At 34.5% G+C, this 57,671-nt stretch carries 45 protein-coding genes, 1 tRNA gene, 1 other RNA gene and 12 pseudogenes (2 of these 59 running past the window's edge); 24 read left to right on the forward strand and 35 right to left on the reverse strand.

What is annotated here, in order from left to right; translation table 11 throughout:
* Together dnaK and ONG78_RS05955 are read right to left on the reverse strand one after the other, a co-directional pair.
* Positions 1–1,114, reverse strand: partial view of a molecular chaperone DnaK gene (gene dnaK, locus ONG78_RS05950; RefSeq protein WP_264374833.1) — the 5' portion only. Its footprint begins 809 nt before the window's first position; 1,114 of the gene's 1,923 nt are visible here — the first part of the coding sequence; its start codon is at positions 1,112–1,114; its stop codon lies off the left edge, out of view.
* Between the two features lie 73 nt (positions 1,115–1,187).
* Positions 1,188–2,945 carry an Rne/Rng family ribonuclease gene (locus tag ONG78_RS05955; protein ID WP_264377919.1) on the reverse strand — a complete coding sequence of 586 codons (1,758 nt, stop codon included), beginning with the start codon at positions 2,943–2,945 and terminating at the stop codon, positions 1,188–1,190.
* 148 nt (positions 2,946–3,093) lie between these two features.
* On the opposite strand from ONG78_RS05955, the gene rpmG reads away from it, so the two are divergent.
* Positions 3,094–3,294, forward strand: a complete 201-nt coding sequence (gene rpmG, locus ONG78_RS05960; protein ID WP_012481745.1) for a 50S ribosomal protein L33 — start codon at positions 3,094–3,096, stop codon at positions 3,292–3,294.
* A gap of 1,380 nt (positions 3,295–4,674) precedes the next feature.
* Here the strand turns inward: rpmG and ONG78_RS05965 are convergent.
* On the reverse strand, positions 4,675–5,550 hold the full coding sequence (locus tag ONG78_RS05965; protein WP_264377920.1) for a zinc ABC transporter substrate-binding protein: 876 nt from the start codon (positions 5,548–5,550) through the stop codon (positions 4,675–4,677).
* Here ONG78_RS05965 and ONG78_RS05970 point away from each other — a divergent pair.
* A complete protein-coding gene (locus ONG78_RS05970; RefSeq protein ID WP_264377921.1) occupies positions 5,542–6,273 on the forward strand; it encodes a metal ABC transporter ATP-binding protein in 732 nt (243 codons plus the stop codon). The two genes, ONG78_RS05965 and ONG78_RS05970, sit on opposite strands and share 9 nt — an antisense overlap.
* Positions 6,270–7,691, forward strand: coding sequence for a 2-polyprenylphenol 6-hydroxylase (gene ubiB, locus ONG78_RS05975; RefSeq protein WP_264377922.1), 1,422 nt, complete (start codon positions 6,270–6,272; stop codon positions 7,689–7,691). The genes ONG78_RS05970 and ubiB overlap by 4 nt, the downstream gene beginning before the upstream one ends.
* A gap of 152 nt (positions 7,692–7,843) precedes the next feature.
* Here ubiB and ONG78_RS05980 read toward each other — a convergent pair.
* A pseudogene (locus tag ONG78_RS05980) lies at positions 7,844–8,465 on the reverse strand (IS6 family transposase).
* A 46-nt stretch (positions 8,466–8,511) separates the two neighbouring features.
* A complete protein-coding gene (ubiH, locus tag ONG78_RS05985; RefSeq protein WP_264377923.1) occupies positions 8,512–9,681 on the reverse strand; it encodes a 2-octaprenyl-6-methoxyphenyl hydroxylase in 1,170 nt (389 codons plus the stop codon).
* A 161-nt stretch (positions 9,682–9,842) separates the two neighbouring features.
* Between ubiH and ONG78_RS05990 the strand changes: the two genes are divergently transcribed.
* Positions 9,843–10,478: a hypothetical protein gene (locus ONG78_RS05990; protein ID WP_264377924.1), complete on the forward strand. Its 636-nt coding sequence runs from the start codon at positions 9,843–9,845 to the stop codon at positions 10,476–10,478.
* 41 nt (positions 10,479–10,519) lie between these two features.
* On the opposite strand, the pseudogene ONG78_RS05995 reads toward ONG78_RS05990, so the two are convergent.
* The 13 genes and pseudogenes from ONG78_RS05995 to ONG78_RS06055 all read right to left on the reverse strand — a co-directional run bounded on the left by ONG78_RS05995 (position 10,520) and on the right by ONG78_RS06055 (position 20,890).
* Positions 10,520–11,673 (reverse strand): annotated as a pseudogene (locus ONG78_RS05995) (IS256 family transposase).
* A 294-nt stretch (positions 11,674–11,967) separates the two neighbouring features.
* Positions 11,968–12,636 carry a septal ring lytic transglycosylase RlpA family protein gene (locus tag ONG78_RS06000; RefSeq protein WP_012481726.1) on the reverse strand — a complete coding sequence of 223 codons (669 nt, stop codon included), beginning with the start codon at positions 12,634–12,636 and terminating at the stop codon, positions 11,968–11,970.
* Between the two features lie 163 nt (positions 12,637–12,799).
* Positions 12,800–13,421: pseudogene (locus tag ONG78_RS06005) on the reverse strand (IS6 family transposase).
* 363 nt (positions 13,422–13,784) lie between these two features.
* Positions 13,785–14,213, reverse strand: a complete 429-nt coding sequence (locus tag ONG78_RS06010) for a ClpXP protease specificity-enhancing factor SspB (protein WP_264377925.1) — start codon at positions 14,211–14,213, stop codon at positions 13,785–13,787.
* Between the two features lie 16 nt (positions 14,214–14,229).
* Positions 14,230–14,565, reverse strand: a transfer-messenger RNA (tmRNA) gene (gene ssrA / locus ONG78_RS06015).
* A 448-nt stretch (positions 14,566–15,013) separates the two neighbouring features.
* Complete coding sequence (gene cgtA, locus ONG78_RS06020; protein ID WP_264375381.1) at positions 15,014–16,027, reverse strand: Obg family GTPase CgtA; 1,014 nt, start codon at positions 16,025–16,027, stop codon at positions 15,014–15,016.
* Positions 16,015–17,289 carry a phosphopyruvate hydratase gene (eno, locus tag ONG78_RS06025; RefSeq protein WP_264377926.1) on the reverse strand — a complete coding sequence of 425 codons (1,275 nt, stop codon included), beginning with the start codon at positions 17,287–17,289 and terminating at the stop codon, positions 16,015–16,017. The genes cgtA and eno overlap by 13 nt, the downstream gene beginning before the upstream one ends.
* A 66-nt stretch (positions 17,290–17,355) precedes the next feature.
* Positions 17,356–17,504, reverse strand: a pseudogene (locus tag ONG78_RS06030) (WPE palindromic element domain-containing protein); the annotation flags it as partial.
* 120 nt (positions 17,505–17,624) lie between these two features.
* Complete coding sequence (locus tag ONG78_RS06035; protein WP_264377928.1) at positions 17,625–18,623, reverse strand: recombinase zinc beta ribbon domain-containing protein; 999 nt, start codon at positions 18,621–18,623, stop codon at positions 17,625–17,627.
* Positions 18,624–18,632: 9 nt separating this feature from the next.
* On the reverse strand, positions 18,633–19,244 hold the full coding sequence (locus ONG78_RS06040; RefSeq protein WP_052264983.1) for an SURF1 family protein: 612 nt from the start codon (positions 19,242–19,244) through the stop codon (positions 18,633–18,635).
* Between the two features lies 1 nt (position 19,245).
* Positions 19,246–19,722 carry a bacterioferritin gene (gene bfr, locus ONG78_RS06045; RefSeq protein WP_264377929.1) on the reverse strand — a complete coding sequence of 159 codons (477 nt, stop codon included), beginning with the start codon at positions 19,720–19,722 and terminating at the stop codon, positions 19,246–19,248.
* Between the two features lie 53 nt (positions 19,723–19,775).
* Entirely contained in the window at positions 19,776–20,249 is a 474-nt protein-coding gene (locus tag ONG78_RS06050) for an RDD family protein (protein ID WP_064085312.1), read from the reverse strand.
* Positions 20,249–20,890, reverse strand: a complete 642-nt coding sequence (locus ONG78_RS06055; RefSeq protein WP_010401658.1) for an HAD family hydrolase — start codon at positions 20,888–20,890, stop codon at positions 20,249–20,251. The genes ONG78_RS06050 and ONG78_RS06055 overlap by 1 nt, the downstream gene beginning before the upstream one ends.
* Before the next feature lie 125 nt (positions 20,891–21,015).
* Between ONG78_RS06055 and ONG78_RS06060 the strand changes: the two genes are divergently transcribed.
* The 4 genes and pseudogenes from ONG78_RS06060 (at position 21,016) to metG (ending at position 25,250) form a co-directional block, all read left to right on the forward strand.
* Positions 21,016–22,302 carry a lipocalin/fatty-acid binding family protein gene (locus ONG78_RS06060; protein WP_264377930.1) on the forward strand — a complete coding sequence of 429 codons (1,287 nt, stop codon included), beginning with the start codon at positions 21,016–21,018 and terminating at the stop codon, positions 22,300–22,302.
* Positions 22,303–22,756: 454 nt separating this feature from the next.
* Positions 22,757–22,894 carry a hypothetical protein gene (locus ONG78_RS06065; protein ID WP_264375388.1) on the forward strand — a complete coding sequence of 46 codons (138 nt, stop codon included), beginning with the start codon at positions 22,757–22,759 and terminating at the stop codon, positions 22,892–22,894.
* A gap of 38 nt (positions 22,895–22,932) precedes the next feature.
* Positions 22,933–23,554: pseudogene (locus tag ONG78_RS06070) on the forward strand (IS6 family transposase).
* Between the two features lie 166 nt (positions 23,555–23,720).
* Positions 23,721–25,250: a methionine--tRNA ligase gene (gene metG, locus ONG78_RS06075; RefSeq protein ID WP_264377931.1), complete on the forward strand. Its 1,530-nt coding sequence runs from the start codon at positions 23,721–23,723 to the stop codon at positions 25,248–25,250.
* A gap of 143 nt (positions 25,251–25,393) precedes the next feature.
* Here metG and ONG78_RS06080 read toward each other — a convergent pair.
* A pseudogene (locus ONG78_RS06080) lies at positions 25,394–26,015 on the reverse strand (IS6 family transposase).
* A 67-nt stretch (positions 26,016–26,082) separates the two neighbouring features.
* On the opposite strand from ONG78_RS06080, the pseudogene ONG78_RS06085 reads away from it, so the two are divergent.
* Positions 26,083–26,709: pseudogene (locus ONG78_RS06085) on the forward strand (recombinase zinc ribbon domain-containing protein); the annotation flags it as partial.
* A 49-nt stretch (positions 26,710–26,758) separates the two neighbouring features.
* Here ONG78_RS06085 and ONG78_RS06090 read toward each other — a convergent pair.
* Positions 26,759–27,718, reverse strand: a pseudogene (locus tag ONG78_RS06090) (IS256 family transposase).
* Between the two features lie 60 nt (positions 27,719–27,778).
* Positions 27,779–28,108 (reverse strand): hypothetical protein, encoded by a 330-nt coding sequence (locus ONG78_RS06095; protein ID WP_264374825.1) that lies wholly within the window; start codon positions 28,106–28,108, stop codon positions 27,779–27,781.
* A 151-nt stretch (positions 28,109–28,259) separates the two neighbouring features.
* Here ONG78_RS06095 and gap point away from each other — a divergent pair, with 151 nt between their 5' ends.
* From gap to ONG78_RS06130, 8 genes and pseudogenes are all read left to right on the forward strand, one after another.
* Positions 28,260–29,231 carry a type I glyceraldehyde-3-phosphate dehydrogenase gene (gene gap, locus ONG78_RS06100; RefSeq protein ID WP_264377932.1) on the forward strand — a complete coding sequence of 324 codons (972 nt, stop codon included), beginning with the start codon at positions 28,260–28,262 and terminating at the stop codon, positions 29,229–29,231.
* A 3-nt stretch (positions 29,232–29,234) separates the two neighbouring features.
* A complete protein-coding gene (gene tatC / locus ONG78_RS06105) occupies positions 29,235–29,993 on the forward strand; it encodes a twin-arginine translocase subunit TatC (protein ID WP_010401503.1) in 759 nt (252 codons plus the stop codon).
* A gap of 155 nt (positions 29,994–30,148) precedes the next feature.
* Positions 30,149–31,483, forward strand: a complete 1,335-nt coding sequence (locus ONG78_RS06110) for a WD_0033/WD_0034 family tandem repeat-containing protein (protein WP_264377933.1) — start codon at positions 30,149–30,151, stop codon at positions 31,481–31,483.
* A gap of 189 nt (positions 31,484–31,672) precedes the next feature.
* A pseudogene (locus ONG78_RS08040) lies at positions 31,673–31,825 on the forward strand (IS630-like element ISWpi11 family transposase); the annotation flags it as partial.
* A gap of 129 nt (positions 31,826–31,954) precedes the next feature.
* Positions 31,955–32,248, forward strand: a complete 294-nt coding sequence (locus ONG78_RS06115; RefSeq protein ID WP_264377934.1) for a hypothetical protein — start codon at positions 31,955–31,957, stop codon at positions 32,246–32,248.
* 147 nt (positions 32,249–32,395) lie between these two features.
* Positions 32,396–32,680: a hypothetical protein gene (locus tag ONG78_RS06120; RefSeq protein ID WP_264377935.1), complete on the forward strand. Its 285-nt coding sequence runs from the start codon at positions 32,396–32,398 to the stop codon at positions 32,678–32,680.
* Positions 32,681–32,700: 20 nt separating this feature from the next.
* Entirely contained in the window at positions 32,701–33,594 is an 894-nt protein-coding gene (locus ONG78_RS06125) for a hypothetical protein (RefSeq protein ID WP_264377936.1), read from the forward strand.
* 141 nt (positions 33,595–33,735) lie between these two features.
* Positions 33,736–33,874 (forward strand): annotated as a pseudogene (locus ONG78_RS06130) (IS6 family transposase); the annotation flags it as partial.
* Between the two features lie 385 nt (positions 33,875–34,259).
* Here the strand turns inward: ONG78_RS06130 and ONG78_RS06135 are convergent.
* Both ONG78_RS06135 and ONG78_RS06140 read right to left on the reverse strand, forming a co-directional pair.
* Complete coding sequence (locus ONG78_RS06135; RefSeq protein ID WP_264374778.1) at positions 34,260–34,526, reverse strand: hypothetical protein; 267 nt, start codon at positions 34,524–34,526, stop codon at positions 34,260–34,262.
* Positions 34,517–34,987 (reverse strand): aldehyde dehydrogenase family protein, encoded by a 471-nt coding sequence (locus ONG78_RS06140; protein ID WP_264374777.1) that lies wholly within the window; start codon positions 34,985–34,987, stop codon positions 34,517–34,519. Before ONG78_RS06140 ends, ONG78_RS06135 begins: the two co-directional genes overlap by 10 nt.
* A gap of 38 nt (positions 34,988–35,025) precedes the next feature.
* On the opposite strand from ONG78_RS06140, the gene ONG78_RS06145 reads away from it, so the two are divergent.
* Together ONG78_RS06145 and ONG78_RS08045 are read left to right on the forward strand one after the other, a co-directional pair.
* Positions 35,026–35,397, forward strand: a complete 372-nt coding sequence (locus tag ONG78_RS06145; RefSeq protein ID WP_264374776.1) for a transposase — start codon at positions 35,026–35,028, stop codon at positions 35,395–35,397.
* Between the two features lie 159 nt (positions 35,398–35,556).
* Positions 35,557–35,859 (forward strand): transposase, encoded by a 303-nt coding sequence (locus tag ONG78_RS08045; RefSeq protein WP_405197784.1) that lies wholly within the window; start codon positions 35,557–35,559, stop codon positions 35,857–35,859.
* 10 nt (positions 35,860–35,869) lie between these two features.
* Here ONG78_RS08045 and ONG78_RS06150 read toward each other — a convergent pair.
* The 3 genes and pseudogenes from ONG78_RS06150 to ONG78_RS06165 all read right to left on the reverse strand — a co-directional run.
* Positions 35,870–36,490 (reverse strand): annotated as a pseudogene (locus ONG78_RS06150) (methionine--tRNA ligase); the annotation flags it as partial.
* Between the two features lie 390 nt (positions 36,491–36,880).
* Entirely contained in the window at positions 36,881–37,768 is an 888-nt protein-coding gene (locus tag ONG78_RS06160; protein ID WP_264377938.1) for a DUF1129 domain-containing protein, read from the reverse strand.
* A gap of 81 nt (positions 37,769–37,849) precedes the next feature.
* Positions 37,850–39,253, reverse strand: a complete 1,404-nt coding sequence (locus ONG78_RS06165) for an NAD(P)H-dependent flavin oxidoreductase (protein ID WP_264375317.1) — start codon at positions 39,251–39,253, stop codon at positions 37,850–37,852.
* A gap of 134 nt (positions 39,254–39,387) precedes the next feature.
* Here ONG78_RS06165 and coaE point away from each other — a divergent pair, with 134 nt between their 5' ends.
* Positions 39,388–39,966: a dephospho-CoA kinase gene (gene coaE, locus ONG78_RS06170; protein WP_264375318.1), complete on the forward strand. Its 579-nt coding sequence runs from the start codon at positions 39,388–39,390 to the stop codon at positions 39,964–39,966.
* Here the strand turns inward: coaE and ONG78_RS06175 are convergent.
* The 9 genes and pseudogenes from ONG78_RS06175 to ONG78_RS06215 all read right to left on the reverse strand — a co-directional run bounded on the left by ONG78_RS06175 (position 39,956) and on the right by ONG78_RS06215 (position 52,723).
* Positions 39,956–41,140, reverse strand: a complete 1,185-nt coding sequence (locus ONG78_RS06175) for a ribonuclease D (protein WP_264375319.1) — start codon at positions 41,138–41,140, stop codon at positions 39,956–39,958. The two genes, coaE and ONG78_RS06175, sit on opposite strands and share 11 nt — an antisense overlap.
* Positions 41,141–41,224: 84 nt before the next feature.
* Complete coding sequence (locus tag ONG78_RS06180) at positions 41,225–42,544, reverse strand: dihydroorotase (RefSeq protein WP_264375320.1); 1,320 nt, start codon at positions 42,542–42,544, stop codon at positions 41,225–41,227.
* Positions 42,545–42,648: 104 nt separating this feature from the next.
* Positions 42,649–44,127: a TomO hydrophobic C-terminal domain-containing protein gene (locus ONG78_RS06185; protein WP_264377939.1), complete on the reverse strand. Its 1,479-nt coding sequence runs from the start codon at positions 44,125–44,127 to the stop codon at positions 42,649–42,651.
* A 93-nt stretch (positions 44,128–44,220) separates the two neighbouring features.
* Positions 44,221–45,168, reverse strand: coding sequence for a thioredoxin-disulfide reductase (gene trxB / locus ONG78_RS06190; protein WP_264375322.1), 948 nt, complete (start codon positions 45,166–45,168; stop codon positions 44,221–44,223).
* Positions 45,155–45,754, reverse strand: a complete 600-nt coding sequence (locus tag ONG78_RS06195) for a peroxiredoxin (protein WP_264377940.1) — start codon at positions 45,752–45,754, stop codon at positions 45,155–45,157. Before ONG78_RS06195 ends, trxB begins: the two co-directional genes overlap by 14 nt.
* A gap of 146 nt (positions 45,755–45,900) precedes the next feature.
* A pseudogene (locus tag ONG78_RS06200) lies at positions 45,901–46,522 on the reverse strand (IS6 family transposase).
* 82 nt (positions 46,523–46,604) lie between these two features.
* Complete coding sequence (gene fumC, locus ONG78_RS06205; RefSeq protein ID WP_264377941.1) at positions 46,605–47,993, reverse strand: class II fumarate hydratase; 1,389 nt, start codon at positions 47,991–47,993, stop codon at positions 46,605–46,607.
* A gap of 191 nt (positions 47,994–48,184) precedes the next feature.
* The gene (locus ONG78_RS06210; RefSeq protein ID WP_264377942.1) at positions 48,185–49,591 is read right to left on the reverse strand and encodes an ankyrin repeat domain-containing protein; all 1,407 of its coding nucleotides are present in this window, start codon (positions 49,589–49,591) and stop codon (positions 48,185–48,187) included.
* 213 nt (positions 49,592–49,804) lie between these two features.
* Complete coding sequence (locus tag ONG78_RS06215) at positions 49,805–52,723, reverse strand: PD-(D/E)XK nuclease family protein (protein ID WP_264378075.1); 2,919 nt, start codon at positions 52,721–52,723, stop codon at positions 49,805–49,807.
* Between the two features lie 108 nt (positions 52,724–52,831).
* On the opposite strand from ONG78_RS06215, the gene ONG78_RS06220 reads away from it, so the two are divergent.
* From ONG78_RS06220 to dnaJ, 4 genes are all read left to right on the forward strand, one after another.
* The gene (locus ONG78_RS06220) at positions 52,832–55,918 is read left to right on the forward strand and encodes a phosphoribosylformylglycinamidine synthase subunit PurL (protein ID WP_264377943.1); all 3,087 of its coding nucleotides are present in this window, start codon (positions 52,832–52,834) and stop codon (positions 55,916–55,918) included.
* Between the two features lie 77 nt (positions 55,919–55,995).
* A complete protein-coding gene (locus tag ONG78_RS06225) occupies positions 55,996–56,508 on the forward strand; it encodes a hypothetical protein (RefSeq protein ID WP_264377944.1) in 513 nt (170 codons plus the stop codon).
* Between the two features lie 262 nt (positions 56,509–56,770).
* Positions 56,771–56,848, forward strand: a tRNA-Arg gene (locus ONG78_RS06230).
* An 82-nt stretch (positions 56,849–56,930) separates the two neighbouring features.
* Positions 56,931–57,671, forward strand: the 5' portion of a protein-coding gene (gene dnaJ, locus ONG78_RS06235; RefSeq protein ID WP_012481762.1) for a molecular chaperone DnaJ. Its footprint extends 378 nt past the window's final position; 741 of the gene's 1,119 nt are visible here — the first part of the coding sequence; it begins with the start codon at positions 56,931–56,933; the stop codon falls past the right edge of the window.

Here is a 57,671-nt window from a genome sequence, read left to right on the forward strand (position 1 = left end):
GTATTGCAGCTCCAATTGCTACAACTTCATCAGGGTTAACCCCTCTGTGTGGATCTTTGCCAAAAAATTCTTTAACTTTCTCTATGACTTTTGGCATACGAGTCATGCCACCAACAAGAACTACTTCACCAATTTGACTAGCAGACAAACCAGCATCTTCAAGAGCTTTTTTGCAAGGAATTATAGTCCTTTCAATCAAATCATTCACTAAGCTTTCAAGCTTTGCTCTTGTTAGCTTCATATTTAAGTGTTTTGGGCCACTTGCATCAGCTGTAACAAACGGTAGATTTACTTCTGTTTCCATTGCACTTGACAATTCTACCTTTGCTTTTTCTGCAGCTTCTTTGATTCTTTGCATAGCCATTGGATCGTTTTTCAAATCAATGCCATTACTTTTCTTGAATTCACCCAGTAAATAATTTACTACTGCATTATCGAAGTCTTCCCCTCCAAGGTGAGTATCACCATTTGTAGCCTTTACTTCAAAAACTCCGTCACCTATTTCAAGAACTGAAACATCAAATGTACCACCACCAAGATCATACACTACTATTGTGTGTCCGTGCTTTTTATCAAGACCATAAGCAAGTGCTGCAGCAGTTGGTTCGTTAATTATTCTGAGGACATTTAATCCAGCAATTTTTCCTGCATCTTTTGTTGCTTGACGTTGAGAATCATTGAAGTACGCCGGCACTGTTATCACAGCATCCTTTACTTCTTCCCCAAGATAAGCTTCCGCTGCTTCTTTCAGGTTTTGTAGTATAAATGCACCAATTTGACTAGGAGAGTATTCTTTACTATCAGTTGTTTTAACCCATGCATCACCATTTTTTGCTGCAAATACCTTATACGGTACACCTAGATTCTTCATTTCAGGATCGCTATATTGGCGACCTATCAATCTCTTAGTTGCAAAAAAAGTATTACTTGCATTGGTAGTTGCTTGCCTTTTTGCTGGAGCACCAATCAACCTTTCTCCAGATGAAGTAAATGCAACTATAGATGGAGTAGTTCTTGCTCCTTCTTTATTCTCAATTACTTTTGTATCCTTACCTTGCATTATTGCAACACAAGAATTTGTCGTTCCAAGATCTATACCTATTGCTCTTCCCATAATGAATACTCCCTTTTAAATATTATCTGATGTAAAATATATAAGTATAAAACTCGTTAATTACAAGTCCCGTTTAGTTGTTAGAGCCCAAAAGGCGCGAAAGCCATTTAGTTAACCAAAAGTTGCCCGGTAGTTTATCTGAACTACCAGCTTCTTTATTCCTGCTATTCACAATTTTACATCCAGAATTCTGCAATGGCTTATAATCATTAAAATTAATATGGTCTCCTTGCTTTAAAATAAATGTATCTGCATCTAAACTATTATCAATACTAACATTTAATGTAATATTGAACTCTTTTTCGATTGTAGAAACCATATCACGCTTATTATTAAAAATGTGCGCTATAACTGCACTGCGTGCTATTAAATCAAAGGACTTATTTTGATTTTTATTAGCAATATGTTGCAAATCCCTTAGTATCGATGCAACAACCACTTCGTTTGATTTCACTCTTCCAATACCTTTACAGCGTAAGCACTCTGTAGTATTAATTTCCTGTATATTTGGTTTAATTCTTTGTCTTGAAAAGACCATTAAACCAAAGTCATTGATAAAGCTAAATTGAACTTTAGCTTTATCATCTTTAAACGCCTGCTTGATAGCAAATTCAACATTTTTGCAATACTCAAGTTTCAACATGTCAATAAAATCAACAACTATTAACCCTGATAAGCCCCTGAGATTCGCTTGTCTTGATATTTCAGATAATGCCTCCATATTAGTTCTATAAGCTGTTTCTTCTATGTTATCTTCTCCTGTCATTTTCCCTGAATTTACGTCTATTGAAACAAATGCCTCAGTTAAGGTTATCACCAAAGACCCACCAGATGGTAATTCTACTCTATTGCTATATAATTCAGAAATTTGATCTTCGACTCGATAGTAAGTAAAGATTGGAACAGAGCCTCTATATAACCTAGGACGTAATTTTCCTTGTAACACATTTTTAGTGTATTTTCTTACCGCTTCACAAACTTCTCTATCAGATACTATAATTTCTGTATCATTACTACAAAAGTCACGTACAGATCTCATAACTACATCTGCTTCGTTGTAAATTAATGATGGAACATTTAAAGAAGAGAAGTTTTGCTGGATATTTTGCCATAATAAGGTCAAATTATCGTAATCTTGCTCAATTTCTTTCTTACTTTTTCCTGCACCAACAGTTCTTACTATTAAACCTGAGCCTTTTGGTAAATTTATTGAATTTAATATATCCTTTAACTGTTTTCTAACGTTGGTATCTTCAATTCTGCGAGATACTCCACCCCTACTTATGGAATTGGGCATGAAAACACAGTATCTACCGACCAAAGTTACGTATGTTGTAAATGAAGCTCCTTTATTTCCTCGTTCTTCTTTAGTTAATTGAACCAATAACTTTTGATTTACTGAAATCACATCTTGTAACTTATATTTTCTATGTAAAGGTACCTCCCTCACAAAACCACTGCTGGATTCATTACTAGCTGTAGAATCTAGGCCTTCTTCTGTGCAATTATCATTTGAACAGTCCACACCGCTCGAATAGCCTTCGTCAGGGAAAATTTCCTTCTCTTTTTCTGGAATATTAAAGTAATTTAGAGATATCTCAGAAAAAGACAAAAAACCTTGCTTATTTTTTCCATACTCAATGAACACGGCCTGCAAAGCAGGCTCTATACGCTTTACATAAGCAACGTATATATTACCTCTTAATTGTCTTTTTTCCTTGAATTCTTGTTCAAACTCTACAACCCTACCATTAACTAGTAGGGCAACCCTTACCTCGTTAGAACAGGTAGTACTTTCTATCAATAATAACCTTTTGCCATCACTCGCCACTTATTTACCGTCTGCTTTTCATTCTGAAATCTTCTTATACTACTTAATATATTATTGATTGTCAAGAATTTTGCGACCTGCATTATTGGGTTGACTTTCAGTGTTTTGCGTTCTAAACTTGCATAGAATTTATTATATCACTACAATTATGGCGAAAAAAAATGCTTCTTTGCTTGTCAAGCTAGTTAGCACCGCAACTAAAACAACAAAAACTGGAGAAGAGAAACTAACAGGCTATTTTTGTGTAAAAAAACGTAATCCTAAGAACCTTCCCAAGAAGCTCGAGTTTAGGAAGTATGACCCAGTGGTCAGAAGACACGTATTATTTAAAGAAGAAAAATTAAAGTAAGTATATTATCATGCAAAGCTTACAGCTAAAAGGAGTGTAGCTTATTGCTCACTAGTTATACTGTTTTGCATTAGAGAAAGTCTGTTTGAGGTTTTGAAAGATTACGGTAACTTATATAAGTTACGGGAAATTGAGCCACCTGAATAAGGGCTGAAAATGGTAGCGTTTTTGTCCTGATCTGGTCTTTTTATTGCTTAAATGGGACTTGATCTGATACTTTAAATGATCCAGATAGTCTATATACCATCACACTCTGGGACCATACACTTAGAGGTTGTTCACAAACTTTTGAATTCTTTTGTTAAACTTTTACAGAAAAAAATTGCTTGCGCATATTTTAAATCTGACTATAATCATAGTAAAAGATATTTTAAGAGCTCAAAATTTATCTTTATCTGCAGACTTTTTTCATTAAACAATCAAACTCATTAAAAAATGTGGCGTATCTTCTTCAGCGTACGTGGGTGCACACACATACTTAATCTCTGTCGTATGTGCGCCGCACTTTTTTTCTAATCTTTTTTACACAGGAGGATTTTATGTCCAGAATGCCAGATACTTGATCTTTACTTTAGCTAAAAACCATAGGCGCCTATGGTTTTTATAAAGAAAGTTTAGAAAATAACCAAAAACCACTTGCCATAAAAAGTAACTATATTAGTATGATATTCACATTTATATGTTAATATAGATATAATCAGATTAAGGAGTATATTATGGTAAAATTTACACAAGATTCTGCTTCATTGACAGTGCATGGTGTTGATTTACTTAATTTGTGCCACAGACAGTGTGAAAATAAATACGAGGGTAATGATTTATTGACAAAAATTAATAGATCTTAGTGTAAGGCTGACTGTAATAGAAAATTAAAAGCTCCTGAACACCATTCACCAGAAAAAGTAACCTTAGTGAACAGTTAACAGATATTGCAAGTAATCTCCGTTTTGAGAGCATAAAATTATCGCTTATATCAGATGAAATAGACAATTACAATTCAATGTCTTTTTAATTAGAGTAAAAGAAGATATTGGTTATCTTCTTTTTTTTTATACGATTATTTCTATAATTAACTACTTGAAATTAAGTTCGTTCAGGCAAGATAATTATGAGTAAAAATAGCAGATGCAAGTAGCTGGCACACAGCTGTACGAGCATTCATTTTTGAGGGCATAGCAAATGGTGTCATTCAAGTAGCTGACATTGGCTTGCCCTAATCTCATCAAGAACGTTGTGCTTTAACATAATATTTTTATGCTTACCAACTTAACTGAATCCCAGACTGGGATGATATACTTCTGGTAGATAATGTCGGTATAGTTGTGATTGGAATAGAAAGCACTAAGTTTGCAATGCTATCTGAATAGATAAAAGAACTCATTACTCAGTGAAACAAGACTTGAAATTTTGTGCAATGCTGCTGATTATATCTAGATATGCATCCTTTCCAGGCTCTACATCTGATCCAATAGGATCAAGAATCACCATTTTTACGTCACTAGAAAAGACATTAGGCTTTATGCTATCCTCTCGTGAATGAGAAACAATACATTTAACGTTCTCCTCTTTCATTACCTTTTTTAATTTCATTAAACTCTTCATACCTATGTAAGAATCCTCTTCTATAGAAAGAATGGCGCTTGGGTAACTTAAATCAAAATATTTTTCGAAATATTGATAAGCATCGTGAGTAACTATGTATTTTTGATTTTTTAACTCATCCAATTCTTTCGTAATTTTTTCTACTTCTTGGTCTATCTTTCTTATAGCCTCCTCTGCGTTAGTATTGTATCGATAGGCATTTTCTTTATCTATATTAGATAATGTTGCACTGATAGAAAGTATCATACTTTTTGCATTTTCAGGACTCAGCCAAATATGAAAATCTTTTTCATCTTGAATGTGACTAGAAAACGAATGTGGTCGAGCAGGAAGTAGATCGATTGCACTTGATAGCGGTATTAACTTCTTATTTTCTTTAGCGAAAGTTTTAACAAATGTTTCCAAAGAATCATCGATATAAAATATAATATTACTAGATTCTAATTTACTTGCATCTGAAGGCCTGAGCATGTAGTTATGTTCAGACACTATTTCGTACATTAGTAATTCTGGCTTTGAAATTCCATCTGTAACAGAAGCTACAAGTGAGTGTATAGGTTTGATTGTAGCTACAATTTTTAAATTGGATGAAAAGGCACTATTGTAGTATAGTGTAAGTGAAAGTAATAGAAAAAAAATCAGTAAATGTCTCATATAAATATTGAGAAGAAGTCAATTTTTGACAAAAAATTAAGTAATGTCAATAACTGCATTCTAAAAATAGAAAACCTTACTCTTGCACATGGTAGTAAAAAAGTTCTTGATAATATCAATATATCAGTAGAAAGAGGAGATATAGTTACAATACTTGGTCCAAATGGCGGAGGTAAAACCTCTTTAGTGAAAGCAGTTGCTGGTATAAATAAAGGCTATATTGGCAGTATTTTATTTGCCGATAATGTAAAAATTAGCTATATGCCACAAAATTTTAGTATTGGTAATTTGATGCCAATAACAGTTGAGTCTTTCCTTTTCAATAGCTCCTCGAAGAGATTCAAAAAAAATCAATCTATCGTTACAGAAGCGATAGAATTGGTTGGCATCGGTAACATTTTAAAGAATCAAGTATTAGAAATTTCTGCAGGACAAACACAACTACTACTACTTGCACGTTGTTTAATTTCAGAATCTGATTTGATCATTTTAGATGAACCAGTCAGTGCAATGGATATTAACGCACGAGCTAAATTTTATGATATTATAAATGAAATCGCAAAAGAACGATCAGTGTCGATTCTCATGACTTCTCATGACCTTAACTCTGCTCTACCATCCTCAGATTATATAATTTGCATAAATAATACTATCTATTATCAAGGTAAACCTGATGAAATTATGGAGATAAATGAAATATTTGGCAGTTACGCAGCGAAATGATTCAAAATATTCTACGTCTTCTGCAAATAACTACAGTGCTAACACGCTACAATGTGTTACCTTATTTACTTCCACCATCAAAAAAATCAATAAATAAAATACAAGGTCATAAACTAAAGCGTGCTCTTGAAAGATTAGGTCCGGTGTTCATTAAATTTGGGCAATCCATTTCATCACGCACTGATATTTTAAATGAGGACATAACAAATAACTTGCTATTGATATGTGATAGATTGCCATCATTTTCGTATAAAATAGCAGTTAAAACTATAGAAAGTGAGTTTAATTGTAAATTAAGCGACATTTTTTCAAGTTTTTCTGAAAAGCCAATTGCAGCAGCATCAATTTCTCAGGTGCATAGAGCAGTTACAATTGAGGGTAAGGAAGTTGCTGTAAAGGTTTTGAGGCCAAATATTGAGAAAACATTCTCAAGGGATATAAAAATGCTTTCTTGGCTTGCAGAAATTGCAGAAAAATTTAGTGAACAATCAAAAAGGCTGAAGCCAGTTGAATTAGTCAAAACTTTTGCTGAAATTTGCCGATTAGAGTTAGATCTACGCTTTGAGGCTGCCCACTCTTCGGAACTGAAGGAAAATACTAAACATGACAGAGGTTTCTACGTACCTGAAATAGATTGGAGTAGAACTTCAAAAAAGGTTTTAACATTAGAATGGATGGAAGCTATACCAATATACGAAGTTGAAAAGCTGAATAACCGCAAGCAAATAGCTATCAATCTTATAGAATCATTTTGTAATCAAGTGTATAGGGATTGTTTTTTTCATGCTGATATGCATCCAGGAAATCTAATGATCGATAGTAATAACAATATTATTGCCCTGGATTGTGGAATCATGGGTAGAATAGATCGTGAGACATGCTACTACGTTATAGAGATACTCAAGGGATTTTTAAATCGGGATTACGATCACGTTGCAAAAATGCACTTTAAAGCTGGTTATGTTCCATCACAGCATAGAAATTTTGTTACAGCTTGCAGAGCAATAGGTGAGCCCATTGTTGGACAGCCTATACAGAAGATTTCATTTGCTCGATTACTTACTCAGCTACTAAAAATAACTGGTGATTTTGATATGAAAGTTCAAACACAATTGTTATTGCTGCAGAAAACTATGATTTTATTAGAAGGAACATGTAGGAAAGTCTATCCAGAAATCAATATGTGGAAAGTAGTTGAAACATGGATAAACAGTCAACATGAAAGTAAAATAGGGTATAGGGAAAAAATTAAAAGCTCTTATCCCATCAAAACAATCCAAGGAATATTTAGCCTTATAGAAAAATTAAACCTAATAGCTGACAAAAAATTACAAGTGAAAAATAGATCAAATGGAAAAGCCTACTTTTTACTTTGGTCTGTAATTATAATTCTCATCGTTAAATTTTTAATTTCTTAAACTAAAAGATAATAAAAGCAAGTTTACAACAACTATTTCAGTCTTGAAACCACTCAGGTTCACATTCACTCGAATTATCAAGGTATTTTCAGGGGTTCTGTTGCATCTATAAACCATAGGAAAGAAGATCATTAAAGGTGGGATTATAGGAGTTATGAAGCCATTAATATAGCAAAATTCTCAAAAGTAGAAACATTATTTTAATAATTTGTCTTTTTTGAATCATACGAATATTTTCTATGCCTGTGATGGTAATCTTTGCGGAATGGAAGCTTTTAAACCCAAGCATTGGCTTTATTAGTTTTTTGATAAATCTATCAACAATATTATTTAGATATTTTATTTGAAGAACTGTAATCTTCAGAAATTTCTGCATTCAAATCATCAAGAGCAGCAGTATTACTGCCGCTTTTATCAATTACAATTTTCTCAGGAAGATAGTTACTCCTGAAGGCTTTACGAAAGAATGCAAGTGCTGCAGACTTGTCTCTACTAACACACAAGAGTACAGTATATAAATAAACCCATTTACCGTTTAATTTAATGTAAGTCTCTCCAACTACTACCAACCTGCTTCTTTCTTTTCCTTACTGCCTCATCTATCAGTGGTGATAACCCACCTTTGTAACGTAGCATTTTGCTCCCCTTATACTCATCATTTCTTCCAAATCTCGATAGCTCAAAGAGAATCGACATTTCATGTATACAGATAACATCCTCTGAAAAGCTAAATCCTTTGAAATATGGCAACAATTTTTGATTGATACGAAACATCTTTGCTTTTTTTTTAGACAATTATATCATTCTTCTTTCTACTTCCCTACAAATGCGACAGAACCAACCCCATAGCATGTCGAACGAAGCTTTTTTTAAGAAAATCTGAATTTTCAACTACCATTAAACCAAGATTGCTCAGAACTTTAACGCAAAGTATTCTGTTGGAAAATATTCTATTTAGTCCATCAGTTGCAAGTGCCATAGTAAAATTATCAAAGTATCTATCACGTGAAATTTTCTTCAATAGATAATTACTGCCAACATCAATGCCAGAGGATTTTGCAGCAGTTATTTGTCTAATAACACTCTCTACATCTCTCATTCCAAGATTCAGTCCTTGACCTGCAACTGGATGGATTGAATGTGCTGCATCGCCAATAAGCAAAATTCTGCTTTTATGAAGCTTTCTCGCAAAAGTAAAACTCAAAGGGTAAGATTTTCTTTCACCCTCTAATTCAATTTCTCCCAAATAAGAACCAAATCTTTTTTTGAGTTCTATGATAAACTCCTCTTCAGATAAGCTCATCAGCATTTTTGAAATTTCGCATTTTTCTGTCCAAACTATTGAAGAAGTATAGCCACCTTTCATTGGCAAAATTGCAAATGGACCACCAGGAAAAAACCGCTCTACAGCTAAGTTTTGGTGATGTAGTTCATGTTTTACATTAAATACCATGCTATTTTGTTTATAATCAAATTTTATCATTGGTATAGAAAACAACTCTGGCAACTTAGAGTTTTTACCTTCAGCACAGATAAATAGTGATGATATCAATTTTTGATCATTATCAAGAGTAACTTCCATGTATACTTCGTCACAAGAGATTGTTTTATAGGAACGTGGAGAATATATATTGAGTTTATGCAAAAAATTGTTATTGATTGCATTCCATATAATAGCGCTCTTGATTACATAGCCCATTGGCTCTTCACCAACCATTTTATGGTCATAATGCACAGTAAATGGACTATCTCCATCTAATATGCATATATCAAGTATTGGTTCAGCTTCGCCTTCTAAGAGCCGCCAAATCCCTAATTTTTCTAGTATTTTTTTTGATCCTTGAGAAATAGCAAATGCTCGATTATCATCAACTGCACGTGGTAAACTATTTTTCTCAATTACGGCTACAGATACAGAGTCATTACTCAGGCCAATAGCAGTAATAAGACCAATTAGCCCACTACCTGAAATGATTACATCGTAATTCATTTTATTAACCTAAAATTACATTCTACCCATTTTGAAAATAGTTTAAACGAACTTTGTAGATGCTAGACTTCTTATCACTACCTTAGTATACCTCAGATTAGTAATAAAGTATTAATTATTTTATGCTAAAATAGGTTTTATTTTATTAAAGGAAACAGCTTATGACTACAGATTGCAAAAAAGAATTACTAAATTGCATTAGCAAGTACAGAGAAGAACTTGCAGAAAATAAAGCAGCAATTAGACAAACTTTAACTAGCGATAAAATTAATATAAGCGATTACTTTTATCAGGGTGATAAAATCTGTAACAAAGAGCTGTTTAACATAGGAAGTGAGTGTCAAGATACAAAATATGGTAGTCGACAAGAATATACGTATGATGAGTGGAAGGAAAAAATTGAAAAACCTCATGCTAAAGATTTTCTAGGGATGTTACAAAACGAAGTAAAAAATAAAATATCAAAGAGTCTTGAGGATTATAAACAGTATCATGAAAATGCTACTGAAGCTATAAAAAAAGAATTAGACATAGATTCGAAATTAAAGGCAATATTCAAAGAAAAGCAACAACCAGAAACTGATGAAACTCGAGCATATTATGACGTTATACGAGGTTTATATGAAAATGGAGACATGCGCTCTCAACTAAAGTGCAATGATCTTGATTGTTTCAATAGAACAATAGAAGATAATCTATCTCAAAAACAATCCGAGCTAGCTGCTATAAAGGATGACTTTTTGGATAATACGCAAAATATTTTTCAACATATTCAAGTTGAAGATAGTATTTTTTAGAGAAATAGGGAGTGTTAAATAAACTGTGTCAAATCGCATTTTTAGTTCAACTCGATTTTTAACCTACCAGGAAAAAAGATATCAAGTTGAGAGATAGTTAAAGCCCAATCATGTATAGGCATAGTCCATTTCTCTCCTGCCTTCTTTATAGCACAATATGCCTGTTTATACAAGGCATTTGTGCTAGTAAATGAGCCCTTGGTTTTAGTAAATTTTCTGATCTGTCTATGTAGTCCCTCAATAGGATTTGTGGTATAAATTAATTTTCTTACAGGGCCAGAATATTTTAAATAACTAGACAGATTTTCCCAATTATTCTCCCAAAACCAACGGATATTTTTCTCCCCATTTTTCCTCCAGTTCAAGTAAATAATTCTCCCCATTTTTCCTCCAGTTCAAGTAAATAATTCTCGGCTATTTCTCTACTTGATATTTTTTTTTCAAATCATTCATGAAAACTTTTGCTCGATACATATTTCAGTGAATTTCTTATCTGATGTACTATACATTTCTGCTTTAGGAAATACGCTATTTATAGCTTTAGGAAAGCTTTTTAACACAAGATATCAGAATATCATCTACTCCTCTCTCTTTTAGGTCATTTAGTACTCCCAACCAGAACTTCACTTTCAGCCAAATAAAAACCCAAAACTTCTTTTCTGCCATTTTGCTAATATGTTATACATACATTTGCTTACACAATGCCCGTCCTCCTTGACCTTAAAAAACCATGAACACTATTGGATATACAGATTGCAGCGGACGACTGCGCCATTCGTTGATTACCGGTAACAATTTGTCAGTAATACTTGATATCTCTGCTGCAGATATTTTATATTTCTTCTACATGCGATGCTATATCCCATGCCACTGGCATATGTACTTAAAACCTTTGCTTCAAGTTCGGTTGTTTGCCTTTTTCTGACTACTTGTGGCTCGAAACTTCCTTCTCTATCTCTTGGTGTCAATAGTTCAAATACTTGTCCGTAAAGTCTTTGAATTTCTTCGGTTGTTTTCTTCGCTTTCAGCCGACAAATGGTTTTCTATCTCGCCTTCCCTCTAGCAGTTTTTTTATAAATGGTGTTAATGCTCCATCTCTTCCTGTCAATGGTTTTCCTTCTCGTATAGATGATAAGATATTTGTTTCTAATTCTTTATAGTCTACCAAACCGGTAGTTCTGTTTGCTTGACTCATTGTCAAACCTCCATTTTTTTTATCAATTTATTACTTTACTTCTCGGTTTGACACAGTTTATTTAACACTCCCGAGAAAGATTATGCTATTTTTTTAATGGAATTTCTTGAGTGGTAGATTATTTTTTACAGCTCTAGCTTAGGTAGCTGTCACTACCTGAAATGTAACAAATAAAATACCAATCTTAAATATTGCTATATTTCACGATAATTTCTCAACTTGACGCACATGCTTTTGGAACATTCTCATTTGTCAAATAGTTTCTGGCATGCTACACAATCTGTAATGCAGGTTTTAACTTACTTTTACGCAATATTGATCATTCTTGAAAAGCAATCTAACATTTTCTATTCCTTGATTACGAAGCTTTGATGCAGCTGATTTAGCTACTTGAGCGTTTACAAAAAATGCTACATATCCCTTACTTTCTGCATTGTTTTGTTTTGGGTGACGTTTCTGCATTTCTTTTTCATATTGCCTTTTGTAATGAGGAGTATTTTGTATCAATTGTTCTGACCTCTTTCTTAAGTACTCGACTTTTACCTTCGCAAGCCCAGACTTATGAAGTCCTAAAACTTGTGCTGCTTTTTCTGACAAGTCTATTATTCTACCTTCAACAAATGGCCCTCTATCATTAACTCTTATAACAAGCTTTCTTCCATTTTCTAAATTAGTAACACGAACAAAGCAGGGTAGGGGCAAGGTCTTATGTGCTGCAGAAATCAAGTGACGATTAAACACTTCACCGTTGGCTGTAATTGTGCCATGATCTTCTATTCCATACCACGATGCTATTCCTACTTCTTCGTAACAGCTACAGTATTTTGGGTGGTAGGTGATACCATTTATTGTATAGCTATTGCCAATTTTATAATGACCTGCAGTGTGATTACACCTATTGCTAAAACTACAACTACTCATCAAAACGAATATTAGACATAGAAAGGCTAGTTTTTTTATCATTGTACTTAGTGAAATGGTTCGATACCATGAGGATTTTAAATTATACTATAATAAATTTAGTAATAAGTAAACGTCTACTGCCAAATATGCACAGCACTAAAAAAGGTTCTGTCGCATCTATAAACCATAGGAAAGAAGATCATTAAAGGTGGGATTATAGGAGTTATGAAGCCATTAACATAGCAAAATTCTCAAAAGTAGAAACATTATTTTAATAATTTGTCTTTTTTGAATCATACGAATATTTTCTATGCCTGTGATGGTAATCTTTGCGGAATGGAAGCTTTTAAACCCAAGCATTGGCTTTATTAGTTTTTTGATAAATCTATCAACAATATTATTTAGATATTTTATTTGAAGAACTGTAATCTTCAGAAATTTCTGCATTCAAATCATCAAGAGCAGCAGTATTACTGCCGCTTTTATCAATTACAATTTTCTCAGGAAGATAGTTACTCCTGAAGGCTTTACGAAAGAATGCAAGTGCTGCAGACTTGTCTCTACTAACACACAAGAGTACAGTATATAAATAAACCCATTTACCGTTTAATTTAATGTAAGTCTCTCCAACTACTACCAACCTGCTTCTTTCTTTTCCTTACTGCCTCATCTATCAGTGGTGATAACCCACCTTTGTAACGTAGCATTTTGCTCCCCTTATACTCATCATTTCTTCCAAATCTCGATAGCTCAAAGAGAATCGACATTTCATGTATACAGATAACATCCTCTGAAAAGCTAAATCCTTTGAAATATGGCAACAATTTTTGATTGATACGAAACATCTTTGCTTTTTTTTTAGACAATTATATCATTCTTCTTTCTACTTCCCTACAAATGCGACAGAACCGAAAATATTCGTATGATTCAAAAAAGACAAATTATTAAAATAATGTTTCTACTTTTGAGAATTTTGCTATGTTAATGGCTTCATAACTCCTATAATCCCACCTTTAATGATCTTCTTTCCTATGGTTTATAGATGTGACAGAACCGTTGGTAAACATGAAAGCGCTTTACAACATTTTTTATGTGAAAGCCAATGTCAGCTACTCAAATGATACCATTTGTTATAAACTCACTTTTACTCTATGGTCTTGTCGATATCCTGAACAGATACAATATTTTTTATTTATAAAATGAAGTAACTACTTATCGTAAAGTTGATCTATAGATATAATACTACCATTTGATGACTTTTCAGCACATTTCTCACTTTCATATTCTTTATCAGAATCAACGCTAAATACTAAAGTATCTCCTGAAATTTTATCATGAAACTCACTAATAGCAAAAAACGGTACAGTGACTTGTTCTTGTTTTCCACGAAAGCTCAAACTGACGCTAAACTTATCTTCAAGAACTTTTAGACCAAAAAATTGATGCTGTAATATAATAAGCATTTGAGTAGGGTATGATTCTTTCAAGTAGTCTGGCATGACAACACCATTAAAGCGCGTAGAAAATACTATTTCTAAGTGAGGAGTAAAAACATTATCTAATATAGTATTCAAAGCCTTTTTGATAACTTGAAATTTAGCATAACTAAGCGACTTCTGATAATCTGTTTTATCCATATAACCCTTACATGTTTGGGGGAACTTCTGTTACCCGGCGTTCCCTAAACCGTGCTTATAGCAATGAAGTTATAGTGCCTAAATTAAGCAGCTAATGCAACATTGTCTTCAGCAGCAAAGTTATCGTTTGCATCTAAATTGTGAACTCTTAGCGGTGGTATCTAACCGAGCAAAGCTACCATCTTTACTATGCATGTCGATCCTTACTCGCCCCCGTATCAATCAAAAAATATGGTGGAGGCGCCGAGTACTGCCCTCGGGTCCAATACACCTATTACAAGGTAATTTTATTGCCATAGTACAAAAAATGCACATCTTTATTATACAGTAGTATTGAATAAATGTCAAGTTGTTGAACGTAAAATCGGTTGTAAGCTAAAAAATTAATATAAAAATTACTTCGCCTATTTATCTAATCTTAGTATAATCAAAGTAGAGATATTTTTAGAGCTCAAAATCTATCTTCGTCTGCAGACTTTTTTATCAAATAATCAAACTCAGTAAAGAATGTAGAGTATCTTCTTCAGCGCAAATGGGTGCACACATATGCTTAATCTCTGTCGTATGTGCGTTACATTTTTTCTGTTCTTTATTAATAAATATGGGGGATTCTATGCCTAATTCTTAACAAAAAACTACTCAAATGCTTTTGTAGCTATTGAATTTCTGAGTTCAAGAAAGCAAGAGACAGTATGAGAAATGGCACAAGCCGAAAAAAAGATAAGTTGTGGAACAAAAAATGCAGACAACTGTGGAAAATTACCCACTGGAATCCAGACTTTGATTGTCAAATAAAAAATTCACATCTTAAAAGGATCATATACATTAATTTCCTTAATTTTCACTTTTTCATTTAATAATCTTAAGATGGGCTGTAAATCATCGTCGATTGATAAGCACAGTACTTCTCTATCAAGATAATTGGCTAAATGATTCTTCTTCTCAAGAATTTCTGTTTCTTCCAATAAGTCACATTTATTTAACACTACAATTTCCTCTTTTTCAACAAGATCGCTATTGTAAAGCTTCAGTTCATTATGCGTACAATTATAAGCTGAGATAACGTCATCGCGCGTTACATCAATTAAATGCAGTAAAATTTTGCACCTTTCTATGTGCTTTAAAAATTTGTGTCCGAGCCCAACTCCAAGATGAGCATCAGCGATTATTCCAGGAATATCTGCTATTACAATTTCGCTATAATCCACTTTTGCTACACCTAAATGTGGTCTTATAGTAGTAAATTCATAATCGCCTACTTTCGTATCAGAATTCGAGCAGCGGGTTAAAAATTTAGATTTACCTACATTTGGCATACCAATAATGCCAACATCAGATAAAACTTTTAGCTTCAATATTATATTTCTTTCTTCACCGGGCTGACCATGGGTAAAATGTCTTGGTGCCCTATTAGTAGCAGATTTAAAGTTAGTATTTCCAAGCCCACCTTTTCCACCTTTCACTACTTGAAATTCCATGTCAGGTTTATCAAGATCTACTATTATTTCCTCACTTTCTTCATCGATTATTTGTGTACCAACTGGAACTTTAAGTATAATATCTTTTCCTGCCGTGCCAGATCTATCTCTGCTCGTACCACTTTTTCCACTACTTGCTTTAATATGTCTTCGACAACGAAAATTAAGCAAAGTGTTGAGATTTGCATCACTGATGAAAATTATGTCTCCTCCCCTGCCCCCATTACCACCGTTTGGGCCACCAAATTCAACGAATTTTTCTCGACGAAAACTCGCGCAGCCATCGCCACCATCACCTGCTTTTAAATATAATTTAACTTCGTCTATGAAGTCCATGATAACCCACAATAATATTTAGCATTTTCTCCTAATGAACTTTCTATTCTCATTAATTCATTATACTTTGCAAGCCTATCAGAACGCGACAGCGAGCCAGTCTTGATTTGTCCACAATTCGATGCAACCGCTATGTGGGATATCGTTGTGTCTTCTGTTTCACCTGAGCGATGCGAAATAATAGCCCTATAGCCATTTGATTTTGCCATTTCAATAGCAGCAAAAGTTTCCGTAAGTGTTCCTATCTGGTTTGGCTTGATTAGTACAGCATTTGCCATTTTCTCCTCTATTCCTTTACTTATTAGTTCACAATTTGTAACAAATAAATCATCTCCAACCAATTGAACTTTATTCCCAAGTTTTACAGTAAGTAATTTCCAACCTTCATAGTCGTCTTCATTCATTGCATCTTCTATAGAAATTATTGGATATTTGCCTACAAGGTCAAAATAATACTGAACCAATTCCTCTGAAGTGAGTTCTCTGTTTTCAAATTTATAAACTCCATCTTCATAAAAAGTAGATGCAGCAACATCAAGACCCAGTGCAAAGTGATTTTTCATCGAATAACCGGCAGATTCAACAGCCTGAATTATCAAATTAAGAGCTTCTTCAGTGCTTCCAATGTTTGGTGCAAAACCACCTTCATCTCCTACGTTTGTGCTATAACCTTTTTTCTTAAGAATGCTGCTCAAGTTATGAAATACCTCTGCAGATATTCTGATTGCTTCACTGAAAGTTTCAGCACCAACCGGAAGAATCATAAATTCTTGAAAATCGAGTTTATTATCTGCATGTACTCCACCATTAATGACGTTAATTAGCGGAACTGGCATCTGCTCTTCCCCTACTCCCAAATACTTATATAACGGCATTTTAAAGCTGTTTGCTGCTGCTTTTGCAACAGCAAGAGACACACCCAAAGTTGCATTTGCTCCAAGTTTAGATTTATTTTTTGTTCCATCTAGTTCAATTAAAACTTTATCAATTGCACTCTGGTTTGCTGCATCCATGCCAATGATTTTATTTGCTATCACTCCACTCACAGATTGAACAGCTTTCAGCACTCCTTTACCACAATACCTTTTTTCATCTTGATCTCTCAGCTCCAATGCTTCTAGTTTACCGGTCGAAGCCCCAGAAGGGACAGCGGCTCTACCTGTTGCTCCATCACATAGTTCTATTTCTACCTCAATTGTTGGGTAACCCCTGCTATCTAAAATTTCTCTTGCAAATACACTGCTGATCGTCTTTTTCATCATGCTAAACCTCCACTAGATTCACAATTGTGTTCACGTTCGGGAAATGTCACCCCAGCGCTGTAACATTTCAGTGTACGAACATTGCAACCTACAGATAAACAGATAATTTGAGTAGCAGATGGTGTCATTCCAGTGCTTGACACTGGAATCCAGTTTTTATTATACAGCCACTTATTTAAAGTTAAGTCTTCTGGATCCCAGTGTCTGGGCACTGGGATGACACCATTCTTAATGGAAGCTATCCCCATATCGCAATGTCTGTACAGTTGTTTGCCTAGACACTGGGATCCAGTTTTACTACACAATTTTATCATATAAATCACCAATGCTTAAGTTTATTTTACTAGCAGCAGCTTTGCAGTTTCTTTCGCTAGTTTAGCTATATTACTACCAGCACCAATAAATAATACTACATCTCCTGAACTTGTCGAATTACTAATAAAATGTGAAATGAGTAAAGCATCATTCATAATCTTCACATCATTAAACCCATTACTGATCAAGGTTTTTTGTATATCATCAATTCCACAGCCAGGAATAGGCTTATCTTCTGGGGGATGGACAGGAGTGAGAATTAAATAATCAAACATCATGAAAATTCGTACGAACTCATCAAAAAAATTACGAATACGAGCAAAACGAAGCGGCTCGATAATTCCTGTTACCTTTCCTTTAGTGGTCAAACGTGCTGCTGACAGGGTTGCCTGTATTTCATTTGGATGATGAGCATAGTCCTCAATTAACTTAACACCTTTAATATCGGCAATTAAAGAAAATCTCCTTGCTACTCCTTTAAATTCCAAAAGACCTTTTTTAATCTCTTCATCACTAATTCCAAGTTTCACTGCAACTGATATTGCAGCCAGGGCATTGCTAACTTTATGCATTCCTATTGCATTTGATAGCACTACATTCTTTATAATTCTGGTACAAGGTTGAATATCTTCTTTTTGTCTTTCGAGAGCGAGTTCTTTTAATCGAAACACCATATGTACATTATCATCATCAATTTCAATACGCTGAACTAACTTTCTAATTATATTAAATTTAGTCTCCCAATCTACCTCTGATAAATCACACTTTTCCTTCGTTATATGCCCTCTTAACATCTTCACTTCTTCCCATACTACCCCTTCTAGTATATCTGCGCGTATTGATTTGCTGTTACATTCACCAAAACGTTTTCCAGGACAACGATAGTAACTTCTTCCTCCCTTAGCATTACTCATTCCATAATAAACGGATTTGCAACACTGACATATCACTAACCCTTGTAATAAGTATTTTCTTCCACTTTGTTGCATTTTTTCTATTTGTAGCTTTTCTTTTTCCACACTGTATCTCTACGACTTATATATATTTTGCCTATAGTAAAATACGCACATAATGAGCCAAATCAAGGAAAGTGCAAACCAAGTAATTGCGTATTCAAGATGCTTTATTGGCTGTATAGTCAATTTGCCACCAAAATTATCTTGCCACAATATACATTTCTCTAGCTTAATACCTAGATCATTGGAGATTTCTTCTGTACTTAAGGTAAACCATGTATTTGAAGCAATATCATTTTTGATAAACCAATTTTTGCTACCATCACAATACAAAACGCCATCAGCAGCTACTTTTTCAATTTTTGCTTTTTCTTCTTTTTTTTCTCTGACTATTCCTTTATTTATTAACATGTAATGTCCATTGATAAGCAACATAGGAGACAGCACATGATAGCCACGTTGACCTGCGAAAACATATAGTTCTATATCACTTAAAATTCCGTCGATTTTAACGTTTCTGTAGTTAAACTTTGAAAGATTATCACTAGGCAGTAGATGAATAACCGGAAGATCCATATTTTTGATAATATTATTCTTCCAGCTCAATCTAAATAACTGCCATAACCCGAGTGAAAAAAGAAGTAAAAAAGGTATAATGAAAATAAATACTGTTTTTCTTAACACTCTATATTTGTGTTCTCAAGTAATTTTCAATACCCATAAGCTCAATAAGGTCAATCTGTTCTTTGATCCAATGTAAGTGCTCTTCCTCATTTTTCAGTAGTTCTTCTAATAACATTACACTCACGAAATCCTTTTCTTTTTCAGCAACGGAAATTGCCTCTTTGATGCCCTTGATACCTTCTTCTTCTAAGTTAGAATTATCTTCTAAGATTTTCTGCATTGTATCTTTTGTGAACTTTCCTTCATACTTTGAGATTTTATTTGTATCTTGAAAATTTGGCATGCCCTTAAGCAGTAAAATTCTTTCTGCCAGCCTATTTGCATGCTCAAGTTCTTCATTAAGCTCCTTTCTCATCTTTTCTGCAAGTTTATTGATTCCGCTATTTTTAAGAATCGCAGAATGCAAAAGATACTGGCGTACAGAAGTCAGCTCATTTGTAAGTAATTTATTTAAATGTTCTACTATTTCTTTATTCATAACCTTTCTTTAGCTAATATACCAATGTAATCTACATAACAATCAAGGCAACATCAATTCATTTTTCTCACAACAATCGTATCAAATAGCACATCATGAAATGCCTGTTTCCTCTGAGAGAAGCAAGCAACTAAATACCAACTGAAGGTAAGCATCACTATAATCACTTCTAGTGTACTTAAAGCATTTACTGATGTTTGAAAAAGTTTGATAAAGGTGATAATTGAATTATTTAGCATAGGAAGGAAAAACTGAGAGATAGTGCGATCAAATGCTAAGCTCAAACCTATTTTAGAACTATCTAAAGTGATAGTATATATATTCATTAACTGTTGACCAGGAGTTGCTTGAGCTGTTGAAGATATAAAATATGTAAAGTAGCCACAATTTATACACATGTATGACAGGTGTAAAATTAATGGAAAATCCCCTAATGACAACACAATTAGTAAGGTTGGAATTAATAAAATTGCTACATCTATTAAATATGCGCAAAAGCGCCTGTGTACACTAGCGATCTCTGTCATTACCACCTATCTTTCAAATACTTTACTATGAATTCTGTAAGTTTATTAAAATGTTGAAAATATAACAAATCTTCATAACCTCTTATTGATTGTCCGTATACAATAGGTAAGCAATTTGCATTTTGTGCACATAGAATGTCTGTGATGCTGTCACCAACAAAAAACACATTTTCTCTATTTACAGGTAGCGTACTCTCCTCTAGTGCAAATAGCAGTGGAGTTGCAGATGGCTTATCTTCTGCAGTATCACATGATCCAACTATTCTTTCAAAGTAAGAATCTAGTTTAAAGTAGGCAACTTCTTGACGTAAATTAGTATTTTTCTTATTGCTAACTATCGCTAGGTAAATATTGTGGCTTTTCAGTGTCTGCAGCATTTTCTCTACTCCTTCATTCAGAGTAATATTTTGTAACAATGCATTATCTAGGTATTTTTGATATATCTGATTCGCTTTTTTCCACTGATCACCAAACAAATTGACCATGTAGCTCTTTCTTGATTCATGAGAATTTCTATCAACAACTTTACTGCCAGATCCCATCAAATCTAAAGTATGCTTAATGGCATTAGAAATATTATCTTGAGTATCAACTAAGGTATTATCCCAATCGAATACTACCGCTAATCGGCTATTTTTCATTTTTATATTGTGACGTATTTTAAACTAATAAGTAAATAATATTTTGATGATAAAGCTTCTATGTTAATCATTTTTACATAATTACCTAGTATACTTATTTTAGCATAAGCTTTTATATAGTAGGTATGATACAGCTTCAAGATATATCAAATATTGAGAAGAAATTTCAAGATGCTTTTGCAGGCGCTTTTCCAGAAAGCACGTCGCTGAAAGATAAAGTGAAGATTATCAATGAGTTGCGTCTAGATCTTAAAGCTTACAAAAGGCAAGTAACTAGACAAAGTCTCGAGAAAAGGTTAAAAGATTTTTCTATAGCAGATAATTCTTCACTAGAAGATAAAATCAAGACTATTGCAAAATTGAATCGTAGTCTTAGAGATCGAATGAACCGTGCAGCTAAAAAAGTAGCTAAAGATTTTGAAAAGATCGTCGAATTGAATCGGGAGTTTAAACCAGAGAACTCTTCATTGGAAGACAAAGTAAAAATTATTGTTGAATTGCACCGGGAACTTAAAGCTCAAAAAGGGCGTAAAGATGAAGTGAAGATTATTGCAAAATTGATTCAGAATCTTGAAGGTCGAATGGATCGTGCAGCTACAAGAATAGCTCAAGATTTTGAAAAGGTTGCTGAATTTAAACAAAAATATGAAGGAAAAGACGTTTTTACAAGTGAAAAAGCTGCAGAGTTTGAAAGTAGTAAAAAATCTCAAGATACCGCAACTATACTAGAAGACAAAATTTCTGAGCAAAATAAACAAGAAAAGACCACTGCTCAAACAGACAAAATTCATGACTCAGTTAGTGAAGCAGACACTTCTGGAAAAGCTGTTTCAGAAGATAAAAACTTTGAACAAGAAAAAATTTCTGTGCAAACAGACAAAATTCATGACTCAGTTAGTGAGGCAGATACTTATGAAAAAGCTGTTTCAGAAGGTAGAAACTTTGAACAAGAAAAGATTTCTGTCCAAACAGATACAGTAACTAAGTCACAACCTTCAGTAAGCAAAGATCCTATAAAAGATAAACCGAACGACAAAAAGCCTGAAATTTCGTTAAAACAAGTCTCAGTGGATAGGAATGCTACAGAAAAAAAATCTAATAATAAAAAATCTCAGTTGAGTGAAAAGAAAAATATAGCTCAAACGAAAGAAAATCAAAAAGAAGAAGGCTTTTTGGTACGTTTTCTGAAGAAAATATTCGAAAAACTTTTTGGTAAAGATAAAAAGAGTGTAAAGGATATAAAAGGAACTGCTCAAAAAAGTACGCTAAATGATGAAGGGCAACAACAAAATGAGCTCCTTTCAAATCAAGACCAAAGCGCAAGTGAAGGTTTAAAGCAAATTGATGATCCATCGGTAACGCCTGTCAATACTCCTGAAGTAGAAAAAACAAACACAGGTCGCGGAAGATAATGCACATAGCCTGTATAATAGACTTGCGTCACATAAGTTTATTATACAGGAGATTTTACTAACTTCTAGCTCTAGAATGAGGGTTGATTAATACGCCTGTAATAAAGAATTCAGCTTCTAATTTTCATAGCATGGACATATCTAGGTGACAATTAAACTACCGTCATCAGTATCATTCCAATATTGATAACTTTTTCTTGCATCTTGCCAATCTTTTTGGCTAACCTGAGAAACTTGTGGCCAGTTAATCTCGCCATTAGCATTAGATACTCTTTCCTTCTTTAATATAGCAGCCTGTGAATAATGATTAGAGTCACCTTACAACAAGAAAAAATTTAAAAATCCATAATCATAAATCATAAGTGTCCGCATAAAGAGTTGCTCATTCTATGTTAATCATTTTTACATAATTAACTAATATACTTATTTTGGTATAAGATTTTACGTAACAGGTATGACACAGCTTCAAGACACACCAAATATTGACAAGCAACCAGATAATAATGTTAAACCATTGCAGAAAACTAAGCAAGTGTCTAAGCAGAAAGGCATGGGCGCTCAAGACGGTTCTGTCGCATTTGTAGGGAAGTAGAAAGAAGAATGATATAATTGTCTAAAAAAAAAGCAAAGATGTTTCGTATCAATCAAAAATTGTTGCCATATTTCAAAGGATTTAGCTTTTCAGAGGATGTTATCTGTATACATGAAATGTCGATTCTCTTTGAGCTATCGAGATTTGGAAGAAATGATGAGTATAAGGGGAGCAAAATGCTACGTTACAAAGGTGGGTTATCACCACTGATAGATGAGGCAGTAAGGAAAAGAAAGAAGCAGGTTGGTAGTAGTTGGAGAGACTTACATTAAATTAAACGGTAAATGGGTTTATTTATATACTGTACTCTTGTGTGTTAGTAGAGACAAGTCTGCAGCACTTGCATTCTTTCGTAAAGCCTTCAGGAGTAACTATCTTCCTGAGAAAATTGTAATTGATAAAAGCGGCAGTAATACTGCTGCTCTTGATGATTTGAATGCAGAAATTTCTGAAGATTACAGTTCTTCAAATAAAATATCTAAATAATATTGTTGATAGATTTATCAAAAAACTAATAAAGCCAATGCTTGGGTTTAAAAGCTTCCATTCCGCAAAGATTACCATCACAGGCATAGAAAATATTCGTATGATTCAAAAAAGACAAATTATTAAAATAATGTTTCTACTTTTGAGAATTTTGCTATGTTAATGGCTTCATAACTCCTATAATCCCACCTTTAATGATCTTCTTTCCTATGGTTTATAGATGCAACAGAACCAGCCATTATACCGCTGCATATAATGGCTTTTCAGATTGCTTGTACGATAGGATATATATTGATTTTTATTACTAGTGCAGATACGATAAAGCTTTAAGCACTACAAGATGGAGCAATTTGAGAGCTTTTACATCACTACGCCAATATATTACGTAAACGACAAGCCACATATCGGCCACGCATATACTTCCCTTATCTGTGATGTTACAGCTAGATTTATGAAATTAGCTGGAAAGAACGTCAAATTTACCACTGGTACAGATGAACATGGACAGAAAATTGAAAAAGCGGCTAAGGTAAAGGGAATAGAGCCAAAAGAATTTACAGATGAAATAAGTGTTACGTTCAGAAAATTGGCTGAGCTAATGAACTTTGATTATGATGATTTTATTCGCACCACAGAAGAACGTCATGAAAAAGCAGTTATAGCTCTATGGAATAGGCTTGAAGAGAGAGGGCAAATATATCTGGATTCTTACTCAGGTTGGTATTCAGTTCGTGATGAAGCGTTTTATCAGGAATCAGAGTTGATAGATGGCAGAGCACCAACAGGTGCTGAAGTTCAGTGGATAAAAGAAGAGAGCTACTTTTTTCGTTTGTCAAGTTGGCAAAATAAATTACTAGAGTTATACGAAAATCAGCCGAATTTCATCTTTCCTGAGAGCAGAAAAAACGAGGTGGTATCGTTTGTAAAATCAGGACTTACTGACCTTTCGATTTCTCGTACTAGTTTTAATTGGGGAATAAAAGTACCAGGGAATGACAAGCACGTAATTTATGTTTGGATAGATGCGCTCACTAACTATCTCACATCAATAGGCTTTCCTAATATGGAAGATGAGGAATATAAGAAATTTTGGACAAACTCCTTCAACGTTCATGTGATCGGTAAAGACATATTGCGTTTTCACGCTGTATACTGGCCAGCGATCCTCCTTGCAGCAGATTTATCACTGCCAAAGCAAATTGCAGTTCATGGTTGGTGGCTGAACGAGGGGGAAAAAATATCCAAATCCCTTGGTAACGTTATAGATCCAATTGGTCTGGCAGAAGAGTTTGGTGTTGATCAACTACGCTATTTTCTCCTTCGGGAAGCAAGTTTCGGTCAAGATGGTAATTTCAGTAAGAAGAACATGATCAGCCGCATAAACTCAGAGCTGGCAAACAATATAGGCAATTTAGTGCAAAGAACAATTTCATTTCTGCACAAGCAATGCTTTGGAGTTGTACCAGTGGTCGATCGCAATTTGCTTAAAGATGATGAGAGTTTACCAAATTGCAAAGCCATAATTGATCAAGTAATGGATCATCTATCAAAGTATGAATTTAACCAGATTATACTCCTGATTATCAATATCTCTTCCAAGGCCAATGCTTACATAGATAAAAATGCACCCTGGACACTCAGTAAAACCGATAGAGAGCGCATGGATTTAGTAATCTACAAATTACTTGAATACATTAGAATGATTGGCATTTTGCTGCAGCCAATTGCTCCAAAGTCAGCAAAAATGATACTCGATCAGTTGCAAATTCCAAAAGAACAACGTGATTTAAAATCTCTGTGCAACGCATGTGTAAGCTTAGGCATTACACTGCCTAAACCTACGCCGATTTTTTTGAGGATCGATATTTAAAGAATCCTTAGTAAGCCGTTACAAGACTAGACTGAGTTGGCCGTTCTGTAGTTAGCCTTTTTAATTCAACAGAGTCAAAAAAAAGGTTCTGTCGCATCTATAAACCATAGGAAAGAAGATCATTAAAGGTGGGATTATAGGAGTTATGAAGCCATTAATATAGCAAAATTCTCAAAAGTAGAAACATTATTTTAATAATTTGTCTTTTTTGAATCATACGAATATTTTCTATGCCTGTGATGGTAATCTTTGCGGAATGGAAGCTTTTAAACCCAAGCATTGGCTTTATTAGTTTTTTGATAAATCTATCAACAATATTATTTAGATATTTTATTTGAAGAACTGTAATCTTCAGAAATTTCTGCATTCAAATCATCAAGAGCAGCAGTATTACTGCCGCTTTTATCAATTACAATTTTCTCAGGAAGATAGTTACTCCTGAAGGCTTTACGAAAGAATGCAAGTGCTGCAGACTTGTCTCTACTAACACACAAGAGTACAGTATATAAATAAACCCATTTACCGTTTAATTTAATGTAAGTCTCTCCAACTACTACCAACCTGCTTCTTTCTTTTCCTTACTGCCTCATCTATCAGTGGTGATAACCCACCTTTGTAACGTAGCATTTTGCTCCCCTTATACTCATCATTTCTTCCAAATCTCGATAGCTCAAAGAGAATCGACATTTCATGTATACAGATAACATCCTCTGAAAAGCTAAATCCTTTGAAATATGGCAACAATTTTTGATTGATACGAAACATCTTTGCTTTTTTTTTAGACAATTATATCATTCTTCTTTCTACTTCCCTACAAATGCGACAGAACCCTTTGACGTACTCAAAAAAAGAGAATAAAAGGTACCGATATTACGTATGCAACAATCACTTAAGGGGAAAGAATTGTGAATCAATAAACCGAACAATAGTAGCAGGAGAAGTGGAAAAAGAAATAATGAAGAAAGCGGAGCAGCTATATGAAAAATGGAGAGAAAAAGCAGAAGAGTGGAAAAATTTAAGTTTTGGAAAACAGAAAGAAGTAGTGAAAAAGTTAATAAGAACAGTATTGGTGAGAGAGGATGGAATAGAGGTGAGTTCTGAATCAGAGGAAAAATTTATACCAATAAAAAAGAAAGGAAACAAATGTGTAGTAATAGAACCAGAAGGAAAAACAAATAATGCATTGCTAAAAGCAGTGGTAAGAGCCTACCTGTGGAAACGGGAACTAGAAGAAGGAAAATACGAAAGTGTGAAAGAGCTGAGTGCCAAAATTAATATAGGTACAAGACGTATACACCAAATTTTAAGATTAAATTATTTAGCACCAAAAATTAAAGAAGATATAGTAAATGGAAGGCAGCCAAGAGATTTGAAGTTGGTTGACTTGAGAGAAATACCGATGCTGTGGAGTGAGCAGATGGAGAGATTTTATGGGTTTAAGCAAGCTGTCTGCCAATAAAAAATAAGATAAATAGGGAGTGTTAAATAAACTGTGTCAAATCGCATTTTTAGTTCAACTCGATTTTTAACCTACCAGGAAAAAAGATATCAAGTTGAGAGATAGTTAAAGCCCAATCATGTATAGGCATAGTCCATTTCTCTCCTGCCTTCTTTATAGCACAATATGCCTGTTTATACAAGGCATTTGTGCTAGTAAATGAGCCCTTGGTTTTAGTAAATTCTCGGCTATTTCTCTACTTGATATGTTTTTTTCAAATCATTCATGAAAACTTTTGCTCGATACATATTTCAGTGAATTTCTTATCTGATGTACTATACATTTCTGCTTTAGGAAATACGCTATTTATAGCTTTAGGAAAGCTTTTTAACACAAAGCTATCAGAATATCATCTACTCCTCTCTCCTTTAGGTCATTTAGTACTCCCAACCAGAACTTCACTTTCAGCCAAATAAAAACCCAAAACTTCTTTTCTGCCATTTTGCTAATATGTTATACATACATTTGCTTACACAATGCCCGTCCTCCTTGACCTTAAAAAACCATGAACACTATTGGATATACAGATTGCAGCGGACGACTGCGCCATTCGTTGATTACCGGTAACAATTTGTCAGTAATACTTGATATCTCTGCTGCAGATATTTTATATTTCTTCTACATGCGATGCTATATCCCATGCCACTGGCATATGTACTTAAAACCTTTGCTTCAAGTTCGGTTGTTTGCCTTTTTCTGACTACTTGTGGCTCGAAACTTCCTTCTCTATCTCTTGGTGTCAATAGTTCAAATACTTGTCCGTAAAGTCTTTGAATTTCTTCGGTTGTTTTCTTCGCTTTCAGCCGACAAATGGTTTTCTATCTCGCCTTCCCTCTAGCAGTTTTTTTATAAATGGTGTTAATGCTCCATCTCTTCCTGTCAATGGTTTTCCTTCTCGTATAGATGATAAGATATTTGTTTCTAATTCTTTATAGTCTACCAAACCGGTAGTTCTGTTTGCTTGACTCATTGTCAAACCTCCATTTTTTTATCAATTTATTACTTTACTTCTCGGTTTGACACAGTTTATTTAACACTCCCGCATTTCCAAATTTTGTGAAGATTCAAATTCTTCTTGCATATCCAGTATGTCTTCTATTACTTGCTGATCTTCATCTCTTTCTTCTAATTGAAATGCTGCTGCTGCTTGAGGTGTTTCTAGCAGTTTTTTTAATATTTCTGTGCGCAGTTTCTCTGGTATTGATTTCCACTGTAGCATTACTAGCATTTCATTGTGCAGCACTGACATTTTCTGTAGTGTTTTCACTTTTTCTGACAGTCCTTTATTTTCTTTTTGCAATGCTTCTATTTTTCTTTGCTGATACTGATTATCTGAATTTGTCATTGGTAATCCATGCATAACCTACTCCAAGTTAAAATTTAGATATTATTAATTAAGTGATACAGTTTCTTTAGTCAATCAATATATTATAACATTAGGATTAACAGCTAAAAGAATAGAATGAAATATCAGGCAATATCCTCTATAATTAAACTTTTAAGATGGAAAAATGACAATTCGTGTAGGAATTAATGGTCTTGGTAGAATAGGCAGAAGTGTATTGCGTGCTATTTTTGAAGTAGAAAACTATAGCGAGCAAATAGAAGTTGTGGCGGTAAATGGGTCGCTCAGTGCTGAGCAGCATGCACATTTGATTAAATATGACTCTGTTCATGGCAAATTTAACGGCGATATTGATTTTAACGAGTCTGAAAATTGGCTATCTATAAATGGCAGGAAATTTTCTTTATATAGAGAACGTAGCCCTGAAAATATTCCTTGGAATGTTGATGTAGTGCTTGAATGCACTGGTGCATTCAACAAGCGTGCGGAAGCAGCAAAGCATAATGCAGAGAGAGTAATTGTCTCTGCTCCAGTTTCAGATGCTGATGTAACTGTAGTTTACGGCGTAAATAACGATATGCTAAAAAAGGAGCATAAAGTGATCTCAGCAGGTTCTTGTACTACAAACTGTCTGGCTCCGATTGTACACGTTTTACACTCCAATTTAGGTATAAAAAGCGGTTTTATGACCACTATACATGCCTATACGAATGATCAAAATATTCTTGATGGCAACCATAGAGACTTACGTAGGGCAAGAGCTTGTGGCCTTTCTATGGTGCCAACTACAACTGGAGCAGCAAAAACAATTGGTTCTGTCATTCCTCAGTTAAAGGGTAAGCTAGATGGTACTGCTATTAGAGTTCCGGTTAGCAACGTTTCTATGGTTGATTTTAAATTTACGACTGATAAGAAGGTAACAGCTGGAGAAATAAATGAAATGTTTAAGAATTCAGCAAATCATGTGCTTTCCGTATGTAACGAGCCTTTAGTTTCAATAGACTTTGTCCATAACCCTTATAGTGCAATTGTGGATTTAGCTGGTACATATTTCACAGGTGATATCTGTAGAGTTGCAGCGTGGTATGACAATGAATGGGCTTTTTCACTGAGAATGTTAGATATAGCTTTATTGTAAAGTATGAACGAAAACTCACAAAAATATGCTTCATTTTATGAGCACTTTGCGGAACTTAGAAAAAGGGTTATTTTTTGCTTTCTATTTTTTTGTGTTACCTTCGGGTTTTGTTACTACTTTAAAGAAAATATATACCGCTTTTTACTTGCACCTTTAATAGAAGTTACAAAAGATAGCAATGATTTTTCTCTAATCTATACAGACTTAACAGAAGCGTTTTTTGTATATCTCAGGGTTGCAATAATGAGTGCACTGTTGTTTTCTTTTCCTGTGTTTGCATGGCAATTCTATATGTTTCTAGCACCTGGCTTATATAAAAGAGAAAGGGCAGTGTTATTGCCATACTTAATTGCAACACCGGTTTTGTTTGTAACGGGAGCCGCTGTAGTTTACTACTACATATTTCCCTTAGCCTGGAAATTTTTTATTGCTTTTGAACATAGCGGTAAATCTTTCGGTATACCAATAGAGTTTATGCCATCAGTTAGTGAATATTTAGACCTTGTTCTTCAATTCATGTTTGCGTTTGGTACTGCATTTCAAATTCCAGTCATACTAACCTTAATGGTGAGAGTAGGGCTAATCACTGCACAAAGTTTGTCAAATAAACGCAGAATTGCGATAGTGGTAATTTTCATTATTGCTGCAATCTTAACTCCACCTGATGTACTAAGCCAAGTAGGGCTTGCAATTCCAATGTTGGTATTATATGAGCTGTCTATTCTGATATGTAGATACATTGAAAAGAAAGCAAAGGATTGAATCAAGAATATTATTTATAAACAAAGAATGAGCACCGGAGCGCTTTTTCTTGTTTGAGTGTTTTTGGCACCACAGCATTTTATTAATTTATTGACTTGTTTGCTTAAATATATAATAATTAAAGTATATTATTATTTTGAATAGGAGAATTTTATATGCCAAAATATGAAGAGTTAAACGGAACACAACAAGAATTATATGGTAAGTTACAGGCTGCGATGGAAGAACATGAGAATATTATTGATCTTCTTACAGGATTTTCAAAAGAGGATTTGCTGAAAATTCTTACTACTGTGAAATGTATAGAGTTTGAAGATGGTGAAGAACATACTCTAACACCGCTTGCCTACGCTATAAATCTTAAGAACTCGTTAAATAGTCAGAGATATATTACAAATATTCTAAGTGTAGCTAAAGAGAAAGATATATTAGAAGAAGTTCTTACTACTGCGGATATAAAGATCAAGCTCTCAAATGGTCAAGAATATACTTCAACACCACTTGTCCATGCTATTATTCTTAATAAACAGAGAGGCATTCAAGCTATCCTAAATGTAGCTAAAAGAAATAGTATATTAGAAAAAGTTCTTACTACTGCGAATATAAAGATCAGGCTTTCAGATGATCAAGAACATACTCTAACACCGCTTGGCTGTGCTATAAATCTTATTAATCAGGAAGTTAGTCAGAAAAGTATTAAAGCTATTATAGATGTAGCTCAAGATAATGATATGTTAGAAAAAGTTTTCGCTAGTATAAAAAAAGATCATCTTAACAAAACCAAGAATATTTTAGAAATACTAAAAAATCAAGAGCAAGATGAAGAGCAAAAAGCTAAAATTGATGGTTGGCTAAAAATACTTGCAAAGAGCATATCTAGTTGTGAAAGTAAAGATGATCCTAACACAATTGAAATGTACGATAGAGTTGAGGAGATATGTGAAAAGCAAGAGCAAGAGGATTGGAAATTAACCCTTGAAAGGATCGTGCCTAATCACGAAAATAAAGACAAGTGTGAAATATTTTCTAAGATTTTTAACGAGGAGACTTTCAAAGTATCATTAGATTCACAGCGAAATGCTGATATGATAACATTAATTAGAAAGAACCAGCCTGATTACGAAAGTAAAGAACAGTCTTTAGTAGATGAAAGCAGCGTACCTCAAACTGAAGGAAATATAACTGATGAAAGTAGTACATCTGAAATAGAGAGTAGTAAACAAAAAGACAAAGTAAAAACTACTAATAAACCAATAATAATTGGCTGTGTTTATGGTGCTATAGCTGCATTGGCAACTGGTGGTGGATGTTTTGCTGCTGGTGTTGCATTACCGATATTGGCTTTAATTGGTATAGCTATAGCTGCTGCTCTAGTAACAGGACTTGTTGCTGGTGGTATTACATATGTAATTTCAAAGCCTAGTGAGAATCTAGATAGAGTTAATGTAGGACAAGGAGTTGTTGATACAGGGGTAAATATAACAGCGTAGTTAAGTGAAAGGAAGAAGTCTATTCTTCCTTTTCTCAAAGTTTTTTTTGTTGATCATATATTCACAGAATTAAGTTCGATAGGTTGCTGTGTAAAAGATTGGGAAGTAGTTTTGTTAGTATTGAAAATTATAGCTCTTTTCCTAATAGTGTGAACATGGTGGAATAGGTAAAGTAGCGAGGAGATGTGAATGCCAGTAGCATATAGTTATGATTTAAGGAAAAAAGCATTGGATGTAGGGGAAAGTAGAGCATTTGTAGCCAAGAGGTTTAAAGTTAACATTCTATGAATGGCAAAAAGGTGCAAGAAAATAGGCGATTTTAAATCAAAATGTAGATCCAATAGAGCGTGATTGATATCTTGCTAGTAATAGTGTAACAGCTTTTATTAAGATATTTTTTTACCATACGACAGCAATAACAAAATTAGAAAATTGATGGCTGAATATGTTGGCATTGATAAACAGTATATTATGCTTCAAGCAATATTTACTTTAGTAGCTTCTACAACTTTTTTTAGTATAGCTTTTCCTTGGTGCTTTGTACCAACAGCAGTATTTACACTTGCTACGTGTTTCTTTGTTAAAAATGATGTACATGCTGCATTTTCTGCAAAAGAACTTTCTCCTGAGTTTGCCGAAATTATTACTGAAAAAGTAGTAAATAATGTTGAGCTCAATGCAGAAGACAACTCTCAATCGAGAAGCTACTTGTATGAGACTGTGTTATATAGCGAAACTAGATTTCACCTTTACACACCTAGATAAGGGGTAACAGCGGACACTAGAATGACAAAATCGTTATTCTGCTACGCATTATCGCCGTATAACTATAGCTATATGTGAACTAAAAAAGTAATATTCACTAGATCTTAATATTTTAGATCTATATTTCAATAAAATATTACAATTAGTATGCATGATCCATTTAAAAGTGAGGATTATAAAAAAAATCTTGATTCTCTGATCAAAGCTATAAAGCTAGGAAATCCAGAGAAACAATATGGTAAAACAGTAACAGATTTATCTCATGCTTTAGAGGGTTTTACAGATAAGGCAGAAGATGTAGCTAAACTTGTTATACGTGATGACTTGAGTAATTGTGTAAAGAAGGCAAATAAAAAGCCATTAATTCTTAGGATATTCAATAGAATATTAGGAAGAGATGTTTCGATTAGGAATATAAGTAATTTTATATAAGTAATTTTATAAAAGATAAATTGCCTCCTTCAACTGCTAGAACAGTAATCGAATATACAGATGTTATTCAAAAAATTTCAGATTTAGAGCGAATAGAAAGAAGTCAAGATAAATATAGGTCATATGGAGTAAATTTAGAAAATAGACAGCAAAAGAAAAATCTCTTATATGAGCGAGAAGATTCAGGTTATGGAGGTTCATTAAACGAAGATCCTCAGTATGAAGAAATATCAAATTATCAAGAGGAAAAAAGTAAATCTTTAACAAAAGATTTGCGTAATCTACAATCAATTAAAGAGGAGCCGATTTATGCAACAATCTCTAAAGAACATATAGAAGCAAAAAGAGAACATAGGAAGAAACAACAACTTCAATCTCTTGTACCACCAAAACCACCAAGAGTACCACCAGTACCAGAGAAAATGTTTACTGCCAATCAAAAAATTAGACAAGAACCGAAAAAAGATAAACCTGCAGTACCACCAAAGCCTAAAGATTTAGGCGAAAAAGTAAGCACAGAGCAAAAAATAGTAGTGGAAAAATCAGCTGAGAGTAACCCTATACTACCACTAAAATCTGAAAATCAAGATGGTAAAGAATCAGCAAAAAAAGCTGATGGACCAAAAGTACTAGTAGTTGCTATGAAAAAAGAAGTGACTCGCGAGAGTAGTAAAGTAAAGGCATTAAAAGAAAGATTTGAGCGAAATCAAGTAAAGAACGTGTTGCCTGCTGAAAACAAAACTACTTCAGTAATACAAACGGATATCAGTGTGAAGAGAAAACAATCTTGTTCATTTCCAGTAGGGAATAAAAAATCTTCGATCAACCATCTTGCCAGCAAAAATTTACCTTCCACGAATGTAAGTGTAAAAGAAATGGTTGCACGAATTGAAAAGAGAAAAGATGGAAGATAGTAATATTTTGGTATTTTCCTACTCATGAAAATTAGCTCTTATCATAACATTTTTACAGCCATAAGAGGAAGTTTTTCGGTTCTGTCGCATTTGTAGGGAAGTAGAAAGAAGAATGATATAATTGTCTAAAAAAAAGCAAAGATGTTTCGTATCAATCAAAAATTGTTGCCATATTTCAAAGGATTTAGCTTTTCAGCGGATGTTATCTGTATACATGAAATGTCGATTCTCTTTGAGCTATCGAGATTTAGAAGAAATGATGAGTATAAGGGGAGCAAAATTTCTGTAACAAAGCTAGGTAAATTAGTTCATATGTAAATTTAGCAAAAGTAAGCTAATATAGCTGATTTTAGCGTATAGTAAAATTATTATAAATAAAAGTTCGCACGGTACAAATGGTAGACCATGCCATCCCAAAACAAACTCTTCTCTCACTAGCTGGTTTTGGTTGCTGAAAATGATTGATTGCTTAAGTTATTAGCAATATATTTTACTAAATTAAAAGCAATTTATTTGGAAATAACAGGAAAATTTGTAATAGTTTTTATCCCAAATGGAATAAAATCCTTCTGATTAATATCATCCTTTTCAGTAGAAAACGCATCTGCACTAAATAAAAACATCCCTAACTTTTTCACCACTTTTTCTAAGTAAGATCACAGTTATTAATGGGAAATACTTATTCCTTTTGTCCGTTTTATGCTTGGGCCAATTAAGTAAGTATATATATCACGCTGTGGCAAAGTTGCACCTGGTATAATTTTATTATAAAACTGTATACAACTTGCCTCTATGCCTAACCCTCCATATGGCTTAAATCCTCTCTCTTCTACATGAAGATCCGTATCACGCAATATGTTATCCCTGGTATGCAAACCTTTTTCAATTAATGTTGAAACATATTTGCTTGTACCAAACAAGGTTACATACATAGCATGTGACTTATAATTAGGATGTTCAACATTTTTAAATCCTCATCTGTCTCGTAAGGCTGTAAAATAATAACTGGCACAAAAAGTTCAGAAAAATTACCGCCTTCTAATAAGGGTTTAACAAGTACTGTAGGCTTAATTAAGCCTGTTGCTGGATTAATCTCTCCACCATACTGCAGGAAATTTCTGTTTTCATATAACACTCGTGCAATTTTTAGAGCGTGAGAGCAGTCAGTATTGGGTCCAATAATATTATTATAATTAGCATAATCACCAATACAATTCTTAATCAAATCCAATCTTTGAATACATTTATTAACAACCAAGTTCGAAATTTTTGAATGTACTAGTATTGAATTCGGAGCTGCACAATCTTGCCCTTGATTTTGTAGACATACTCTACAAATACTGTCTATTGCCTTATCAATATTAGCATCTCTTGAAACTATAGTATTTCCCAAAGTAAATGATAAAGGTATAATAAGGTATTTGGGTTATAATGGCGTATAGTGTGGATTTAAGAGAAAAGGCAATATCGATGATAGGAAAAGGGAAGACGAAGGTTGAGGTGGCAGAGCTTCTGGAGATAGGAATAGCAACTTTGTACCGCTGGTTAAAAAAGAAAGCTGCTGGTGAAAGCCTCAAGCCATCTAAAAACGGCAGCTTCATTCGAAAAATAGACCCAAAAATACTCGAAGAATATGTTACAAAGAATCCAGATCATACTCTGGCAGAGATGAAACAAAATCTTGGATTTGGAATAAATTCAATTTGGTATAGACTAAAACAGCTAAAAATTACTTTAAAAAAAAGTCACACTATATCAAGAGCGCAATCAAGAAGCAGTTTATTGATAAAATCTCAAAAATAGACCATTCCAGCATCTTATATATAGATGAAGCAGGAGTTGATAATAAATTATACCGAGAATATGGACGTGCTCCAAGAGGAAAGAAAATTTATGCAGATATTCCAGCGAGAGAGAATCAGTATAGTAGCCGGGTGGATTGGAATGAGATTTATTGCACCAATGACTTTCAAAGGTGGGTGTGACAAAGAGGTATTCAATATATGGTTGGAGAAACCTAAATTGCCACTTGGCACAACCATAGTTATGGATAATGCTACATTTCATAAGACCACTAAAACAAAATCATTAATAGAGTCTTTTGGCTGTCATGTGCTGTATCTTCCAACATATTCACCAGATTTGAATCCCATAGAACACTGTTGGCATACCATCAAAAGCCGCCTCAGACCTCTAATGTATAAATGTACAGACTTACAACTTTTGGTTGGTAATACCATAATGGAAATTTATCATTCATTTTAGAAAATACTATAGTACGAGAAATCGAAAGGTCAGTAAGTCCTGATTTTACAAACGATACCACCTCGTTTTTTCTGCTCTCAGGAAAGATGAAATTCGGCTGATTTTCGTATAACTCTAGTAATTTATTTTGCCAACTTGACAAACGAAAAAAGTAGCTCTCTTCTTTTATCCACTGAACTTCAGCACCTGTTGGTGCTCTGCCATCTATCAACTCTGATTCCTGATAAAACGCTTCATCACGAACTGAATACCAACCTGAGTAAGAATCCAGATATATTTGCCCTCTCTCTTCAAGCCTATTCCATAGAGCTATAACTGCTTTTTCATGACGTTCTTCTGTGGTGCGAATAAAATCATCATAATCAAAGTTCATTAGCTCAGCCAATTTTCTGAACGTAACACTTATTTCATCTGTAAATTCTTTTGGCTCTATTCCCTTTACCTTAGCCGCTTTTTCAATTTTCTGTCCATGTTCATCTGTACCAGTGGTAAATTTGACGTTCTTTCCAGCTAATTTCATAAATCTAGCTGTAACATCACAGATAAGGGAAGTATATGCGTGGCCGATATGTGGCTTGTCGTTTACGTAATATATTGGCGTAGTGATGTAAAAGCTCTCAAATTGCTCCATCTTGTAGTGCTTAAAGCTTTATCGTATCTGCACTAGTAATAAAAATCAATATATATCCTATCGTACAAGCAATCTGAAAAGCCATTATACCGCTGCGTTTTGCAGCGGTATAATGTGAGTAACTTACGTTTGAGTTGCTATGATATTGTTGTCCATAACTTCACAACTGTACAAACATTCGTCTGTGAAAGCAGTGTGTTAAATATTATAGCAGATTTTGCCTCAAACACAAAAATGTCATCCCAGTGCCCAGACACTGGGATCCAGAAAAATTAATTGTAAACAAACGACTATACAACATGTTCAATAAAATTACAAAAAAGCTGGATTCCAGTGTCAAGCACTGGAATGACACTATTTGCTGTACAATTTACCTTCTAAAATCAATGTTCATACATTACATCCATGATTTCCAGAATGTTTTTCCGCATTAGAATGAGAAAACAACCCACCAGGTCTGGTTTCATCATAAGAAGGAGCACTTGGAACAGTATTAGGGTAAGAAGGTGGTGATGAATCATAACCTCCACAACTACGCCCTTGTCCAGGATAGCTATCTACCGCTTCTTCAGCCTTCTTAATATTTTCTGACTCTTTCTTATGTTTCATATGAAAAGCCACACCACCAGCAAGACACACAAGAGAATTAATGCCAAGAATGACTAAACCCCAAACTGGTAAGACTGGGTTAATAGCGCAACCTATCAAAGCTGCTAAAGAAATTGCACCAACTGCAAATTCTATATTTCTGAACATTTTAAGTTGACTATCTAGATAATCTATTTTTTCTGACTTTCTAGCCGTTTTTTCGCTGCTGTTGTACCAAACACACATTAAAGCATGGAAAGCAACACACGCAACTACAGCTACTATCCCTAAAGCTAATAATTTCCTGCTGTCTTCTGAGTCTTTTTTCTTATCTTCTCTGCTTTGGTAGCCAACAGTATCAAAACCAGGGTTATTTATAACTGTAGTACGACCACCAAACAGGTTGCTAAGTAGTAAATAATCCCAAAAATCTAAACCTCTATTATCATGTACGTGCGTGACTTGAGGGCCTGTAGTTTGTTGCCTATTGCTTCTATCATATTCTGTACTGTGCTGATCATTAGTTGGATTACTGCGCTTAAATCCCTTATACGCATCTTCAAAAATTTTATCACTCCAGTTCTCAATATTTTGCATACCACAAGAACATAAAAATTCTTGAACACCATTGTCACTGCCATTTTCTTTTATATAGGCAAGTGCATACCTTTTTAAAACACTATCACGCATAAAAGTTCCCCCTAAATTAAGGTTAAATTAATAAACATTTATTATAACAAAGTAAAGTTTACTTGTCAATTCAACCATACCCTAATACCCAGTTAATATCCTTTCCACCAATTCTTTTACTGTCGGTACGTAGCCATTTTCATAAAATGGGTCTTGCTTAAATCTGTACACATTGTGTCCAGAAAACATGAGTTCATTTTCAACATTGCCGTCATGTACAATGTTTTGCAGTGTCTTTTGTATACAGAAACTCCGTGGGTCTGGCTTTCGCCCTGTTGAATGGTCACCATGATCTTTCCAATTGCTAAACAGACAATGGCTTAAACATCCCATGCAATTAATTTGATCTTGTCTTATTTCCGCAAATTTGCCTGGTGTCACAAAAATAACAGTTGTATCTGGAGTTTTCATTACCTCTGTATACCCTGCTTTAATCCATGCATTTGCTAGCTCTTTGTCTTTTACAGTGAGGTAAATCTTTCTACCTCTGCTACCCATTGCAAATTCATTATTAAACTCTCCGCTTGCACTTTCCGAAAATTTTATTTGACGTGAATTCCTCTCCTGTAGCTCACGTATGAAGTTATTTCTTACTGCAGATGAGTAAAACCCTGTTGGACTAAATTTGTTTAAAAATACATCACCTTCTTCTAAAGTAAGTAACTTCTTTTTCCACTCTGTAGAAATCTGACTTTCTTTTGTTAAAAGTGGACGAGTACCAAGCTGAAAAGCTATTGGTCCGATTTGTAAATTGTCAAACCAATGTTCCCAATCCTTCAAATGCCACACTCCCCCTGCCATAACAATTGGCGTTTCAGCAAGACCAACCTCGTTCATGAAAGATCTAAGCTCTGCAACTCTTTCAAATGGAGCCTGCGGTAATTCTGGGTCTTCACTATTACTGAGCCCATTGTGACCACCAGCAAGCCACGGATCCTCATATACTACTCCACCAAGTAAAAAAGAAGATATTTTTTGGTAAGCACGTTTCCACAACGCTTTAAAAGCGCGCGCCGATGAGATAATAGGGTAGTAATAAACTTGATATTTAGCTGCAATTTCTCCAAGCCTGTAAGGCATACCAGCACCGCAAGTGATGCCATGAACTAAGCCTTTTGCTTTTTCTAATATGCCATGAAGGACTTGTTCTGCTGCTCCCATTTCCCAAAGCACGTTCATATGTATTCTTCCACGGCCCTTTGATATTTCATTCGCTATTTTTGCTTGACTAACTCCAGCCTCAATACTATACTTGATTAACTCTTCGTGCTTTTCATTTCTTGTTTTACCTTTATAAATTAGTGGTACCAGCTCGCCATTGTCATCGATAAGTTTAGCATTTGCACCAGAAAACGTACCAACAGCATCCGCTGCAGCAAATGCCCCACTTGATCCTCCATCACTGATTGCAATACCTTTACCGCCCTCAATGATTGGCCACACTTCTTTCCCTGAAATCACTATCTTTTTTATCTTATCTTTCAAAATTTCCTCTTAATCTTTCACTCTATTTTACTTAATTACTAAAAAAATAATAGCTTTTCTTTTTATACCTATGCATTCAGTTTTAAATAGGCATAGGAGATGCTATAAATATAGTTTTATAAGAAATTTGCTATATGATCATAGGTTTAACAGGTGGGATTGCAGTTGGAAAGAGCTTTGTAGCCAATTGCTTTAAAGAATTTGGTGCCGCTTTGTTTGATGCCGACTCTGTCGTGCACCAGCTTTATAAAGTGGACAAAAACATAATAAGTTATGCAGAAGAAAAATTTCCTGGGGTAGTAGTAAATGGAAAAATTGATAGAACAGTATTGTCTAAATATTTTTTAGCACATGATGAAAATTGGAAGCAATTCCAGTCTTTAGTACATTCCGCTGTGCGAAATGAATTAGAATTTTTTATTGATCATGAGAAAGAAAACAACAGAAAACTTCTAGTTCTAGACATTCCACTCCTGCTGGAAACGAGATTTCATTTGTATTGCGATTTTATTGTTTTTATCCATGCAGATAGCGTTGTGCAAGCTCAAAGGATTAGTGAGCGTAATATGGATAAAGAAAAGCTGAATCTAATGTTCAGTATTCAGCTACCTATTGAAGAAAAAAGGCAAATGAGTAACTTCATAATCGATAGCAGCGCAAATGTTTTTTCTCAAGTGAAAGACATAATAAACTCGTTAGACCTCAGCACGTGATACGGTTATTTTTCACGAGATTACTCCGAATTTTAGCTGTACTATCAGCAGATTTTACCATTAAAATCTCAAACCTTGAGCCTGCGTTCAAAAATGATTCAACTGACTTACCGAAAAAATCATATCTCCACCCCTTGAATAGTTTATCTATCTGCCCAGATATTGAACCAGCTAACTCATCTTTTGATGAAACTAACTTTCTTGATATGTTATTTTCCTTACATTTGCTCTCTAAAATAATCGAGAGTATATCAAATACAGATTTATCATAATTATCTGACAGAGTATAATTTTGCTGCACAAACTCCTTCTCATTCTCATTGAAAATATTCATAAATTCCAATAAATCTTCCTCTTTTATATTTTTTGTGTTCCTCTCAAGATCATCTAAAACCTCGTCAATACGCTCCACATTTTTTTCAATAAGACCAATTATTACAGCATTATTAATTACTTTATTACGATTGATGTTATAGCGTTGTGCTAAAGTCTCTTGCCACTCACTCACTGCTTTAACAACTAACATTAGCCTCGGATTTGCTTCATAGTTAAATTTAATCCTCCTCCATGCATCTTTTGGACTATGCAAATACTTATTTATGTCAACCAATAATTCCATCTCTTCTTGAAACCAACTCATCCTATTACTTTCTTCAAGTTTATTGCACAATATTTGGTATAGATCATATAGATATACCACGTCGTTTATTGCATAGTCTAGTTGATCCTCAGACAATGGACGCCTTAACCAGTCTGAATTTTTAGCTTTAATTTTATCCAGTGCTATTCCTTGATATTGCTCTACTACTTTTGAATAACCAATAAAGTCATGATAATAATGGCAAAACATAGCAGCAACTTGGGTATCAAAAATAGGAGTGGGAACACATTTAAACACAGTGAGTAAGGATTCTATATCCTGCCGGCAGCTATGAAACACTTTGATTATTCCCTGATTTAGCATCATTTTCTTAATGAATGATAAATCAATTTCTGGCACTAATGCATCTACAATAAAACTCTTCTCTCCGTAAGAAATTTGAATTAACGATAATTTTGGGTAGTAGGTTAAATTATTTCTAATGAACTCCGTGTCAATTGCTATAAATTTTGGATCTTTTTCCATCAATTCTTTACATGCATTTTCCAGTTCCGATGTCGTACTAATTAGCATATATTTTTTATTCAGTGGCTATATTTTACCACTTATATAAAATCTTTACAATTGATTGAAGTTGAGAGCACAATTGTATAATAACTAACTCTTCTGTAAATATACAGTTTTGCCAGACACAACGGTACGTACTACGTGCCCTTTCACTTTGCGTCCACCGAAAGGCGAATTCTTTGATTTACTAGCAAAGTTGTCAACTTTAATTTCCCATTCATGATCCAAATCAACTAAAATTAAGTCCGCTACAAGGTTTTTCTGTATGCGGCCACGTGGCATATGTATGATATCTGCAGGCTTATATGTCAATTTTGCAAGCACATCAAGTAGACCCATTTGTCCACTATGATATAGTTCAAGTGAAAGGGGCAGCATTGTTTCAAGGCCAACAATACCAAATGCAGCATTTTCAAGTGGAAGATCTTTAGAACTAAGATCATGCGGAGCATGATCGGTTGCAATGCAATCAATCACACCTGTTTTTAAACCTTCAATCATAGCTAAACGATCTTCCTCAGTACGTAGTGGCGGATTCATTTTTGCGATTGCCCCATGTTGCTTTACTATATCTTCAGTTAAAGTAAAGTGATGAGGAGTTACTTCACATGTAACATTTAATCCCAAATCTTTTGCACGTTTAATAGCATCAAGTGAATCTTTTGAAGAGACATGTAAAATATGATAGTGTACATTTTCTATGTCCTTCATTAGCAGTATATCACGAGTTACCATGACCGACTCTGACGCACTCAAGATTCCCTTTACTCCCAATTCTTCAGAAATCTTACCCTCGTTAATTGCGCCACCAGCAGATAGATTCAAATCCTCTGCGTGTTGAGCAATAGGAACACCAAGCATACTTGAATAAAGCAGTGCCTGTCTCATAATCATTGGATTCATAACTGGCATACCATCATCGGTGAACCCAACTGCACCTTCTTCCTTTAAGAGTGCCATTTCAGTTAATTTTTCTTCCGAAGTGGTGATTTTAGCGTAAAATTGAACATTCACATGCGAAGTTTCAAATGCTCTATATTTCAAATACTTAGCCAAGACAACACTATCAATCGCTGGAACAGTGTTTGGCTGGCAAACTACAGTTGTAACGCCCCCTGCAGCTGCAGATTTGCTGCCTGTATGTATAGTTTCTTTATGCTCTTGACCTGGTTCACGAAAATGCACGTGAATGTCAATAAGACCTGGCATTAGAACAAGCCCTTCACAATCTATTGTTTCATCAACTCCACTTGTTGAAAATAATGATTCGCCAAAATCAACAATTTTATCCCCTTCAGTCAATAATGAACCTTTTATATCAAGTTTAGTTTCCGGGTCAATAATACGAGCATTGGTATACGCAATTTTATAGCCTTCCTTTTGCCCTGTCTGCAATAAATTCAAAATCATATTTGAGTATCAATTATAAAATAAATCTAAAGTTTTTTTAGTAAAACACAACCAAATTAAAGTGATGATATAAAACTAGCAATAAAGAATATTTAAATTAATACTCAAGCAGCTATTCTATAACTACCATTTTCGATTTCAACGTTATTAAGTGCGGTATTTGCGTTATAAGAACAGTAACATCCTACTGCAAGAAAAGTTAATGCAGCTACAGCAAGCGAAACACACATTGCTAAATGAACCATTGTTAGACTTGTACCAACAGCAAATGCTCCAGATAACACAAAAGAGGCAGAGGCATAGTTACTTTGCCTTCTATTATAAATGCTTGCTTCTGAAAGTTTTCTGTTTTTGTTCTTTGAGTCTTGATTTTGAGCTTGAAGTTCTAATCTCTCTTGCCTTAAATCCCTTTCTAACTGTGAAATTTTGTCAGTGTCTCTTGTTCTTTCACTTACGACCCTATTCAGCTCTTGCTCTTTTTCTGTAAGTTGAGCCTTTGTTCTTTCAAGCTCATTTCTAAGGTTTTCGAGCTGCTGCAATTCTTGAGCAATCAAATCGTCGTTTATTTCCGGGGCAACATTATGTACATTTGCTGAAGACTGTTCCACAGTTGCAGGGAATTTTCCATTTAGATATTCTCTGACAGGATTAAAACTTTTAAGCAACTCAATAACAATTTGATCATTCATAAAGCAATTATCTTCTACTAATTTTTTTATATCATCCAAATCTTTTCTATTAATAGCATCAGTTAATCGCTCTTTCATAGCTTGTTCAATGATTTGCTTCAATCTTGAATTTTGCTCTATAGCTGGTATTGGTTTTATTTGACTAAAATCTAGGTCTTTATGTTTTAAAAATTTAGTCAGTACTTCTTTTTTATTTTCCTCTGTTATTCCTTGTAAACATGATTTGATAATCAGGCTAAGTGGTGTTTCTATTTCTCCATTTGAATTTCTTTTCCAACAATTAGGGTTGAGTTCTTGATTTAATAGTCTTTTTGCTCGGTCAATATTTCTGTTAGAAAGAGCATTCAATAATTGTTTTCCTGTTTCTGCTTTTTGTATTTCTATGATCAAATGCTCAGCACGATTTTTTTTAGCACATTCCTCAGGATCTTGAAGTCTTTTATTTAGTAGATACATCATTATTCTCGGATGACTTAGTAAGAGTTGTAACACTTTCCTTTGTTGAAAGGACATTGCTAGATGCAAAGCTGTATTGCCATCACCTTTTTTTTGAATATTAACATCTATGCTTCGGTGAAGTAGAAGTAACCTAATCATACTCTGATATTCTTTTTCTTCTTCTGTTTCAGAGCCTGCAGATAAATCATAAATTATAGATATCAAAGGTGTCATGCCTTCTTCATTAAACGCATTAACATCCGCACCTTCTTGCAATGCTTGTTGAAAATGATTCAAAGCTTCTTCAGGTGTTACTCTTTCATCATCAGTGCCTTGAAATTGAATAGCTTTAAATAATTTTTTTGTTGATTGTCCTGAAGTTGTTTGATTTTGAGCTCGTAATCCTGCATCATTAACAACCCTTCTTCTAAAATCTACATTACCTCCCGAAAGCATACTAAATTCTCCCCAAACTATAATTTACTAACATAATTATAAAAAAAAAACAAAGAAAATTGCAAGCAATTTAGTTAAAAATTTTAGAACTAATTATGATTCCAAAAACTTTTCTGCATCAAGTGCAGCCATGCACCCTGTACCTGCTGCAACTACTGCCTGGCGATATACCTTATCTTGAACATCACCAGCAGCAAACACCCCTGCCCTACTGGTTAGAGTTGTTCCAGGTTTCGTAATTATATAACCTTGCTGATCCATTTCAACAAAGCCCTTAAAAATACCTGTATTTGGTGCATGCCCAATTGCAATGAACACTCCATCTACTTTCAATTCCTGGGTTTTATTGATGTCTGTCGATTTAATTGTAATGCCAGTAATTTTTTTAGGATTTTCTTCTCCAAGAATCTGCTCTACGGTATGATTCCATATTACCTTTATCTTATCATTTTTAAAGAGCCTGTCTTGCATTACTTTCTCTGCTCTTAACTTATCACGCCTGTGTATCAGTATAACTTCCTTAGCAAATCGAGTTAAAAATATTGCTTCTTCAACAGCAGTATTTCCACCACCAACCACAGCTACAACTTTATTTCTAAAAAATGCACCATCACAAGTTGCGCATGCCGAAACTCCGTAACCTTGAAATTTCTTTTCACTCTCCAGGCCAAGCCACTTCGCTTGCGCACCAGCTGCGATTATAATTGCATTCGAATAGTAGTCACTAGCATTACCACAAGATCTAAATCTATACTCATTAGAATCCTCAAGTTGTTCAACGCTTTTTATTTCGTCATTTATTACCCTTGCCCCCACCTTCTCTGCATGCAACCTCTTTTGTTCCATGAGTTCTGGACCTTGTATAGAAACAAAACCTGGATAGTTTTCAACATCCGTAGTAAGTGTAAGCTGACCACCAGGTTGCATTCCTGTTACTACAATTGGCTCTAAATTTGCACGTGCTGCATATATAGCAGCAGCATAACCCGCTGCTCCAGATCCAATAATAAGAACTTTTGTACTCAATTTATAATTCTGCACTGTGTGAGTTTAGATAATCAGCCACTCCTTCATCGCTTGCCTGCATTGCTGGCTTACCTTTTTTCCACCCTGCTGGACATACTTCACCATGCTCTTCATTATGTTTTATTGCATCAATAATTCTAATAAACTCATCGATATTACGCCCTAAAGGAAAATCATTTATCGATTGATGACGTACAACAAACTTATCATCAATAACAAAAGTTGCTCTTAGTGCAATTGAGTCATCATATAAGACCCCATAGTCTCTTGATATAGACTTTTTGATATCAGACACTAAATTGTAGCTAACCTCTCCAATACCACCATCATTAACTGGAGTGTTTCGCCATTTATAGTGTGAAAATTTTGAATCTATACTTATTCCTATCACTTCAACATTACGTTTTGAAAAATCTTCTATTTTGTTGCCAAATGATATCAACTCAGTTGGACAGACAAAAGTAAAATCAAGTGGATAGAAAAAAAGGACAGCATACTTATCCTTTATATGTTTACTTAAACAGAAATCATCAACTATTTTTCCACTAGCAAGAACAGCCGAAGCAGTAAAATCGATAGCGGATTTTGTTACAAGATTCATAACTAACCTATTCATTCTTAATATTTATAATTTTATACCTTGATACATTTACATGCAAGTTTTCTTTAGCCCCAATCCTATAAAAACGGTTCTGTCGCATCTATAAACCATAGGAAAGAAGATCATTAAAGGTGGGATTATAGGAGTTATGAAGCCATTAATATAGCAAAATTCTCAAAAGTAGAAACATTATTTTAATAATTTGTCTTTTTTGAATCATACGAATATTTTCTATGCCTGTGATGGTAATCTTTGCGGAATGGAAGCTTTTAAACCCAAGCATTGGCTTTATTAGTTTTTTGATAAATCTATCAACAATATTATTTAGATATTTTATTTGAAGAACTGTAATCTTCAGAAATTTCTGCATTCAAATCATCAAGAGCAGCAGTATTACTGCCGCTTTTATCAATTACAATTTTCTCAGGAAGATAGTTACTCCTGAAGGCTTTACGAAAGAATGCAAGTGCTGCAGACTTGTCTCTACTAACACACAAGAGTACAGTATATAAATAAACCCATTTACCGTTTAATTTAATGTAAGTCTCTCCAACTACTACCAACCTGCTTCTTTCTTTTCCTTACTGCCTCATCTATCAGTGGTGATAACCCACCTTTGTAACGTAGCATTTTGCTCCCCTTATACTCATCATTTCTTCCAAATCTCGATAGCTCAAAGAGAATCGACATTTCATGTATACAGATAACATCCTCTGAAAAGCTAAATCCTTTGAAATATGGCAACAATTTTTGATTGATACGAAACATCTTTGCTTTTTTTTTAGACAATTATATCATTCTTCTTTCTACTTCCCTACAAATGCGACAGAACCCTAAAAAAGGTGGTAGTTTAACTTACCATCTCCTCTGGTTTCACTATACTTTCAAACTCCTCCTCAGTGATCAGTTGAAGTTTTGCTGCTGCTTCTTTTAGAGTGATATTTTCTTTATAAGCAAGCTTCGCTATTTTTGCTGCATTGTCATATCCTATATGCGTATTTAATATAGTAACTAGCATTAACGACTGATTTAGTAAATCCTTTATTCTTTCTTCGTTTGCTTTAATATCAACTACGCATTTCTCTGAAAAATTTAAACTTGCATCAGCTAAAAGTCTTATAGACTGCAAAACATTGTAAATTATCACCGGCTTAAACACGTTCAATTCAAAGTGACCATTTGAGCCACCAATTGTCACGGCAACATGATTTCCCATAACTTGAGCACATACCATAGTCACTGCTTCGCATTGAGTTGGATTCACCTTACCCGGCATGATTGAAGAGCCAGGCTCATTTTCTGGTAACATTATTTCTCCAATTCCGCATCTTGGACCAGAACCAAGTAGCCTTATATCATTTGCAATTTTCATCAAGCTTACTGCTACTGTATTGAGTGCTCCACTGAGCTCAACTAAAGCATCATTTGCTGCTAGTGCTTCAAACTTATTTTTTGCTGAAATAAATGGAAAGTTAGTGATTTTTGCCACTTCTTTAGCAAAATCCTCAGCAAAACCCTTTTTAGTATTGATTCCCGTGCCAACCGCGGTGCCACCTTGTGCAAGTTCATATACATTGATCAGAGTTGACTTTACTCTCTCTATTCCCTTTTTAATCTGAACTGCATAGCCAGAAAATTCCTGCCCAAGTGTTAGAGGAGTTGCATCTTGCAGATGAGTACGCCCTACTTTTATTATATCCTTAAATTCATGAACCTTATTATTTAGCGCTTTATATAATTCTTCAAGATTGGGAATAAGCAAGCGGTTTATTTGCTCTGCTACTGCTATATGCATTGCTGTTGGAAAAGTGTCATTTGATGACTGACCACAGTTTACATGATCATTTGGATGCACTGGAGACTTACTACCTAAATCACCGCCCAAAATTTCTATTGCACGATTGCTGATCACTTCATTCACATTCATATTGGTCTGCGTCCCAGACCCGGTTTGCCAAACAACAAGCGGAAATTGATTATTAAATTTACCGTCTATTACCTCCTGTGCCGCTGTGCAGATTGCATCCCCTACTCTATTATCTATGCTACTCTGTTTCATGTTAACACGTGCTGCTGCAAGTTTTACTATTGCTAGCGCTTTAATCAGCGGCTCTGGCATTTTCTCTGTACCAATTTTGAAATTTTCCAAAGAACGCTGAGTCTGCGCTCCCCAGTAATGTTCACTTGGTACTTCTACTTTTCCTAAGCTATCTGATTCTATTCTAACTTTTTTATCCATATTTCCTCATTCTAGTGTTTGACATTACCTACATATATGATTAGTTAAATCAAATTGTATTTCAGTGTCAAGTTGAGACATTTTTAGTCCAGACCGTAGAAAATTTTCAAGCCATATCTTTTGCTTCTATTACTTTTTTATTGTTATTAAGGCAATCATGCAACCTTAAGCAATAAACCTACTTTCACTCTCTATAAGGCTATTCTACTTAGAGATTGAATAGTGAAAACATCTTTAAGCGCAGAAGCTATACCTTTGTTTGCTTTCTCTTTTTTTACTTCTACAATCATATAACCCAACATTGCACCTAACGCTAGACTAACGGTCGCTGATGCTGCACAAACTGTAATCACTGCTCCCGCAGAACATGATATTGTCATACCAGCAACATAACCTACTATACCACTAACACCAATGCAGACGTATTTCTTCCGTAGCTCTTTTTGTATATGACTTTTCAGATATTCTTTTACATCTAAATGCCCGTTTCTAGTAGCATAATTCAGAGCAGTGTTTTCATAGCCATCTTTCACATTAACATTTGCTTTTGCTGTTTCTATCAGGTACTTTACTACCTCTAAATAGCCACTTCCAGCAGCCCACATTAGAGCAGTTCTTCCATAGTGATCTGTTGAATTAATATCTTCTTTCTGTTTTTCTATCAGGTATCTTACTGTTTCTAATTGACCATTTTTGGCAGCTGAAAATAATCCTGCATGATTGTTAATCATTTGTGCAAATGATAATATTTTTAGTTTAGAGGGTTGTAACTCTTTAGTATTAAAGTTTAATTGTGCTGGAACAATTTCTACTTCAAGCTCTACATGTTCTCTTGTGAAACGATCAAGTAGGCTTTTTAACTGATCAATTGTTTGAATTCTTACCTTATAATACCGCAATAAAGAATTGATTATTTCCCTGTTGTTAAGAAAAAATATCACTAATTCTATTTTACCTGTTAAATCTTTAGCATAGATTGAGTATTCTATATTTAATCTATCTTGTGAAATATTTTGTATTGTCTCACTCTCTGTCCAAATTCTTACCTGTTCATTAATTCTCTTACTTACAAGAAAATTATATAATTCACTATCTTCTTCCTTCATTTTATTGAGCTCATCCTTACAGTCATACCAATAAGATGATAACTCTGGTATACAAGTAGGAAGAGGCAAGCGAGGTATTGACATATCAAGATTAGCTATTAAATGATATCTAGTTAGAAGCTTTGCTACCTCCGTATGGCCATTTACAATAGCATATGTTAGGGCAGAGAATTGACCTTTACGTTTCACATTTAAATCAGCTCCATTTGCTATTAGAAGTTGTACTACCTCAAGATGACCATGGGCAGCAGCATGAATTAGAGCAGTTATGTTTCCCAGAGATTCTGCATTAACATTTGCTCCCTCTTCTATCAAGTATTGTAATATCTCTAGTTGACCATTGTCAGCAGCCCATATTAAAGCAGTTCTCCCATAATCATCATCTATTGTATTAATAATTGCTCCACCCTGTATAGCTTGCTGAACAAAATCTAGCTGTCCTTTTTTAGCAGCATCAATTAGCTGCGCATTTAGCTGTTTTTGTGATGGCATATACTCCTCCTAAAAAATATACAATTTAAAGCTATTTTAGCCACTATTCAAGTTTTAATGGCTAAAATTGATTGAATCACTTTTTAGTGTTTTTTTATGGTTATTTGAGTCTAGCAAAGATGAGTCTATATCACAATCTAGTAATTCTCCTACTGCACTTAGTAAACCAGCTGTACAACCAGCTATTTTGATCTGGATGAGAGGAGATATAATTTATAACCACTCCCCTATCCTTTCTAGTTGTTTGTAGATGTTAAATCTCAGGAATTTATCAAAATAAGGAGAGGCAATGAAGGGAGTAGTATCTCTTAAATAATTAGATAAGAAATCTGGTAGAATATTCTGAAATTCATGCATTTTTTGTCTATAATCTTTCAAAGCAATAACCTTTATTTTATCATAATCAAGTTTCCAATAAGCAAGCTCCGAGACTTCTTTTTTTGTTGTGTATTCCACTGCTAAAGCTTGTAAAATTAATTGCGGGAAAAATCCTGACATAACTTCCTCATTGGAAGGTGGTGAACCAAGTTTATAGTCTATAATTGCTACTTGCCCACCTGGTAGATACTCAACTCTATCACATCTTGCTGTCAATAAAATTTCCTCTGTCATTCGAGTATCTGACCAGCTCTTATTACACAATTGTCTGGTGTGTTCATTTGCAATCAAATTTTCTGGATCCAAGTAGTCAAGCACTGGGATGACACCCTTATTCTTAGTGGAAGTTGTACAGCATCCGCGCAGTTGTGTGTCACGCGCTGGAATATGAAATATCGGATAGGAAAAGCTCTTCTCCAACTCAACTTGATTGTTTCCAGTCCTATCAAACTCAACAAAAGATTGAATTATCCTCTGCAACCTTACCCACCACATATTTGAAAAGTGGAATCGATTAGACGAGAATATTTCTCGTGCAATACTCATCAGCGACTTTTCGTTGCGTAAATATCTTGCAAGAATATTGTGTACCATAGTGCCAAACTCCAATATCGATGGCTTAAAATTTAAGTCTTTCAACTGTCTAAGGTTCAGTATGTATTCAACATAAAATGAATAAGGGTTACGAATCAGTTTTTCTACCGCACTGCAAGACATCACTTGCATTTTTTCTTCTCTGACTTTGGCTTGAGGTTTTGGCATAGGCTGAGTACATGGAACAATGCACTCAGGTGTATTTAATATTCTTAGCCAATTGCGATAAGGATATTTTGGTTCTTGTAACAGAACTTCTAAACGGCGCAATAGAATTGATTTTCTATCACTCACTAGCCTCGTAATATAAACCTTGCCGGCACCAAATAAATTGCGCAAAGTATACAAAAAGTACCCTTGCTCTTCTTGCACAGAAGGAAGGTTAAATTTTTCTCTATTCAGTGCACTCAAAAACGGATTCTGAAAATTTGGTATATCATTAAATCCAGCAAGTATTACAACTTTATTTTGATATAAGCTAAATTTATCAAAGTTATTTTCTGGAGAAAAAAACTTCCTTTTTAAAAATAATATCAGGATTTGACTATATAACTCTAAGGAACACTCAATTGCTATACCGTCACATGCATTTAAGAAATCACGAGTAAAATTACCTATTTCACCATTTAGCTCTAGAAAATTCACATTAGAAAGCACATTAACACACTGTAAATGAGCTGCTGCTATATCAGAAATAGGATAATTTATAAGATTAAGTAAAAGATTAAATATAGTTTCTAATCTACTGATAATAATTAATATATCTTCTTTATATCTTAGCTTTTTACAAGTACTAATAGCGTTGATAATATCCTTAAGACCATTTATATCAAAGCTACGCAATACTTCTATCTCAAACTCAGATAAAATACGAGTGTACTCTTCTTGAGCGTAACCAAAAGTCACTAGCCTATGTTTAAGAAGAGAAAGCAATGCCACACCGTTCCATTTTGAGTTCAAAATCTCAATACTATAAAGCAGAAGCGTCACATAAGAATAGTTTTTCGATATGGGGCACACCATACGAGCTGCAAGTAATTTATCAAAGACAAACAAAGAAACGTTTTCATAACCTTCATTCTCCATAATTAGTGACGTCACCTGTGCTTCTTCCTCTCTGGAATCACAAGTGATGACTTCAATATTGCCAATATATCCATTACTAACTTTACTTAGATCGGCAGTTGTATCAAAGACATAATCTAGTTCAGGACTGCCTGTCATCCCAGCCCTCTGATTTTTAGTGTACGAACATTGTAATTTGCAGGTAATTTGAGTAGTAGATGATGTCATTCCAGTGCTTGATACTGGAATCCAGTTTCTATTGTACAGCCACCTGGTGCACTCATTTAAAGTTAAGTTTTCTGGATCCGAGTGTCTGGACACTGGAATGACATCAGAACACGCTTCTGACAGAAAACTTACATCCTCTCTGCCTATACTTAAATAATCGAGCAGATCTTTCAGGCAATATTGATAATGTTTTTTATCAAGTGATTGCCAATCTTTCTCTTTAATTTTCAAATTCAGATTAGGTAAAATTATCTTTCCAAATGGCAGGTCGTATACAGCTTTAATCAACAACTTATAAATCTCCTCCTTTCCAATTCCAATAAAGATCATATGCTGATCTTTATTCAGGGAGGCTATCATATTGTTTATGTAGTCACTCTTATGCTTTAGTATATCTACTACTCCTAAATTTTTTAAAGTGTTACTCCAAGTTTTGATAAGTAAGTTTATGAAATTCTCCATTTTCTTCGAATGCTCATCAAGCTGATAACAATCCGCTATTTGGGTATATTGAAGTAATGACGGCAAACTGTAAACTAGATCGATTGGAAAACTATCATTGTGTTTTTTATTCCACTCCAATATAAATTGAATGAGTAGCAGCGTTCTCTTTGTCGGGTTAATAACTTTAACTCTATCAAGATTTAATATTAAATCTTCTTCATCAATGTTTTCTAGTGAAACTATCTCTGGCAAAATTATAGTTCTGTAATTCTTGAATGCACTCAGCAATGCTATCACATCCCTCTTGCAGGGAAGTATGATCTTTATCTCGGGAATTTTTTCTCTTTCATATTCAGAAAATATGTGCTGAACCAATACATTGAAAAAGGACTCATTCACATTAACGGTAAAAACTCTTCCCACTAACAGTAACAATTAATACAACACTTTTATTGTATAGAAATTATTTAAAATATAAATGTGCTCGCAGTTTCTTATGCTATGATATATTAAAGTCTTTCACAATATTACATGGCAAACATCAGAATAGAAGTTTTTAATAAATGTGAACAAGTTGGCCGCAGAAGGGTAGTTAATGTTTACTTGATTTACATAAGCAAAGAATTACCATCAAAATTACATGAAGAAATTTGTGGGCTATTTTATAATAAAGTCATACAAGACTGCCGTTATTATTCCTACAATGAAAACCTTGAAAAAGTTCAATATAACTTCATAGAATCACAAGCAAAGTGGGGCTTGGAGATAAGCTTTTTACCTGGCATGACCGATAACGTAGGAAACACGGCAAAACAAATTGTTAGAGAATATCTAATGAGCAAAGGCCACATTGATGAAAGTGTTTCTATCAAGGCAAGAAGTTCAAAATTGATTCTAAGTCAAGGAGGTTTTCCAACCGAAGATGACATAAAACAGGAATTCAATCCTATTACTGAATATTGCACACTTGTCTATAAAGAAAACGGCAATTGCCATTGGAAGTATTACAGTAAACCAAATACCCCACCTGGTGTCATTACAGCGCGTGACCAGGAAAAAAAAGAATGGATTCCAGTGTCAAGCACTGGGATGACACCAGGTAATAATGGAGCAAAATCTGTCAAACTCAATGTAAGTGACCAAGAGCTTGAAAAAATCAGCAGAGATGGAATCGATGGTAATGGCACTTTAGGGCTCTCGCTGGCAGCAATGAAAGCTATAAAGGATTACTTTAAAAAACTCGGTAGAAATCCATATGATATTGAACTTGAGTCTCTGGCACAGACTTGGTCTGAACATTGTAAACACAATATTTTTTGCTCCCCTATTGATGAAATAAAAGATGGTCTATATGCTCATTATATTAAGCGTGCAACGCGTGAGATAAATTCTAACATATGCGTGTCAGTTTTCTCCGACAACGCAGGAGGAATAATTTTTGATGACGATTACTTGATTGTAGATAAAGTTGAAACTCACAATAGTCCTTCAGCTCTCGATCCGTTCGGTGGAGCAATGACTGGAGTGCTTGGAGTTAATCGAGATATAGTCGGTTTTGGCAAAGGTGCAGAACCTATCATGAATACTTATTACTTTTGCTTTGCCAAAGAATCAAAAGGCAAACTTTATAGAGATAAAGAGCGTACTGATAAAATCTTACCACCAAAATATATAATGAAAGAAGTGATTCACGGTGTTAATGTTGCTGGTAATTGCTCCGGTATTCCAACGCAACTTGGATCGGTATACTTTGACGATAGATTCTGTGGAAAGCCATTAGTTTTTGTTGGAAGCATCGGAATTATTCCACGGAATATAAATAATGCACCTTCACACATAAAAGAACCCAAAAACGGTGATAAAATCGTAATTATTGGTGGAAGAGTTGGAAGGGACGGAATTCACGGTGCAACTTTTTCTTCAGAGGCATTGTCGGGAAACAGCCCTTCAACAATTGTGCAAATTGGTGATCCTATAACACAAAAAAAATTATCCAACGCCGTCGTAAAAGCAAGAGATCTTGGTCTTTATAATGCAATAACGGATAATGGAGCAGGCGGTCTATCATCGTCCATTGGTGAAATGGGAAAAGACGGATTTGAAGTTGATTTGAGCAAGGTTCTCCTTAAAAACGATGGTATGGCTCCGTGGGAAATATGGATATCAGAATCACAAGAGAGAATGACCTTAGCAGTGCCAGAAGAAAATCTTCCTGCGTTTAAGCAAATCATGAAAACACATGATGTGGAGGTCTGTGTAATTGGAGAATTCAACAAAAGTGGCAAAGCCGTTGTTAAATGTCCCCCAGGGGCAGTAATAATGGACATCGAAACTGAATTTCTGCATGACGGTAATCCCAAAGTGCATTTACAAACAAAGCCATGGTCTGGAAAATCTAACCCATACGCTGTCATTCCAGAATTCTCTCCTGTTATCCCAGTGCTTGACACTGGAACCCAGCAGGCTTTGTCTGCAAATAAATCTAAAACTTTATGTCAAAATACGTGCGATGGCAGAGTTGAGCTTGAGATAGATTCCAGTGTCAAGCACTGGAATGACACCTTTGCACTAAAAGAAATGCTAAGCAGACCAAACATACGCAGCAAAGAGTTTATAGTGGTGCAATATGACCATGAGGTTCAAGGATCGTCAATACTGAAACCACTGCAAGGCAAGGGAAGAGTGTGCAGTGAAGCTATTGTCTCGAGGCCAGTCCTTTCTTCAAACAAAGGTGTTGTAAAATCGCAGGGATTTGGCTCAAGTTATGGAGAAATTGACACTTATCACATGGCAGCATGTGCGATTGACACTGCAATACGCAACTATGTAGCCGCAGGAGGAAATATAAATCATCTAGCGTTGCTCGACAATTTTTGCTGGTGTGATGCTTATAATCCAGAAAGGCTGTGGCAACTAAAGAGAGCTGCAGAGGCTTGTTACGACTTTGCAACTGCATTTAAAACACCATTCATATCCGGAAAAGACAGTATGTTTAATGACTTCAAGGGATATGATGAAAATGGCGAGAAAGTGATGATATCTGCACCACCTTCACTACTCATTTCAGCAATTGGAGTTATAGACAATATTGAAAATGCGGTATCGCTTGATGTGAAAATGCCAGGGGACTTGATATATGTGCTTGGTACAACCCACGATGAGCTTGGTAAATCTGAATATCAGTTATATAGTGGAATAGATAATAACAACGTGCCAAAAGTTAATGCAAAGAGCGCTAGGAAGTTGTATGAACATTACAACCAGGCAATAAAAGATGGCATAATTGCCTCTGCAATTACACCAAACTTAGGCGGATTAATTATTGCTCTGGCAAAATCGCTAATTGCAGGAGACCTTGGTGCTGAAATCGATCTTTCACTAGTGCCAATAGGAAAAACACAAAATACAGACATAATAAACAAGATAATAATGTTTTCTGAATCGCAAAGTAGAATATTAGTAACCATTGCCCCGCAAAATCAGCGGAAGTTTGAAGAATTGTTTAAAGGTATAGTTTTTTCATGTATTGGAAAAGTGACAGAGGAGAAAGCTCTCAATATAAAGGATATTATAAGAATAGATTTGAAAGACTTAGGTACTAGTTTAAATAACTTTTGATTACGCTAGACAAATTTTTCATTATGTGTAATGTCTGATTAAAATAAATGCATATTATTAAATTTGGGTAGGTGATTATGTCCATTTTATCAATACTCTTGCTTATCAGTCTTTCTTTACTTAACACTTCAAATAAATTAATGATATGTGCTGCCTTATTTGTGGGAGCTACTTTAGTTGTAAACTCAATGGTTGAGTTTTATGGTAGAAGCAAAGCTACTTACAGCTTAATAGTGTGTACAGTGATATGCTGTCTTTTTAAATTGCAAAATTTTAGTTTTATGATACTGGTTCTATATACTGCAATTTTAATCTCTCTTCTCTCAAGCATAGTTGTTTTTGAAGAATTAAAGTCGAAATTGAATTTTCATATGGCAAATTTCATCACTTTAATTATAGCATCAGTCATTGATAGTACGATTGTTTGTGTTGGACTACTATACAAAATTTCTGCAGGTAAATGCTTATCAAGATATATTAAAGATTTAATTTTCAAGTTTTCCTATGCATCGATATTGAGTATCTGCTTGTTTGTAGGAATGTATTTATTCTCCTTGGCAAGCAAGAAGTATTTTAAGGTTTCTGCATAACCCGTCTTCTGATATAGCCAAAATAGTTTAGATTTAACTATAACCGTCATTCCGCTATTTGTTAGCAGCTTGGCAGTATAATGTGAAAAGCTTTTATTCGGATAGCGGTTCTAAAATCAAAGTAATTGGAAACTGTTAACTTAAGTTATCCTTTAAGAGAGCTAGTACAATTTCTTACAGGTTTCATACATGATAAGAGTTTTATTTTTAGCTAAACCAATTGAAATAAGCTATAAAATCTGTTAAAGTCAACTTTGTGCAAGCACCCTTAGCTCAGTTGGATTAGAGCATTTGACTACGGATCAAAAGGTCGGGCGTTCAAGTCGCTCAGGGTGCACCATATTTTATAGGAAATAGAGGTCATACTTGAAATTCATATGTGTAATACCTATCTTTAAAGGTAAAATACTGAGCTATTATATATGAACAAAAAAGACTATTATGATCTGCTAGAAGTGAGCAGAAATGCTAGTACTGACGAGATAAAAAAAGCATATAAAAAACTAGCATTAAAATATCATCCTGACAGAAATCCTGGTAATAAGGAAGCAGAGGAAAAATTTAAAGAAGTAACAGCTGCATATGAAGTTCTATCTGACTCTGAAAAAAGAGCAGGTTATGATCGTTATGGTCACGATGGTGCTTCCGGTGGATTTGATTTCAGCCAAGCTGGAGGGGATTTTAGCGATATATTTAACGATTTTTTTGGTGGAGGATTCGGCGGCAGTACAAGTAGGTCAAGAACAAAAAGAAGTACAACAGGAGTATCTGGAGCAGATCTGCGCTACGATCTTAAAATTACCTTAGAAGATGCATTTAAAGGAATACAAGCACCTATACATTATGTGACAAATATAAAATGTAATACATGCCAAGGCACAGGTAGCGAAGGAGCAATCAAACCAGTTCAGTGCAACACATGCCAGGGAAGCGGTAGAATTAGAACTCAACAGGGCTTTTTTACCATTGAAAGAACGTGTACTACATGCTATGGGGAAGGAGAAATAATACAAAATAAATGTAAGAAATGCGGTGGAAGTGGGCGTAAAAGAGATGAAGTAAATATCTCCGTTTCAATTCCAAAAGGCATAGAAGAAGGAGCTAAGGTAAGGGTCAGTGGTAAAGGAGAAGCTGGAGCAAGAGGTGGAAAAAGCGGAGATTTA

It is taken from the genome of Wolbachia endosymbiont (group B) of Philonthus cognatus (assembly GCF_947179345.1).
Classification (GTDB): Bacteria; Pseudomonadota; Alphaproteobacteria; order Rickettsiales; family Anaplasmataceae; genus Wolbachia.

Excerpts from the sequence above, each read along its gene's own strand:
- rpmG (WP_012481745.1), top strand. The coding sequence starts at position 3,094 with ATGGCGAAAAAAAATGCTTCTTTGCTTGTCAAGCTAGTTAGCACCGCA.
- ONG78_RS05970 (WP_264377921.1), top strand. The coding sequence starts at position 5,542 with ATGTCTCATATAAATATTGAGAAGAAGTCAATTTTTGACAAAAAATTA.
- ONG78_RS05965 (WP_264377920.1), bottom strand. The coding sequence starts at position 5,550 with ATGAGACATTTACTGATTTTTTTTCTATTACTTTCACTTACACTATAC.
- ubiB (WP_264377922.1), top strand. The coding sequence starts at position 6,270 with ATGATTCAAAATATTCTACGTCTTCTGCAAATAACTACAGTGCTAACA.
- ubiH (WP_264377923.1), bottom strand. The coding sequence starts at position 9,681 with ATGAATTACGATGTAATCATTTCAGGTAGTGGGCTAATTGGTCTTATT.
- ONG78_RS05990 (WP_264377924.1), top strand. The coding sequence starts at position 9,843 with ATGACTACAGATTGCAAAAAAGAATTACTAAATTGCATTAGCAAGTAC.
- ONG78_RS06000 (WP_012481726.1), bottom strand. The coding sequence starts at position 12,636 with ATGATAAAAAAACTAGCCTTTCTATGTCTAATATTCGTTTTGATGAGT.
- ONG78_RS06010 (WP_264377925.1), bottom strand. The coding sequence starts at position 14,213 with ATGGATAAAACAGATTATCAGAAGTCGCTTAGTTATGCTAAATTTCAA.
- cgtA (WP_264375381.1), bottom strand. The coding sequence starts at position 16,027 with ATGGACTTCATAGACGAAGTTAAATTATATTTAAAAGCAGGTGATGGT.
- eno (WP_264377926.1), bottom strand. The coding sequence starts at position 17,289 with ATGATGAAAAAGACGATCAGCAGTGTATTTGCAAGAGAAATTTTAGAT.
- bfr (WP_264377929.1), bottom strand. The coding sequence starts at position 19,722 with ATGAATAAAGAAATAGTAGAACATTTAAATAAATTACTTACAAATGAG.
- ONG78_RS06050 (WP_064085312.1), bottom strand. The coding sequence starts at position 20,249 with ATGACAGAGATCGCTAGTGTACACAGGCGCTTTTGCGCATATTTAATA.
- ONG78_RS06055 (WP_010401658.1), bottom strand. The coding sequence starts at position 20,890 with ATGAAAAATAGCCGATTAGCGGTAGTATTCGATTGGGATAATACCTTA.
- ONG78_RS06060 (WP_264377930.1), top strand. The coding sequence starts at position 21,016 with ATGATACAGCTTCAAGATATATCAAATATTGAGAAGAAATTTCAAGAT.
- ONG78_RS06065 (WP_264375388.1), top strand. The coding sequence starts at position 22,757 with ATGACACAGCTTCAAGACACACCAAATATTGACAAGCAACCAGATAAT.
- metG (WP_264377931.1), top strand. The coding sequence starts at position 23,721 with ATGGAGCAATTTGAGAGCTTTTACATCACTACGCCAATATATTACGTA.
- ONG78_RS06095 (WP_264374825.1), bottom strand. The coding sequence starts at position 28,108 with ATGCATGGATTACCAATGACAAATTCAGATAATCAGTATCAGCAAAGA.
- gap (WP_264377932.1), top strand. The coding sequence starts at position 28,260 with ATGACAATTCGTGTAGGAATTAATGGTCTTGGTAGAATAGGCAGAAGT.
- tatC (WP_010401503.1), top strand. The coding sequence starts at position 29,235 with ATGAACGAAAACTCACAAAAATATGCTTCATTTTATGAGCACTTTGCG.
- ONG78_RS06110 (WP_264377933.1), top strand. The coding sequence starts at position 30,149 with ATGCCAAAATATGAAGAGTTAAACGGAACACAACAAGAATTATATGGT.
- ONG78_RS06115 (WP_264377934.1), top strand. The coding sequence starts at position 31,955 with ATGCTTCAAGCAATATTTACTTTAGTAGCTTCTACAACTTTTTTTAGT.
- ONG78_RS06120 (WP_264377935.1), top strand. The coding sequence starts at position 32,396 with ATGCATGATCCATTTAAAAGTGAGGATTATAAAAAAAATCTTGATTCT.
- ONG78_RS06135 (WP_264374778.1), bottom strand. The coding sequence starts at position 34,526 with ATGTATGTAACCTTGTTTGGTACAAGCAAATATGTTTCAACATTAATT.
- ONG78_RS06145 (WP_264374776.1), top strand. The coding sequence starts at position 35,026 with ATGGCGTATAGTGTGGATTTAAGAGAAAAGGCAATATCGATGATAGGA.
- ONG78_RS08045 (WP_405197784.1), top strand. The coding sequence starts at position 35,557 with ATGACTTTCAAAGGTGGGTGTGACAAAGAGGTATTCAATATATGGTTG.
- ONG78_RS06160 (WP_264377938.1), bottom strand. The coding sequence starts at position 37,768 with ATGCGTGATAGTGTTTTAAAAAGGTATGCACTTGCCTATATAAAAGAA.
- coaE (WP_264375318.1), top strand. The coding sequence starts at position 39,388 with ATGATCATAGGTTTAACAGGTGGGATTGCAGTTGGAAAGAGCTTTGTA.
- ONG78_RS06175 (WP_264375319.1), bottom strand. The coding sequence starts at position 41,140 with ATGCTAATTAGTACGACATCGGAACTGGAAAATGCATGTAAAGAATTG.
- ONG78_RS06180 (WP_264375320.1), bottom strand. The coding sequence starts at position 42,544 with ATGATTTTGAATTTATTGCAGACAGGGCAAAAGGAAGGCTATAAAATT.
- ONG78_RS06185 (WP_264377939.1), bottom strand. The coding sequence starts at position 44,127 with ATGCTTTCGGGAGGTAATGTAGATTTTAGAAGAAGGGTTGTTAATGAT.
- ONG78_RS06195 (WP_264377940.1), bottom strand. The coding sequence starts at position 45,754 with ATGAATCTTGTAACAAAATCCGCTATCGATTTTACTGCTTCGGCTGTT.
- fumC (WP_264377941.1), bottom strand. The coding sequence starts at position 47,993 with ATGGATAAAAAAGTTAGAATAGAATCAGATAGCTTAGGAAAAGTAGAA.
- ONG78_RS06210 (WP_264377942.1), bottom strand. The coding sequence starts at position 49,591 with ATGCCATCACAAAAACAGCTAAATGCGCAGCTAATTGATGCTGCTAAA.
- ONG78_RS06220 (WP_264377943.1), top strand. The coding sequence starts at position 52,832 with ATGGCAAACATCAGAATAGAAGTTTTTAATAAATGTGAACAAGTTGGC.
- ONG78_RS06225 (WP_264377944.1), top strand. The coding sequence starts at position 55,996 with ATGTCCATTTTATCAATACTCTTGCTTATCAGTCTTTCTTTACTTAAC.